Annotated in this window: 66 protein-coding genes and 1 pseudogene (1 of these 67 only partly in view); 13 read left to right on the forward strand and 54 right to left on the reverse strand. The window is 45.2% G+C overall.

The window, feature by feature from the left end; genetic code table 11:
• The 8 genes and pseudogenes from HW45_RS29945 to HW45_RS06595 form a co-directional block, all read left to right on the forward strand.
• Positions 1-224 (forward strand): annotated as a pseudogene (locus tag HW45_RS29945) (ApeP family dehydratase); the annotation flags it as partial.
• The gene (locus HW45_RS06565; RefSeq protein ID WP_038225688.1) at positions 221-946 is read left to right on the forward strand and encodes a 3-ketoacyl-ACP reductase FabG2; all 726 of its coding nucleotides are present in this window, start codon (positions 221-223) and stop codon (positions 944-946) included. The pseudogene HW45_RS29945 and the gene HW45_RS06565, both read left to right, overlap by 4 nt.
• Positions 943-2,169 (forward strand): beta-ketoacyl-ACP synthase, encoded by a 1,227-nt coding sequence (locus HW45_RS06570; RefSeq protein ID WP_038225690.1) that lies wholly within the window; start codon positions 943-945, stop codon positions 2,167-2,169. The genes HW45_RS06565 and HW45_RS06570 overlap by 4 nt, the downstream gene beginning before the upstream one ends.
• 262 nt (positions 2,170-2,431) lie before the next feature.
• Complete coding sequence (locus HW45_RS06575; RefSeq protein WP_038225692.1) at positions 2,432-4,426, forward strand: alkyl/aryl-sulfatase; 1,995 nt, start codon at positions 2,432-2,434, stop codon at positions 4,424-4,426.
• Between the two features lie 270 nt (positions 4,427-4,696).
• On the forward strand, positions 4,697-5,587 hold the full coding sequence (locus HW45_RS06580; RefSeq protein WP_038225694.1) for a LysR family transcriptional regulator: 891 nt from the start codon (positions 4,697-4,699) through the stop codon (positions 5,585-5,587).
• Between the two features lie 87 nt (positions 5,588-5,674).
• Positions 5,675-6,757, forward strand: a complete 1,083-nt coding sequence (locus HW45_RS06585) for an efflux RND transporter periplasmic adaptor subunit (RefSeq protein WP_038225695.1) — start codon at positions 5,675-5,677, stop codon at positions 6,755-6,757.
• 11 nt (positions 6,758-6,768) lie between these two features.
• Positions 6,769-9,843 (forward strand): efflux RND transporter permease subunit, encoded by a 3,075-nt coding sequence (locus tag HW45_RS06590; RefSeq protein ID WP_038225696.1) that lies wholly within the window; start codon positions 6,769-6,771, stop codon positions 9,841-9,843.
• Positions 9,844-9,846: 3 nt separating this feature from the next.
• On the forward strand, positions 9,847-11,343 hold the full coding sequence (locus HW45_RS06595) for an efflux transporter outer membrane subunit (protein WP_038225697.1): 1,497 nt from the start codon (positions 9,847-9,849) through the stop codon (positions 11,341-11,343).
• An 82-nt stretch (positions 11,344-11,425) separates the two neighbouring features.
• Here HW45_RS06595 and HW45_RS06600 read toward each other — a convergent pair whose 3' ends face one another.
• From HW45_RS06600 to HW45_RS06695, 21 genes are all read right to left on the reverse strand, one after another.
• Positions 11,426-13,183 (reverse strand): DUF1501 domain-containing protein, encoded by a 1,758-nt coding sequence (locus HW45_RS06600; protein ID WP_051867839.1) that lies wholly within the window; start codon positions 13,181-13,183, stop codon positions 11,426-11,428.
• Positions 13,184-13,189: 6 nt separating this feature from the next.
• A complete protein-coding gene (locus HW45_RS06605) occupies positions 13,190-14,686 on the reverse strand; it encodes a DUF1800 family protein (RefSeq protein ID WP_038225698.1) in 1,497 nt (498 codons plus the stop codon).
• Between the two features lie 327 nt (positions 14,687-15,013).
• The gene (locus HW45_RS06610) at positions 15,014-15,397 is read right to left on the reverse strand and encodes a hypothetical protein (RefSeq protein WP_038225699.1); all 384 of its coding nucleotides are present in this window, start codon (positions 15,395-15,397) and stop codon (positions 15,014-15,016) included.
• Entirely contained in the window at positions 15,394-15,567 is a 174-nt protein-coding gene (locus HW45_RS30310) for an ANR family transcriptional regulator (RefSeq protein ID WP_160171206.1), read from the reverse strand. The genes HW45_RS06610 and HW45_RS30310 overlap by 4 nt, the downstream gene beginning before the upstream one ends.
• A 14-nt stretch (positions 15,568-15,581) precedes the next feature.
• Entirely contained in the window at positions 15,582-15,926 is a 345-nt protein-coding gene (locus HW45_RS29545; RefSeq protein ID WP_160171207.1) for a hypothetical protein, read from the reverse strand.
• 355 nt (positions 15,927-16,281) lie between these two features.
• Positions 16,282-16,650, reverse strand: a complete 369-nt coding sequence (locus HW45_RS30315; RefSeq protein WP_038225702.1) for a winged helix-turn-helix domain-containing protein — start codon at positions 16,648-16,650, stop codon at positions 16,282-16,284.
• An 811-nt stretch (positions 16,651-17,461) separates the two neighbouring features.
• Positions 17,462-18,631: a phage integrase central domain-containing protein gene (locus HW45_RS06625; RefSeq protein WP_038225704.1), complete on the reverse strand. Its 1,170-nt coding sequence runs from the start codon at positions 18,629-18,631 to the stop codon at positions 17,462-17,464.
• Positions 18,632-18,642: 11 nt separating this feature from the next.
• Positions 18,643-18,837: a hypothetical protein gene (locus HW45_RS06630; RefSeq protein WP_038225706.1), complete on the reverse strand. Its 195-nt coding sequence runs from the start codon at positions 18,835-18,837 to the stop codon at positions 18,643-18,645.
• A gap of 226 nt (positions 18,838-19,063) precedes the next feature.
• Positions 19,064-19,303, reverse strand: a complete 240-nt coding sequence (locus HW45_RS06635) for a hypothetical protein (protein ID WP_038225708.1) — start codon at positions 19,301-19,303, stop codon at positions 19,064-19,066.
• Positions 19,296-19,547, reverse strand: coding sequence for a hypothetical protein (locus HW45_RS06640; protein ID WP_038225710.1), 252 nt, complete (start codon positions 19,545-19,547; stop codon positions 19,296-19,298). Before HW45_RS06640 ends, HW45_RS06635 begins: the two co-directional genes overlap by 8 nt.
• Positions 19,544-19,798, reverse strand: coding sequence for a hypothetical protein (locus tag HW45_RS06645; protein WP_038225711.1), 255 nt, complete (start codon positions 19,796-19,798; stop codon positions 19,544-19,546). The genes HW45_RS06640 and HW45_RS06645 overlap by 4 nt, the downstream gene beginning before the upstream one ends.
• Positions 19,795-19,965 carry a hypothetical protein gene (locus HW45_RS29950; protein WP_235225370.1) on the reverse strand — a complete coding sequence of 57 codons (171 nt, stop codon included), beginning with the start codon at positions 19,963-19,965 and terminating at the stop codon, positions 19,795-19,797. Before HW45_RS29950 ends, HW45_RS06645 begins: the two co-directional genes overlap by 4 nt.
• Positions 19,966-20,155: 190 nt before the next feature.
• Positions 20,156-22,912 (reverse strand): toprim domain-containing protein, encoded by a 2,757-nt coding sequence (locus HW45_RS06655; protein ID WP_038225712.1) that lies wholly within the window; start codon positions 22,910-22,912, stop codon positions 20,156-20,158.
• Positions 22,896-23,174, reverse strand: coding sequence for a hypothetical protein (locus HW45_RS06660; RefSeq protein WP_235225378.1), 279 nt, complete (start codon positions 23,172-23,174; stop codon positions 22,896-22,898). The genes HW45_RS06655 and HW45_RS06660 overlap by 17 nt, the downstream gene beginning before the upstream one ends.
• Complete coding sequence (locus tag HW45_RS06665; RefSeq protein ID WP_038225713.1) at positions 23,158-23,457, reverse strand: hypothetical protein; 300 nt, start codon at positions 23,455-23,457, stop codon at positions 23,158-23,160. Before HW45_RS06665 ends, HW45_RS06660 begins: the two co-directional genes overlap by 17 nt.
• Positions 23,454-23,756 (reverse strand): hypothetical protein, encoded by a 303-nt coding sequence (locus HW45_RS06670; RefSeq protein ID WP_038225714.1) that lies wholly within the window; start codon positions 23,754-23,756, stop codon positions 23,454-23,456. The genes HW45_RS06665 and HW45_RS06670 overlap by 4 nt, the downstream gene beginning before the upstream one ends.
• A gap of 10 nt (positions 23,757-23,766) precedes the next feature.
• Complete coding sequence (locus HW45_RS06675; RefSeq protein WP_038225715.1) at positions 23,767-23,982, reverse strand: hypothetical protein; 216 nt, start codon at positions 23,980-23,982, stop codon at positions 23,767-23,769.
• A complete protein-coding gene (locus HW45_RS06680) occupies positions 23,970-24,641 on the reverse strand; it encodes a tyrosine-type recombinase/integrase (RefSeq protein ID WP_038225716.1) in 672 nt (223 codons plus the stop codon). Before HW45_RS06680 ends, HW45_RS06675 begins: the two co-directional genes overlap by 13 nt.
• A gap of 31 nt (positions 24,642-24,672) precedes the next feature.
• A complete protein-coding gene (locus HW45_RS06685; protein WP_051867841.1) occupies positions 24,673-25,146 on the reverse strand; it encodes a phage regulatory CII family protein in 474 nt (157 codons plus the stop codon).
• Positions 25,147-25,331: 185 nt separating this feature from the next.
• Positions 25,332-25,865, reverse strand: a complete 534-nt coding sequence (locus HW45_RS06690; RefSeq protein ID WP_051867843.1) for an antA/AntB antirepressor family protein — start codon at positions 25,863-25,865, stop codon at positions 25,332-25,334.
• 100 nt (positions 25,866-25,965) lie between these two features.
• Positions 25,966-26,157 (reverse strand): hypothetical protein, encoded by a 192-nt coding sequence (locus HW45_RS06695; protein WP_038225718.1) that lies wholly within the window; start codon positions 26,155-26,157, stop codon positions 25,966-25,968.
• A 139-nt stretch (positions 26,158-26,296) separates the two neighbouring features.
• On the opposite strand from HW45_RS06695, the gene HW45_RS06700 reads away from it, so the two are divergent.
• Both HW45_RS06700 and HW45_RS06705 read left to right on the forward strand, forming a co-directional pair.
• Complete coding sequence (locus HW45_RS06700; protein WP_038225720.1) at positions 26,297-27,088, forward strand: hypothetical protein; 792 nt, start codon at positions 26,297-26,299, stop codon at positions 27,086-27,088.
• Between the two features lie 266 nt (positions 27,089-27,354).
• A complete protein-coding gene (locus HW45_RS06705; RefSeq protein WP_038225723.1) occupies positions 27,355-27,666 on the forward strand; it encodes a helix-turn-helix domain-containing protein in 312 nt (103 codons plus the stop codon).
• Here the strand turns inward: HW45_RS06705 and HW45_RS06710 are convergent.
• The 25 genes from HW45_RS06710 to HW45_RS06830 all read right to left on the reverse strand — a co-directional run bounded on the left by HW45_RS06710 (position 27,656) and on the right by HW45_RS06830 (position 46,671).
• Complete coding sequence (locus HW45_RS06710; RefSeq protein WP_038225726.1) at positions 27,656-28,990, reverse strand: hypothetical protein; 1,335 nt, start codon at positions 28,988-28,990, stop codon at positions 27,656-27,658. The two genes, HW45_RS06705 and HW45_RS06710, sit on opposite strands and share 11 nt — an antisense overlap.
• 55 nt (positions 28,991-29,045) lie before the next feature.
• On the reverse strand, positions 29,046-30,056 hold the full coding sequence (locus tag HW45_RS06715) for a phage late control D family protein (RefSeq protein WP_038225727.1): 1,011 nt from the start codon (positions 30,054-30,056) through the stop codon (positions 29,046-29,048).
• Complete coding sequence (locus HW45_RS06720) at positions 30,047-30,253, reverse strand: tail protein X (RefSeq protein ID WP_038225728.1); 207 nt, start codon at positions 30,251-30,253, stop codon at positions 30,047-30,049. Before HW45_RS06720 ends, HW45_RS06715 begins: the two co-directional genes overlap by 10 nt.
• Positions 30,250-30,651 carry a phage tail protein gene (locus HW45_RS06725; protein ID WP_038225730.1) on the reverse strand — a complete coding sequence of 134 codons (402 nt, stop codon included), beginning with the start codon at positions 30,649-30,651 and terminating at the stop codon, positions 30,250-30,252. The genes HW45_RS06720 and HW45_RS06725 overlap by 4 nt, the downstream gene beginning before the upstream one ends.
• Before the next feature lie 24 nt (positions 30,652-30,675).
• Complete coding sequence (locus HW45_RS06730; protein WP_051867845.1) at positions 30,676-33,144, reverse strand: phage tail tape measure protein; 2,469 nt, start codon at positions 33,142-33,144, stop codon at positions 30,676-30,678.
• Between the two features lie 52 nt (positions 33,145-33,196).
• Complete coding sequence (locus tag HW45_RS06735) at positions 33,197-33,586, reverse strand: phage tail assembly protein (protein ID WP_038225732.1); 390 nt, start codon at positions 33,584-33,586, stop codon at positions 33,197-33,199.
• A 2-nt stretch (positions 33,587-33,588) separates the two neighbouring features.
• The gene (locus HW45_RS06740) at positions 33,589-34,104 is read right to left on the reverse strand and encodes a phage major tail tube protein (protein WP_038225733.1); all 516 of its coding nucleotides are present in this window, start codon (positions 34,102-34,104) and stop codon (positions 33,589-33,591) included.
• Between the two features lie 46 nt (positions 34,105-34,150).
• Entirely contained in the window at positions 34,151-35,317 is a 1,167-nt protein-coding gene (locus HW45_RS06745) for a phage tail sheath C-terminal domain-containing protein (RefSeq protein ID WP_038225735.1), read from the reverse strand.
• 71 nt (positions 35,318-35,388) lie between these two features.
• Entirely contained in the window at positions 35,389-35,703 is a 315-nt protein-coding gene (locus tag HW45_RS06750) for a hypothetical protein (protein ID WP_038225738.1), read from the reverse strand.
• A gap of 2 nt (positions 35,704-35,705) precedes the next feature.
• Positions 35,706-36,551: a hypothetical protein gene (locus tag HW45_RS06755; protein WP_038225740.1), complete on the reverse strand. Its 846-nt coding sequence runs from the start codon at positions 36,549-36,551 to the stop codon at positions 35,706-35,708.
• A gap of 3 nt (positions 36,552-36,554) precedes the next feature.
• Entirely contained in the window at positions 36,555-37,232 is a 678-nt protein-coding gene (locus HW45_RS06760; protein WP_235225386.1) for a hypothetical protein, read from the reverse strand.
• On the reverse strand, positions 37,229-37,555 hold the full coding sequence (locus HW45_RS06765) for a hypothetical protein (RefSeq protein ID WP_038225744.1): 327 nt from the start codon (positions 37,553-37,555) through the stop codon (positions 37,229-37,231). Before HW45_RS06765 ends, HW45_RS06760 begins: the two co-directional genes overlap by 4 nt.
• The gene (locus HW45_RS06770; protein ID WP_038225745.1) at positions 37,548-37,910 is read right to left on the reverse strand and encodes a hypothetical protein; all 363 of its coding nucleotides are present in this window, start codon (positions 37,908-37,910) and stop codon (positions 37,548-37,550) included. Before HW45_RS06770 ends, HW45_RS06765 begins: the two co-directional genes overlap by 8 nt.
• Positions 37,910-38,443 carry a phage tail-collar fiber domain-containing protein gene (locus HW45_RS06775; protein ID WP_038225747.1) on the reverse strand — a complete coding sequence of 178 codons (534 nt, stop codon included), beginning with the start codon at positions 38,441-38,443 and terminating at the stop codon, positions 37,910-37,912. Before HW45_RS06775 ends, HW45_RS06770 begins: the two co-directional genes overlap by 1 nt.
• A complete protein-coding gene (locus HW45_RS28325) occupies positions 38,440-39,183 on the reverse strand; it encodes a phage tail protein I (RefSeq protein WP_051867847.1) in 744 nt (247 codons plus the stop codon). Before HW45_RS28325 ends, HW45_RS06775 begins: the two co-directional genes overlap by 4 nt.
• Positions 39,183-40,046, reverse strand: coding sequence for a baseplate assembly protein (locus HW45_RS06785; protein ID WP_038225748.1), 864 nt, complete (start codon positions 40,044-40,046; stop codon positions 39,183-39,185). Before HW45_RS06785 ends, HW45_RS28325 begins: the two co-directional genes overlap by 1 nt.
• Complete coding sequence (locus tag HW45_RS06790; protein ID WP_038225750.1) at positions 40,043-40,390, reverse strand: dTDP-glucose pyrophosphorylase; 348 nt, start codon at positions 40,388-40,390, stop codon at positions 40,043-40,045. Before HW45_RS06790 ends, HW45_RS06785 begins: the two co-directional genes overlap by 4 nt.
• Positions 40,390-40,983, reverse strand: a complete 594-nt coding sequence (locus HW45_RS28330; protein ID WP_051867852.1) for a phage baseplate assembly protein V — start codon at positions 40,981-40,983, stop codon at positions 40,390-40,392. The genes HW45_RS06790 and HW45_RS28330 overlap by 1 nt, the downstream gene beginning before the upstream one ends.
• The gene (locus tag HW45_RS06800) at positions 40,983-41,516 is read right to left on the reverse strand and encodes a hypothetical protein (RefSeq protein WP_038225753.1); all 534 of its coding nucleotides are present in this window, start codon (positions 41,514-41,516) and stop codon (positions 40,983-40,985) included. Before HW45_RS06800 ends, HW45_RS28330 begins: the two co-directional genes overlap by 1 nt.
• Positions 41,516-42,013: a hypothetical protein gene (locus tag HW45_RS06805; protein WP_038225755.1), complete on the reverse strand. Its 498-nt coding sequence runs from the start codon at positions 42,011-42,013 to the stop codon at positions 41,516-41,518. Before HW45_RS06805 ends, HW45_RS06800 begins: the two co-directional genes overlap by 1 nt.
• Complete coding sequence (locus HW45_RS06810) at positions 42,006-42,611, reverse strand: phage adaptor protein (RefSeq protein ID WP_038225757.1); 606 nt, start codon at positions 42,609-42,611, stop codon at positions 42,006-42,008. The genes HW45_RS06805 and HW45_RS06810 overlap by 8 nt, the downstream gene beginning before the upstream one ends.
• Positions 42,608-42,919, reverse strand: coding sequence for a hypothetical protein (locus tag HW45_RS06815; protein WP_051867854.1), 312 nt, complete (start codon positions 42,917-42,919; stop codon positions 42,608-42,610). Before HW45_RS06815 ends, HW45_RS06810 begins: the two co-directional genes overlap by 4 nt.
• Position 42,920: 1 nt before the next feature.
• Entirely contained in the window at positions 42,921-43,439 is a 519-nt protein-coding gene (locus HW45_RS06820; protein ID WP_038225760.1) for a hypothetical protein, read from the reverse strand.
• A gap of 2 nt (positions 43,440-43,441) precedes the next feature.
• Positions 43,442-44,029 carry a hypothetical protein gene (locus HW45_RS06825; RefSeq protein WP_038225762.1) on the reverse strand — a complete coding sequence of 196 codons (588 nt, stop codon included), beginning with the start codon at positions 44,027-44,029 and terminating at the stop codon, positions 43,442-43,444.
• Positions 44,030-44,100: 71 nt separating this feature from the next.
• The gene (locus HW45_RS06830; protein WP_038225764.1) at positions 44,101-46,671 is read right to left on the reverse strand and encodes a hypothetical protein; all 2,571 of its coding nucleotides are present in this window, start codon (positions 46,669-46,671) and stop codon (positions 44,101-44,103) included.
• A 211-nt stretch (positions 46,672-46,882) separates the two neighbouring features.
• On the opposite strand from HW45_RS06830, the gene HW45_RS06835 reads away from it, so the two are divergent.
• Both HW45_RS06835 and HW45_RS06840 read left to right on the forward strand, forming a co-directional pair.
• Positions 46,883-47,260, forward strand: coding sequence for a hypothetical protein (locus HW45_RS06835; protein ID WP_038225766.1), 378 nt, complete (start codon positions 46,883-46,885; stop codon positions 47,258-47,260).
• 2 nt (positions 47,261-47,262) lie between these two features.
• The gene (locus HW45_RS06840; protein WP_038225767.1) at positions 47,263-47,454 is read left to right on the forward strand and encodes a hypothetical protein; all 192 of its coding nucleotides are present in this window, start codon (positions 47,263-47,265) and stop codon (positions 47,452-47,454) included.
• Between the two features lie 24 nt (positions 47,455-47,478).
• On the opposite strand, the gene HW45_RS06845 is transcribed toward HW45_RS06840, so the two are convergent.
• The 8 genes from HW45_RS06845 to HW45_RS06880 form a co-directional block, all read right to left on the reverse strand.
• Complete coding sequence (locus HW45_RS06845) at positions 47,479-47,682, reverse strand: hypothetical protein (protein WP_038225768.1); 204 nt, start codon at positions 47,680-47,682, stop codon at positions 47,479-47,481.
• A 100-nt stretch (positions 47,683-47,782) separates the two neighbouring features.
• Entirely contained in the window at positions 47,783-48,868 is a 1,086-nt protein-coding gene (locus tag HW45_RS06850) for a hypothetical protein (protein WP_038226045.1), read from the reverse strand.
• 5 nt (positions 48,869-48,873) lie between these two features.
• Positions 48,874-50,247, reverse strand: a complete 1,374-nt coding sequence (locus HW45_RS06855) for a hypothetical protein (protein WP_038225769.1) — start codon at positions 50,245-50,247, stop codon at positions 48,874-48,876.
• A complete protein-coding gene (locus tag HW45_RS06860; RefSeq protein ID WP_038225770.1) occupies positions 50,247-51,842 on the reverse strand; it encodes a hypothetical protein in 1,596 nt (531 codons plus the stop codon). Before HW45_RS06860 ends, HW45_RS06855 begins: the two co-directional genes overlap by 1 nt.
• The gene (locus HW45_RS29955) at positions 51,835-52,800 is read right to left on the reverse strand and encodes a hypothetical protein (protein ID WP_038225771.1); all 966 of its coding nucleotides are present in this window, start codon (positions 52,798-52,800) and stop codon (positions 51,835-51,837) included. The genes HW45_RS06860 and HW45_RS29955 overlap by 8 nt, the downstream gene beginning before the upstream one ends.
• Positions 52,801-52,817: 17 nt before the next feature.
• Complete coding sequence (locus tag HW45_RS06870; protein ID WP_051867855.1) at positions 52,818-53,492, reverse strand: hypothetical protein; 675 nt, start codon at positions 53,490-53,492, stop codon at positions 52,818-52,820.
• A gap of 300 nt (positions 53,493-53,792) precedes the next feature.
• A complete protein-coding gene (locus HW45_RS30320) occupies positions 53,793-54,041 on the reverse strand; it encodes a hypothetical protein (RefSeq protein WP_038225774.1) in 249 nt (82 codons plus the stop codon).
• Positions 54,038-55,057, reverse strand: coding sequence for a tyrosine-type recombinase/integrase (locus tag HW45_RS06880; RefSeq protein WP_235225389.1), 1,020 nt, complete (start codon positions 55,055-55,057; stop codon positions 54,038-54,040). Before HW45_RS06880 ends, HW45_RS30320 begins: the two co-directional genes overlap by 4 nt.
• A 651-nt stretch (positions 55,058-55,708) precedes the next feature.
• On the opposite strand from HW45_RS06880, the gene HW45_RS06885 reads away from it, so the two are divergent.
• Positions 55,709-55,772, forward strand: partial view of a glycoside hydrolase family 108 protein gene (locus HW45_RS06885; protein WP_051867856.1) — the start only. The gene runs 494 nt beyond the window's last position; only the first 64 of its 558 coding nucleotides appear in the window; the start codon lies at positions 55,709-55,711; its stop codon lies beyond the right edge, outside the window.

The following is a 55,772-nucleotide window of genomic DNA, read 5'->3' on the forward strand; positions in this document are numbered from 1 at the left end:
TCGCGGGTGAATAGTTACGCCGACGTTACCAGGTTGATTGTGACCGTTTTGAGCAGGGACAAACTCTCGATGTCTATGCTGAGAAAGTGATTGAAGATAGTGGAATGGCGGTATTTTCTGCCCGGCTTGAGCTTGATGGAGTACAAATTGCTTCATGCCAACTCAATGTTTACGTGCCATCTGAACAAAAATTAGAAGAAATGAAAAATAGGAACTCCCAATGAGCCGACAAGTTTTAGTCACTGGTGCCAGTAAAGGTATTGGTAAAGCCATTGCTATACAACTCGCTAATGATGGTTTTACCGTCGCCGTGCATTACATGGGCGATAAACAAGGCGCTCAAGCAACGTTATCAACCATCGAAGCCAATGGCGGCAAGGGTCGATTGATTCAGTTTGATATCAGCAATCGTGCACAATGTCGTGAGCAAATTGAGGCGGATATTACAGAGCATGGTGCGTACTACGGCGTGGTCAACAACGCGGGAATTACTAGAGATACCGCTTTTCCGGCAATGACGGAACAAGAATGGGACGGGGTTATTCACACTAACCTAGACAGTTTTTATAACGTACTTCACCCTTGTGTAATGCCAATGGTTCAAAAACGCAAAGGCGGCAGAATCGTCACTCTTGCATCGGTATCAGGAATCATGGGTAACCGCGGGCAAACGAACTACAGCGCTGCAAAAGCTGGCGTCATTGGCGCGACAAAATCGCTTGCTCTAGAACTGGCAAAGCGCAAAATCACTGTGAACTGCGTAGCACCTGGTTTGATTGACACTGGAATGGTGGACCAACACGTGAAAGAGCACGCGATGCCACAAATTCCACTCCGAAGAATGGGTGAGCCTGAAGAAGTGGCTGGTCTGGTAGGCTATCTGATGTCTGATATTGCCTCTTATGTCACCCGCCAAGTTATCTCTGTTAACGGAGGCCTAGTATGAGTCGCCGTGTTGTTGTGACAGGAATGTCTGGCGTTACCGCTTTTGGCAACGACTGGGCGGCGGTCGAGCCGAAGCTTCGCGCCTGTGAAAACGCCACTCAATATATGCCGAGTTACGAGCAATATGACGGGTTGAATACTAAATTAGCCGCACCAATTGATCAGTTCGAACTGCCAAAGCATTATAAACGTAAGCAAGTGCGCGGTATGGGGCGTGTTTCTAAGCTCGCTACTGTTGCTACTGAAAATGCATTACTGCAATCAGGGCTTATAGGCAACGACGTTCTAACCAACGGGCAAACTGGTATTGCTTACGGTTCTTCTACTGGAAGTACCGATGCCATTGGTGCATTTGGTGTGATGCTCAATGAAAAGAGTACTAAGGCCATCACCGCAACTACTTATGTTCAGATGATGCCCCACACTACCGCGGTTAATGTTGGCCTCTTCTTCGGCCTTAAAGGTCGCGTCATTCCTACCAGTAGTGCTTGTACATCAGGAAGTCAGGCGATTGGCTATGCTTTTGAAGCTGTCAAACATGGCTATCAAACGGTGATGGTTGCAGGCGGTGGCGAAGAGCTCTGCCCAACGGAATCGGCCGTCTTCGATACGCTATTTGCCACCAGTTTAAAAAACAATGATCCAAAGTCCACGCCGAGTCCTTACGACTCAAGCAGAGACGGCTTAGTTATTGGCGAAGGTGCTGGCACATTGATCCTTGAAGATTACGAACACGCCGTTGCTAGGGGTGCGACTATTTACGCCGAGATCATCGGTTTTGCCAGTAACTGCGATGCTGCACATGTAACACAGCCTCAAATGGAGACCATGCAAATCTGTATGGAGATGGCGTTACGAGATGCCGGTATCACCGCCGATAAGATCGGCTACGTTTCTGCCCATGGAACCGCTACAGAGCGTGGTGATATCGCAGAAAGTAACGCAACAGCCAATGTCTTTGGCAACATTCCTATCAGTTCTCTTAAGAGCTATTTTGGTCATACCTTAGGGGCTTGTGGTGCTATTGAAGCCTGGCTTAGTTTAGAGATGATGAACTCTGGCTGGTTTAGCCCAACGTTAAACCTGAACAGCCTTGATAAAGAATGTGGTGCATTAGATTACATCACCGGCGAAGGACGCAATATCGACGCTGAATACATCATGAGCAATAACTTTGCTTTTGGTGGTATCAATACATCGATTATTTTTAAGAAATATAAGTAGACGTTCTACGCGTCATACATACAGTTAGTCGCTATTAACCTCCGCTCAGTTCATTGAGTGGAGGTTTGTTGTTTTTAGTCCTCATACACTCTCTTGTTTCCCATAACCATTAGTCCCACCTGACATCACTATTCTGTCACAAATAGACATACTGATATTTATCGTTGTGATATCAGCTATCGCTCCCACTGCATTGTTGGTCCTTAGCTCGCTATCTACAATGCGCCTCAGACACTAAAAGCCCACAAATAATGAGGCCATTATGAAAAAATCCATTCTAGCTGTTTCCGTATTATCTATCGTTTCTGCACATGCATTTGCAGATTACGAGTCAGTAGAGACATACCAAGGTAAACCAGCAACTTCACACACTGTCGAAGCCAACAATGCGCTCGCCAAAACACTTCCATGGAAAGATACCACCGCATTTGATCGTTCTAAGCGAGGTCTAATAGCAGAGTTTGGTGACCATCGTGCAGGAGAGCTAAAAAACCGCATGGCTCACTTAGATAATGATGAAATTCCAGTCTCGGTTAACCCTTCGATTTGGCGACAAGCACAGATGAACTTTACGTCAGGCGGTCTGTATCAAGTCACTGAAGGTGTGTATCAGATTCGTGGTGCAGACCTTTCAAACATGACTATCTATAAAGCAAAAACAGGCTACATTATTCACGACCCTATGGTAACGGCTGAAACCGCGCTAGCAGGTTGGGAGTTTGCGAAAAAGCATCTTCCGAAAATCAACGGCGAGCATAACATTGTAGGTATGATTTACTCGCATACGCACGTTGACCACTTCGGCGGCTCGCGTGGTATCTACGAGTCAGGTGACTTTGTAGAAGGTGCTCCTATTATCGCACCGGTAGATTTCATCCGTGAAATGGCGGACGAAAATGTATTAGCGGGCAACGCCATGGGACGTCGTTCTGCTTATCAATACGGTTCAGAGTTGGGTAACGATGTCACTGGTATTGTTGATAATGCACTGGGCATGGGCTTATCAAAAGGTAATGTTACGCTTGTAGCGCCAACTCAGTACATTGAAGAAAGAGAAGAGACCGTTGATATTGGTGGGCTAGAGTTCCACTTTATCAATATGCCAGGAGCAGAAGCACCCGCAGAGATTGTTCATTACATCCCAGAATACCGCACGCTGCATACTGCAGAACTGACCTACGACGGCCAACACAATATCTATACCTTCCGCGGTGCTAAAGTCCGTGACTCGTTAATCTGGACTAAGTACCTGACAGAGCTGAAAATGCGATTTGTAGACTCTGGATTAGTCGACAGTATTCACGCGGCTCACTCTGCTCCGGTGTGGAATGATAAAGGGAACGAAATTTCCGACTACATTACCCTTCAGCGCGATAACTATGGATTTGTCCATAACCAGTCGCTGCGCCTTGCTAACCACGGTGTCACCATTAATGATGTTGGGCGTGAAATCGACAAGATCATACCGAAAACGCAGCAAAACAACTGGGCTTCAAGAGGTTACCACGGTTCCTACTCGCATAATGCACGTGCTGTTGTGAACATGTATTTGGGTTATTACGACATGAATCCAGTTAACACCAATCCACTGACTACAGTTGATAAGTCATGTACCTATGTTAACGCTGCTGGTATCGATACCTTCATGAAAGTCGGCCAAGAACATTTTGCGGCGGGCGAGTATCAACAAGCCTCTCAACTGCTCAATGATGTTGTCATGTGTAATCCCGATAACAAACAAGCACGCGAGTTGTTAGCTGACAGCTTTGAGCAGCAAGGCTATCAGTCAGAAACCATGGCGTGGCGTAATAGCTACTTACAAGCTGCGGTTGAGCTTCGTACCAACCAAATCGGTGAAGGAACTAAAGTAGCATCGGCGGATGTTATCGCCAACACACCAACTTCGAGTTTCCTAGATTTCATCGCCGTGCGCCTCAATGCTCCTAAAGCAGAAGCACTAGGTTTAGAATTCAATATGAATGTGGTTCATCCTGACGTTCAAGAAACCTATTACGTTGAAGTGTCTAACGCCAATATGGCAAGCCTTGAAGTCGATGAAATAGTGAAAGATACCGATACCACCCTACGCATCAACAAAACCGATTTGACCAAGGTGGTGTTAGGTCAAACTACGCTTGATGAGTTGATTAAGTCCAACGAAGCTCAAGTTGAAGGTGATGCGAAGACGCTAAAAGATTTGGCTAGTTCGCTAGATAGCTTTAAGCAAGGTTTTGAGATAATGCCATTGGCCAAATAAACCTTTTAAAATAACACCTTAAAAATAAACGGTAGTATGTGACCAGCGTACACGACAATAGCAGCCAAACATACTGCCGTTTTTTAAATTAGCTATCTTACTTTCACAACGCTCTTTGCTCTTCCTTCTTTTAGGTAATATCAATCTCTTCATAAACCCTCGATTAATGAGGTAATCAATCCTCTCCTCTCATGCCAGCCAATTGTTGAATTACCATCATACCCTAGACAATTACGTCTTCTGTTCCTTATTATCGCCAACAACTCAGATATGAAAATTGCAGACCTAAAGCTGTTCATTAAAGTCGTGGAGTTAGGTAGTTTTACTGCCGCCGCCAATGCACTTGATCTTCCCAGAGCCAACGTCAGCAGACGAATCAATGACCTAGAGAAATCTGTGGGGTCTCAGTTATTCCACCGAACGACGCGTAATCTGTCATTGACGAATAGTGGCAGCACGTACTTTGACGAAATAACTCAAGCCATAGAGTTATTCGATCGAGCACAACAATCTCTTTCTAGTTCTAGAGATATGCTTACAGGAAAAATAAAGCTAGGCGTACTCCCTGAAACCTATGATCTGCTGCAGCCTATTTTGTTCGAATTTCATGACAAATACCCAGAAATTCAACTCGATATTCGTAGTATCAGTAATGGCTTTAACGAGATTTTCCAACAAGGATTAGATATAGCCATTCATGGTGGGCCCATCTTTGACTCAGATATTGTCGCCCGAAAAGTGATTCAATATCGCCGTGCGTTAGTCGCCTCTCCAAGCTATATCGAAGAATACGGTCCTCTAGATTCCTTAGAAGACCTCCACAACCATAAGTGCATTTGTTTTCGTTGGCCTAATGGTGACATCGATAGTCACTGGCACTTTGATTCAGGAACGGCCTCTGTTAAAGCGAGTTTGATAGCAAACAGTGTAGGTTTTATTAAAGGAGCAGCAATAAGGGGCAGAGGCATTAGCTTTCTGCCAACCATGATGATTAAAAGAGAGTTGAAGCAAGGCTCACTAGTGTCGTTGCTGACACAGGAAACGGCAATCAGCGAAGATGGTTGGCTGCTTTACCCTCAACCTAAAACACTGAATAAAGCTAGCAAAGTTCTCATTGAGCACCTTTCGTTAGAAATACCTCGCCTAAATCGATTGTCATAATTTTCGTGACAGTAAGTCTCGCCAGAGACGGATTATTTGAACACTGTTCGATATTAAGATAGCTCCACTATAACGGAGCTATCTACTATGAATAAACTAAACACACTAACACTTTGTATCGCGGCTTCAGTTGCGCTATCAGGGTGCAACCAAGCCAAGGTTTTAGAACAACCGGCACCAAAGCAAACCACATTGCAAGTGATTAAACTTGATAGCCTAGAGGACAACACCACCAAGCACTTTAGTGGTGTTGTACGTGCTCATGAAACAGCAAATTTAGCCTTTAGGATTCCCGGCACAATAAACCAAGTCCACGTAAAAGCGGGAGACACAGTAAACAAAGGCGATGTAATTGCCCAGCTGGATCCTCATGATTATCAAGTTGTACTTGAAGAGCTGGAAGCAAAAATGCTTGAAGCACAGTCTGCGCATAAACTCGCTAAAGCTGAACTCAATCGAGTTAAGCAGGCAACTCAAGACAACGCTATCGCCAGCGTGAACTTAGACCGTGCTACCAGCGGTTACGAGCGCAGCCTTTCAGCGGTGAAAGTTGTAGATAAGAACATTCAACGTGCTAAAGATACACTGCGCTATACGCAATTAATCGCGCCTTTTGATGGCGTGATTGCCACCGTTGATTTTGAAGCTCACGAACAAGTGCTTCCTGGTATAGCCGTTGCAACTATGCAAGATAGCTCCACACTAGATGTAGAGATCGATGTTCCTGAGAACATGATCGAACAGTTTAATATCAATGAGGTTGGAACCGTTTCTTGGTACCAATCGGAAACTCCGATTAATGCTCATGTTTCCGAAATTGCCCCACTACCGCATTTGATAAAACAGACCTATACCGTGACTTACACACTGGATAATGAAGATAAACACCTGTTCCCAGGTAAGTCCGTAACCGTCTCTTCAAAGACCAGCACACCTATGGATTCATTTTGTATTCCCTACTCTGCTTTAGTTGGAGAAAAAGAGGAAATGCACATCAACATTGTTCGCGATAACCAAGTCATTGCTACTCCTGTTGAGCTTCGATCATTGGATGCTTACCAAGCATGTATTTCTGGGAATGTTCGAGGTGATGACTATGTAGTTGTTAGCGGTTCTTTCTATCTAAAAGATGGCGATATCGCTGACAAACTAGTACTAAGAGATTTGTAGGAAAATAGACAATGATTAAACTCGCCGAATTCGCCATTCGTCAAAGAACATTCCTGTTGTTTTTTACGGTACTAAGCATAATTGCGGGCATCTACTCTTACTTTGATCTTGGTAAGCTAGAAGATCCAAGCTTTACCGTAAAAACTGCGGTCGTTGTAACCTTGTACCCTGGTGCATCCGCTGAACAAGTCGAAAAACAAGTCACCGACACAGTAGAAACCAAATTGCAAGAGATGGGAGAGTTGAATCGACTACGCTCCTTATCTCGTCCTGGTATGTCTATGGTTTTTGTGGATTTAAAGGAAAGCCTTAATTCTAAAGCTTTACCTCAGCAATGGGACATATTGCGCAGAAAAGTACAAGACGTAAAGTTGCAACTTCCTACGACAGCGCAAATCAGCTTAGTCCAAGATGAGTTCTCAGAAGTCTACGGTATGTTATTTGCCATTCACAGCAAAGATGCAAAGCCCGAAGAACTGAGAGGCTACTCTGAAGAGCTTCAACGACGAATAAAGGCGGTTGATGGTATTAAGAAGATTGAGCTTCATGGTGTAAAACCTCGTGTGGTTTATATCGATCTTCCTGATGAGCGATTAGCGCAGTATGGACTGTCTGTTGCCCAAGTCTGGAGTCAATTGAACAGCACAAATACCACATTTGAGGCAGGCAAATTTGATGCGGGTTCAGAGCGTATTCGTATTCACCAAGGTAGTGAATTTCAGTCTCTGGCAGACATTCGAAATTTAGTCATTAAAGGCGGCATTAGTGAACTTGGAAGCGGACTGATTCGCTTAGGTGATATAGCTGATGTTTCCATGGGATATCAAACTCCGGCACTCACTGAGAACCGCTTTAACGGCGAACCTTCAGTGACGTTAGCTGTCAGTCCGGTACCAGGTATTAATGTCGTATCACTCGGCGACACCATCCAGGACATCATCGACGAATATCAGGCGAGTCTTCCTCTTGGCGTTGATATCTCCACAATCGCGTTTCAGCCTAACGAAGTACAGAAATCTATTGATAATTTCGTAGGCAACCTAATGGAAAGTGTTGGTATTGTCTTTATCGTCCTGTTGATTTTCATGGGCTTCAAGAGTGCAACAATTGTTGGTAGTAGTCTTATTCTAACAATCTTGCTCACGCTGATTTACATGAACATCTACGACATCGATTTACATCGTGTTTCACTAGGCACGTTTATCTTGGCATTGGGTATGTTGGTGGACAATGCGATTGTTATCACTGATATGATGATTGCCAAACTCAATAAGGGAGTTGAAAGAACTGAGGCTGCGCTGGAATCCGTTTTGGAAACTGGTATCCCACTGTTGGGAGCGACGGTCATCGCAATCATGGGAGCGAGTCCAGTACTATTTTCTAAGACAGACGCTGCAGAATTTGCAGGCTCTGTATTCTATATTATTGCATCATCATTGCTGCTTTCTTGGTTAGTAGCGATGACGTTTACTACTCTGATGTGCTGGCTGTTTATCAAACCAAGCTCAGAGACCAGCGATGAAAAACTTACTCGTTACAAGAAGTGTGTCAGTTGGACCGTAGATAACCCTAAAAAGGCACTGGCGGCATTGATACCTTTGATTGTTGTTACGGTAGTAGCGATCCCTTCCGTTGCTATTAACTTTATTCCTCAATCAGACAGACCAATCGTGTTTTTCGATTACTGGCTACCGAATGGCGCCAAAGTAGAACAAACCTCTGTCGACATGCAGAAGATGGAACAATGGCTTCTCGCGCAACCTGAAGTTGATAGTATTGCTACAGCCATTGGTAGCAGTGTGCCTCGATTCTCTGTAACAGTAGAGCCTGAGCCATTTGATCCGGCATATGGTCAAATCTTGATTAATACCAAAGATTACCACTCTATCTCTACGCTAGTAGCTAGAGGTGATGCATGGATAAGGGAAGAATTTCCAAATGCTGAGCCAAGATTCCGTGCATTGAAACTGGCTACGGCCGACAAGTACGCGGTTGAAGCACGTTTCTCAGGTCCTGACGAAGCGGTATTGCACCATCTCTCAGATCAAGCTAAAGCAATCATGGCTCAGCATCCAGAAGCAAAATACATAAGAGACGACTGGCGCCAACAAAGTAAAGTGCTAACTCCAATCATTAACCAAGATAAGGCTCGTCGAGCTGGTATCAATCGTACCGACATTGCTTTTGCAATGAAACGGGCCTCTGATGGAATGCCTCTAGGTCAAATGAACTTGAACGATGAGCTAATTGCAATTCAGCTTCGTGGTTCTGAGCAAACCATGGCTTCATTAGAAACATTGCCAGTGAAATCGATCCTCGGTTTACACAGTGTTCCTTTGGGGCAAGTGGTAGACGGATTTGAACTTAAGTCGGAAGAAAGCATGATATGGCGTCGTGATCGCGTTAAAACCATTACCGCTCAAGCTGGTGTAGAACGAACGAGTACTCCCGCAAGAGTAAGAAATGCTATTAAAGATCAAATTGAAGCTATCGAACTTCCACCAGGCTACTCAATGGAATGGGGGGGAGAATACTACGATGAGCACAAAGCGGTTTCAGATATCTTAAAGCAGCTACCAAAAGCTCTGATCATCATGGTAATCATACTTGTAGCAATGTTTAATGCCTTCAAGCAACCGGTGATTATTCTTTCAACCATCCCGCTAGCAGCTACAGGAGCAACATTTGCTCTACTTGCTTTCGACAAACCATTTGGGTTCATGGCACTCATCGGAGCAATCACCCTTATGGGCATGATCATCAAGAACGGTATTGTTCTGATGGATCAAATAGAACTAGAAAGAAAAAATGGGATGGATCTTTCTGATGCGATTAAGTCGGCAACAATCAACCGTACTATGGCTATTTCAATGGGAGCTTTAACCACAGCACTTGGGATGATTCCTTTGCTTAGCGATCTTCTGTTTGATCAGATGGCCGCTACCATCATTGGGGGTCTTGCTGCTGCAACAGTGTTGTCATTATTTGTTATGCCGGCTCTTTATCGATTGGCTTATAAAGAGAAACCTGCAACAGATAAATTATCAACACAAGAAGTACTTACCACCTCACAACAAAAGGCATAAAGCATGAAGACGCATCACTCACGTAAATGCCTGCTAAAGGCGTTAAAACTTGCTCCCTTGGCTCTAGCAATAACATTGGCTGGTTGCGCCGTTGGTCCAGATTACACTGAACCGACGACGACACTGTCGAATGCATACTTACATAGTAGCGGCACACAACTAGCTGAAAACGATTATTGGTGGACCAGCTTCAACGACTCTTCACTTAATCAAATGGTGCAAGACGTACAACGTCAAAACATTCCGCTAAAGATGGCTGCGGAGCGGATAAAAATGGCGAACAGTTATCAATCAGTAGTGAGCTCATTCAAGGTGCCTACAGTTAACATTGGCGCAGGTTATTTCAACTACCAACTGAGTAAAAATGACTCATTGTTGGGACCAGCGTTGAATCCTATTGGAGATTCATTACCTACTGGTACACCTCTAGATTCTGCAACGCTATTGGATAATCAACATGATGGCGTATTCGCAGGGGCAAGCATTGCTTGGGAAATGGATTTGTTTGGTCGTCTCGATAGGCAGTCTAACGCTGCCAAGATTCGTGTAGAACAAGCAGAAATCTACCGCAGCGGGCTCAACACTTTGATAACGGCAGACTTGGTGCACAACTATCTACAATATCGTGGTGCTCAAGAAAGAATGACATTAGTTCAGGCTAATCTTGTCGACCAAGCTAAGACGTTAGAACTGGTTAAAAAGCTGGTGAAAAGTGGTTACGGTTCTGAGCTCGACTTAGCACAAGCTCAAGCCATGCTTGCAGCAACTGAATCCGTTATTCCGCAATTGGAAATCGCTCAACAGGTTCATAAACAACGAATAGCTACTCTGTTAGGAGAGCCACTCACTAAGGTAGATATCCGTCTTGCCAGTAGTGCAAACCTGCCAAATCTGGAGGGAGTAATTCCTGTTGGATTACCATCTGATTTGCTAACACGTCGTCCGGATATTCGCATTGCAGAACGTAAAATGGCAGCGATAAATGAAGAGGTGGCAGCTAGTATAGCCAACCGTTATCCTAAGTTCTTCTTGACCGGGACACCGGGTGTCTCAGCAAGTAGCTTTGACGACCTATTTGACTCCGATTCAGTGGGATGGGCAGCCGCAGTTGGCGTAAATTGGAACGTGTTTGATGGAGGTAGAGGTGAAGCGCTAGTCGAGCTAAACGAAGCACGATTTGATGCCGCCGCGCTTGGCTACGAGCACGCCGTTAATTCAGCGATTACCGAAGTTGACTCAATGCTGTTTGCTTATGGTCGAAGCCAGCAAAATGAACAGCGGATTCAAAAGGCCTTAACGGCTTCAGAAAATGCACTGGGTAAAGCCCAATCGCTCTATAACGCGGGTCTGATTAATCATCTTGCATTACTTGATGCGCAACGTCAGCAACGCATAATGGAAGATCGATTATTGGCGGCAAGGTTACAAACAGCTCAAGTCACCGTCGGTGTCTTCAAGTCGCTGGGAGGAGATTGGCAACTTCCCGAGACAGATTCATAACAAGCTAACACAAACAACAAGAACGCTATAGCGGTACCTATAGCGTTCTTTTGTTTGAGTAACCTGTAAGTCGGCTAACCTCCTAACGGCCTATCACTTCAATATGTTTGAAGTTGTTCCATTCTTGCAACGAACCATCGACATCATTGTTTCCTTCGCATTTAAAGCGAATATATTTTCCTTCTACCACAGCTAACGAATATTCGGCCATCTCCTCAGTAGTACCGCTCGTTGTGATCTTTCTAGCGTGAACAAAGTTCACCCCATCTGTGCTGGTTTCAATCTCCATAAAGTACTGACGTTCATTACCCTTGGCTTGGGCAAACCTAACACTATGAATCTCCGATAAAGCCGCAAGTTCTATGGTGTAAAACACTCTGAACCCTTTTGCAGACCATTTAGTCGAGAAATTACCATCAATTGCATGCTCAACTTTATCAATACCATTTGGGTTAGTGGCACTGGCGCTCGCATTGCGAATAGCAAGTACGCTGTCTCCGCCAGTGTCGCAGCTATGAAAGATGGGCAGTGCTTTCTGTTCAAAGTCCTGAAGTGTTGGAAATAGGCATTCAATACCACTCTTCCTCACTCCTATCCACTTTAGTAGGGATGCATGAAACAAATCCACACTCAAACTTGGTATTACTCGCCCTCTAGTTAACAAATCGTCACTATTTGAGGCTAAGTTAGGCCACTCTCCGAGCACTCTTCCACCAATGACATCTCCACCAATAACCATCTGACAGTTTCCCCAACCATGGTCAGTGCCAGAACCATTAGGCTCAAGAGTTCGCCCAAATTCAGAGAAGGTGAATGTGGTCACAGACTCTATTAAGTTATGCTGTTCAAGGCATTGGTAAAAAATAGATACTTGAGAGGCTAGCAAACGAAGTAAAGCACCTTGTTCTGCTTCTTGTGCACTATGTGTGTCGAAGCCTCCCAAGGTAACAGAGAAGAATTGAGCAGGCTGCTGAAACTCATCACGAGCACGTAACAATAAGAAAACTACCCTCAGTTGCTTGCCAATTGAAGTATCTAAGTCAAAACCATAATCGTCATCATCTTCAAAAATAGCCCTGAACTCGACAAACTTGTCTTCGGCATCAACACACAGCTCTGAGTAATACTCTTTATAGAGCGAACCTTCCGTTAACGAACTCTCTCTAAATGCCTCATAAAGCGATCTACCTTGGCTCTTTAATACCATATCGTCTGGCATGGACGTACCAATTCGATTTGCCGACTTGGGAATACTGTTGGTCCATACTGTCTGAGAGCCGACTTCAAATAAAGGAGGCAGTTCCTCAAGCCCAAATGCGTTTTCGAGCAAATTAGCGGACAATCCTCCCCACCCCTGGTTGGTAATCTGTTCAGAAGTATGAGTTTGTGTAACTGCACTTTGGTGATTATGAGAGAATAGATGTATTGGCTTTAGTTCATCGACCTCCTGCTCCTTACCTCGTTCCATCATTAATGGCCCCACATTGAGGACTGGCAATGCCATTTTCCTCTCAAATAGCCATTCCAACTCCTTAAGCTCTGGTGAAAGCCCTAGCTTAAGCGAATTATCATCTAAACCAAGTTCGATGATATCATCGCGCTTAATCGCTAAATGAGAACGAAGCTTTGCATACTCAGGGTACTGCTTAGTATCTTTGGGAACAAAACAATTAAAACCGTCATTTCCTCCAGCGAGATTGATCCCAACAAGCGCCTTATAGGGCATATTATCATTGCATTCTTGACCAAAGGCGTGTGCTATTGGTGAGCTTAGATTTAACGCAGTAACCCCTACTCCCGACAAACCACCTTTAAGAAATACGCGTCTCGACATTTTCATTGTGATTTACCCCTGAGTAATAAAGTCTGGCGACATGATTATTTGAATAAGTAACGCTCTGAGATAGTTAGTGTTATGCCGAGGTGCATCGACCAAGAAGTCTCGAATAATAACTTCCATTTCACTACTCATATTGGAAGCAAATAGATGGATATTTAGTTCTTCAATTAATAGGTCAATACTATTTTCGTTTTGCTCTTCTAAATAGAACCTAATTATCCGATCCCGTTTCATATACGTTGTTACATTAGCGTCAGTTTCTATTTGGACCGCCAGGTCGGATATTTGCCTAAAGTAATGGTATATATCATCCCAGTTATACAATTTAAATTCTGCTGCCGAATAGCCAACGAACCGGTCATCATTTGGAGCTTCCTCCGGTTGATAATAATAAAAAACACTAGGGCCGTGTAGGATGGTTCGTCGATTCTTCCAAGAATATTTGTCAGGTAGCATTGTAACTCCGGGCATTAAAGTAATATTAAGTGCTCTCATTGCGTGAGATAAAACAATTAGCGGATCCCTTACTAAACCATCCTCCTTTTTATCACGGCTATACTCTGCCTCACTGTCTGTTAATATTGCCTTAATTAAAACGAGCATATCCAGTCCACTGTTCTGAAACTGCCTTGAAACTCGAGCAATATACTCAGGCGATGGATTTGAGGACACCATCTTTTGGATAAAGAACTTAGAAATGAAAGGGGCGATGTTTGGATGGGAACATAACGTACTGACAAATTGATCTAAATCTTGTTCTGCATTCTGCCCCGCTGCAAACTCCACACCCAAGATTGTTTTTGATTCGCTATTGTGAGCACCTTCTTTCTCACACATTGGCTTTAGCCAATCACCGTTATCAAGCCCCCAGCCTGTCATAACTTTTGCACCATTCTCTATATCATCTTGGCTATAAGAAGGGACAGGTCTGTCATCTGAGTCCGTCACTACAGAACCATCCATGTTAAGCATCGCAGGACCTATAGAAAACAATTGCATTATCTCTCTGGCAAAATTTTCGTCGGGTGATACACCGTCTCGATGGTCATTATCTAAATAGGTTAAGTACTGCCCCATCACGGGAGAAGTTGCCGCTGTTTTCAACAGTTCACCAAATGTTGAAAAACACGCCTCTGAAAGATTGTCGTAGTACTTTGCAAACGCAATTCGTCGATGATATTGATTTAGGTTCGGCGCATTTTTACTCACGACAAACAGCTGTGTGAGGATGTAACTGATACGATATCGCAAAATGTCATTACGCTTTAAGAGTCTATCTGTATAGGCAATATTAAAATGAACATCTGTCCATTTTTTCTTATGATGCCGACTTTGCATTTCCTCTTGCCAACGTTTCAAAGAAGCGTGGTCCATTTTAGATTGGTCTTCTATCCAATTTTCGATACTACCAGCTTCAAATACCTTATTTACATCACTGCTTTTGAAGCCCATTGAGGCTTGCAAAAGAAGTTGATGTACTCTTTTATTAGTAATGGTTTGCATATGACTTCCTTAGTGAACTAAACATCACGTGGAAATATACTTATTAGCCAAAGAATTATGATTATTACGAGTCAAATAATGAAGCAAGGTTAAATTAACCAATCAACTAACAAGAAAATAAAGCAGCCAGATTGACAAGAACCTACACGAGTATTTAATTTGACATAGCCACCTTCCTTAAATGACACGTCAGGTTTTGGACAAATATTTTTTAGGACTTAACTAAATTAATCTTCTAAATTAAGCGGGTACCATTAATTCAAGGTTATTTTTGTAACAAAAAGCCCGCAAAGTACACTGTACCTCACGAGCTTTATGACTATCGGGTTAACCTATTTGGTTTTGCTCTTTTAATCTCTTTAATTGGTTAATAGCACTGAACTTTGCACGCGTCTGCACATACTTAGATAAAGCTCTCTCCTGGATATGTGCCACCCTGATCGCACCGAGTACATTTACCTCCAATGGCGCATCGATCGAAAAAACCATCGTTGGAATATCTGATACAAGGTTGTGATAGCCTTTGTTAGCTAAGATATCACACTCGTAACTCTTACTTATCAGGTTACAAGATATACAGATATTTACATATTTAAGTTTTCCTATGATGAAGAAGTTAGAGTCGTCACTACCTCGCTGAACTTCAGTGAACCCAAACTCCTGCAAAGAAGCGGTAATCGTTTCGGTATGCCGTTCAACGAAGAAACTCATAACCTTTCCCTTTGCTTAGTGCAAAATCGATACCTAATTTGATACCACGCTATATCCTGGCGAGCAGTGGCTTGCTCTACAGCCTTCTTCCAGTAAATAGAAGCTTCATTATACTGACGCTGTCTCTCCAACTTTGAAGCGGTCTCTGCGTATTTCTCAATATCAGTCAAAATTAAACCCTCAGCTAAATATAGATTGGGGTACCTTTGTCAAAGCAGTAGCCTTGATACCCCCAAAAGAATCGATTTAAGCCAACTAACATTTTGAATATCGACGTAGACTCAACATGTTCCATGATTATTTTTTCAGGCCTTACCTGTGCGAAGGTCTCTAGCATATCCACTTCTCTTGCTGAGCTAGGAGATTGGATTTTTATGAACTCGTATAAGTTCATGTCCAATTCATTAGCACGAAAGTCCGAATGGTAAATATCGTAGTCATCAGCTGCCGTCACTACGCCATTCTGTTTTAGTAGAGTAAGCCCCTCTATGATTCGTACACAGCTACCGCATACATTTCGTTCAGTCATTTCCACTACAAGCCCAATTTGTTTTTCTAATAGATAGCTATTTAACTCAATAAGTCTCGCTAACAAGGTAATATCGCAGAGATTACTTCGCTCAATGTTGAGAAAGATATACTTCCCAGACCAATCACATTCAAACCTACCATTCTCAACGGCGACTTTTATCCTTTCGAGTAAATAATTGGCTGATGATGAAAATGTTAAGTCACTATGAACATTGGGACCAAGCAAGGTTTCTCGACTTCTTATTTGATCAATTAGAACCTCATATCCTATACATTGCCCACTTGCACTATATATTCCTTGCATTTTGTATTGGTAATTTGCGCTACTTTGCTTGATCCCCTTAATAAACCTGTCAATTTGCACACACATAAATGGCATTCTCCCCTTCTACGAGTGCGTAACCTACGCCTCGTATACTTATTATCCTTATATTTTTATCTGCCAGATTCCTTCTTGTGCAGTACACCAACTGGAGCAAACTACTTTCGCTTATTGGTTCTCCGTCCCAAACAAAATCAACAATCTCATTTTTCGATAGAACCACACCTTGAGGTGTTTGGTTTAAGCAGCAAAGCATTCTTAAACATGTCTCACTCCATACTCGATTGCTTTTTCGGTCTATTACTTTGTTCTTTCTCTTCTCTAGTTGAAGATCAAACCGGCACTCAATATTCTTAATTCGAATACAGTTAAAACATTCAAGACTTTTAAGACATTCCATTAGTTACTCCCCCGTAAGCGAAAATGCTAACAAACAGACCAACTGACATGACGTTTAATGATTATTATTATTTAGAGCACAAATTCTATTTTAGGGTGGAAGTAAAGTGCGAACCAATAACCAATGTAGATCACATAAAACAATCACACTAATAATAGTAGAATCAATAGTAACCTAAATTTCAATGGTTATAAGATGTAGAGTAATGAAGTGTCGGAATAAGTAACGTTTCGTAGGAATAACCCATCAAATATCCGTACGCAATCCCAATTAATTATATGTGGTAATTCTATTAATGAGAAAAAACAAATATTATCAATTGGCTAACATCGACGAAAATTAGGCGTTATATAAAACAACACCTCTTATAAACCGCATGTCATGAGATATAAATAGTGTACGCTCTTCATCACAATGGGGTTACTCTTGGTATCAGATATCTACGTACAATAAATTATCTGATCAACATGACTTATTCTTGGTGAATAGAGCTTGAAAAATGAAATTACATTAACGAGCCAACACCTGTACTCGTTTACTTTTTGTTGGATATACTATTGGTAACTCTGGAAGTGAATATGTTTTTTACACATACGAAAAAGCCCGCTTCAGAGAAGCGGGCTTTCGAAAATTTGGTGGGTCCGGGCGAACTCGAATCGCCGACCCCTACCATGTCAAGGAGCTCCGCTAATAGACCTAACCAACTGTTATTATTGAATTAACCCTAAAATACAACTAACTATCAGAGCTCATTCTCGGACATTTTCACTCATATAAATCAATCACTTAGAAATGAGTTTTGGAACCATATTTAGCTTATGTTTAGTTGTGCTGCTGGTACCGTAGTCCATATTACATGCCCCTCTTTGTATACCTCAGTACTGCGTGCATCGGTGTGTGCTGCTCGCGCCTGAGGGTCGTACCCTGCTTTATCATACAGATGGATACTAAGGCCACGGATCTCGTGAAATGTAGGTCTAGCCCGAGCAGGTAGCACCGCTTTTATCCCGACAGAGTCACGGAGCTCAGTAAATTTCGTGCTTAAGTATTTTTTGTTCACTTGAGTATGGTGATCGCAGTGACGTCTGCTTTCGTTAGAGCAACGAGCTGGTAGGCGATGCACGATATATGGGGATGCAATGTTATCTCGACTATCCTCAATAATTTTTAACAGTGACGCCGTCACAGGAATACGAACACGACTAGCTTCGTGCTTCTGTACCTTTTGGCGATGTATTTTCAAGTAGCCAAAAATCTCCAACCCGTTTTCACTAAGGGGAGTAACCAACCGCTCGAAATCTTTGTATTTTAGGTTACACACCTCGTTTACAGAGTGTGTTGTCTCGAGAGCTAAGCTCATCGCTGTTTTCATCCATGTGGGTGCAGCTAACCAAATCTTTTTATATTCGGTTAAACTGAGACGCTGTCGCTGTTTAGGTGGTAGAGGTTTTCGCTTTTTGCGCTTAGCTGGATTATCTAGCATAACGCTTTCGTCGACCGCATAGTCAAATACCTTCGACATAAACGCGATCCAGCGGTTATACACTTCATTTGACTGGTTTCTGGCACATTCATCGAGTACCTGATTAACGATCTCAAGTGAGATTGATGAGCCGGTATGATTGCCTAGCAGTTCATTCAAGCGATTCAAACGCATCATGAATAGCTCATATGTAGACTCTGCAGGTTTTTCATCTTCCAAGTAACGCTTCGCCACTCTCTCAAAAAACGTGCTTAGCTTCTCGCTACCTCGAGCAGTTTTGGTATGGGATGACTTAGAAAAAAATGATTCTTCATGAGCTAAAGGTTCTTCAACTCGATAAGTAGCATTGTATCTTCTTGCAAGAGAAATCGCCCTTGCCTTATCGTGGCCAAGTGACTTCCAACTATCATCGATTCGCCGGAAGACGTATCCTTTTTTACCTTTAAAATAGAGACCTTCCGGAAGGTCTCTATATTTTTTACTTCTTGGTCGTGGCACGGTCACCTCTATCAATGTGATAACAGATCATCAAGCATGGCATCACCACTTGATGACTTTTCTTTTTCCATATCAACGTAATATGTGCGGCCGATTCGCTTACCTGGCAACGTACCTAAATCGATTTCTCTACGACAAGTACGTGGATCTGGTGCTTGTCCATCGGGGAAGCGCACTTTTAACCATTCACTAAGTTTAACTAACATTTGAATCTCTCGATCAAAATATGAAAAGGATCAAATCTAGGGAGGCACAGGCATTTCAAAAAACCTATGGACCTGTGGAACGCCTTTACCCAGACACTTATCTATCAGAGAGTTACAAAACTTTTGCTTATTATTTCGCCCATAAGTTGCCGCTTAATGTGCGAGTAAACCCATGGAAAACCATGGGTTTGGTTGGAGCCGAGAGCATAGTTTTGCCGTCTCATGGTCAACAATGATGATTCAACACCCTAACCGTCGCATCCAAATGCAGCGAGCTAACCCCCATCTTCGCGGCAAGGCGCTTACGGTTGCTTGGGTCTAAATGAATCGCGCTGGCTAGCGTTTCATACTTGTTTTGATGCTGCTGCATATCGTACTTTTTGTCCTCGATATAAGGCATGTCAAGCCCTGCTTCTTCGTAGACCTCTGTGATCATCTTTGCAATGTAATTGAGTTGTTCAGCCATGTTTCTTTACCTCTTGCTTCAGTTGTTTAAATTCGGCTTCGTTACAAATAAGAAAGCCGCCAAAGTTACTTTCTCGATGCAGTACACCTTTGGCAATAATTCGCCCTTCCAGTACTTCACAAGCATGTTCCACTGCGCTTTCGAAGCTAGGAAAACTGCCAAGATGCATGTTGATTATTTCTTGAGTTTTATTGCTGACAGAGACAGCACCGTTTTCATTTAAGTACGCGGCAATGTAGTTCATGACACCATCGACAACGCTTGCTCGTTACCGCCTCCTAGCCATGTACACGTGACCAAAACAAAGCCATTCTCTACGTGCTCTGTTGTCACTGTTCGAACTAACAACTCCAACCAATAGCCACTGACTGACTTAGCTTTAACTCGGTCGCCCTTTTTGTAGTTTTGGTTAGCTTTCACGATTAAGTGCCGCCGCTCGTCGTTCATGAACTCGCAAACGGTTTTGTCTGAAACGGGAATGAGATAATGACTCATGCTGACTCCCCCTGACGAAAACCCCATTGCTCAATCAACCCCTCTACAAAATCACTGCCATAGATTTCATGGGACTCAACTGCACCGCAAATTTGAATCAACGTAAGCACTCCATCACGCAGTAAATTGCATGATTCCCCGCGGGTGTATGACATCAAGTTGTACATGTCAGCTCCACAGATATTTGAGTTGTAAAGATTGACAATCAAGCTCGCTGCATGGCGCTTGTTTTGGGCTATACGTGCAACATAAGCGAGCTCCTTACGGCGTTCCTGAGGGATTGATTTATATTCCCCAGGGCGTGGTTCTAGGTTTACTTTTATCTGGTCGGTAGATACAAACTACATATAAATCTCCTTACTGATTAGTCTCTTTCTCACGTAAATCCTCAGGGATTGTCGGGAACAAACCGAACTCACGGAGGTTCTCGACGCCTAAGGCCACAAAATTTGCTACTCGTTTGCCGTTAATGCTTTTCTCTGCCCCGTCTCGAAGCACTACTCCAGCTTCTTTGAGTTGTTTTTTTAACACTCGGTCAGACTTCACTGGCAAGCTATCAAACTTAGCTTTGAGAGCTGGGCTTTGGCTGATGTGTTGCATGATGTGGCTGGTTCTCACTAGTAAGCACAGCTCACCGTCAAACCAGTCGAATGCATATGGATGGCGGAAGTGACCTGCGTCCATCTCGCCGAGGATTAGCTCGATAATCCAAACCCAAGGCTCACGCTCTGCACTGGTATCGCTGATGTGTAGGTTCATCTCGGTCACAAGATCATTAATAAAGCGACCATAGTTAGTGGCAACACCTGTAAACTCGCAAAGCAACTTCCATGCAAGCAATACACAGGCGTAGTTATCACGCATACGATTAGCACCGTTATCATCGGTTTTTGCCATGCTATGTTTGCTCAGAAATTCGATACATTCGCGGTACGCTCGTTTTACCTGCGGTCGTGTGTAACCAGTTAGATACTGGATCCAATTTTTGACGGGGAAGCGAGGAAGGTCATCAGGAATGAGATCCCCTTTACGATTGGTCAAGTCAGACCGCACCAACTTACCCAGTAGTGATTGCACCGGCACATCCTCACCAGCCAGCAAAACGGGTGCGATGCTCAAGAACTCGGTCATATCGGTACCGCGGCGAGTGACCGTGTATTGGTAGCTCTCTTGTAGCTGTGCAACGGCTTTGTCGATAATGCCCTGACCTTGAGCACTCAGTTCTTCCCATCCGACTGGGTGAGAGGTGTGTGAAATAGAGGTCAGCAAGCGGAATTCTGTTTTAAGGCTTTGGCCCGAGAACATCGTAAAGGCAATAGTACGCTCAAGCGTCTTGATCAACGTTGACTTACCTGAGCCCTTACCCGACTGCAATGTGTAGTGTGGCCACAACCCTAAGAACGTTTTTAAGTGTGCGCCCAACGCCCAGACTAACAACGTAAGCGCTGCGTTGTTTTTAAATGTCTTATGGTATGCCTCAACCACTCGACGACCTTGGTCTGGCGTCCCAGAGGGGAACTGTAAGTTGTGATAAGGGCATTGTTGTTGCGGATCGGTAAAATAACAATCTGGCCCTTCGTTTAAAATCGCTTTGCCGTCATGCCATGCCAAGCCGACGAAATTCACGGCATTACGAGCGCCGATGTGAGTTGCGCGCTCGAGGATAGAAATCATGCGAGTAAACTTACCAGGGTTGAAAATACCGCCACCTACACGCTTCCAAACATCGATGTTGTAAAGCTGCTCACGCTTTAGGACAAAGCGAGTTAGCTCATACGGCGAGTCCGGTGTTTGAATCGTCGCTGAGTAAATTTTACTTGGCTGTAAATCTGGTTCGCCCGTCATTGCCGCCGTAGCCGATGAAATCGTCACTTTAGATAACCCAGCAATGCGGAAACTGGCGACATCGGTAAATGTTTTTTGCTCCTCCCCTTCAATGGTTTGGATTTTAATGAAACTGGTAAAGTCCTGCTTGGTACGGAACAACCAATAGATACTTTGATCATGTTCTGGTAAAGGCAAACGCCTAAACTTGCCTGGCTTGAACTCTCCTTCTTGACCATAGACAAGCCAAGGTTCGTGGTGCAGCAACGCGTACTTAGTTAACTTTGCGCCATGTTTTTTCAAAAAGTCATTGAGGTCGTTGAGCTCATCCCACTTGCCTCCCGACATATCAACAAAGAAACATGGGATGTTTAAGCCGGTACATGCTTCGTGTACCAACCAAGCGGCTTCTGGCCCTGGGCGATGGCCTTTACGTGGGCCTTTTTCAATTGGTTGATCATTATCGAAACAACACACCACTTTCTTCCCTGCCAGTAGGCGCCAATCAATCTCTTCCACGGCCAAGCCCCGAGTAGCAATAGCGGTAGTCGTTCCCTTCCCGGTGCCCTCTGGGTCAAAAGCTGTAATGGCTGAAATGGCATTGATGGGAGACTCAACAATGATGACGGTCGTCGCACGCTTAAAAGCGATAGGATCAGGTATGTACGGAAAGCCACGTTTCTCTCCTTGTGCTTTGGTCTTTAGGTCCCCATTGAGCGCTGGGTCAAAGTAACGATAGTCAATGCCCTTCACTTCTTTGGTGTAAACACAGCGAGCAGGGAAAGCAATGGCTGGGCCACCGTAACTTATCTCACCAGGGTTCTTCTTTGGGTTCGTCCAATCGCTAAAGCCGAATGCTTGTTTCTTTTGCAACATGTCGACAACTGGCGCCGGTATACCGCGCTCATCAATCAGGTAACCTCTGGCATCGTTCGCCACCGAAAGCTGCTTCTCAGCAACCCACTCAATTTGGCTTTTTTGCTGTTGTGGTTGGTCTGGTGTATCTGTCGGAATGTTGTATTCCTGATGCAGCCACGCCATTGCTTCGCTCGTATCGCCAGCTTGGCCACAATAGATAACGAGGTCGATACAGCTGCCTTTATCACCAGAGGTGTGGTCTTTCCACATCTCAATCCCAGCCTCTTTCGCATCGAAAATGCTCACGCTAGGGTGTTTATCATCGCGGCTAGGTGCACGGTAATTTCCGCTTGGATCGGGACGTTCCATACCCAGCCGTTCTGCGAGGTCGTGCAGGTCGATGGTTCTTTTTAGTTTATCTGCAGACGCCATACAGCGAGCCTCCAATGTCTCTTAAATCCACCCCAATCGTTGTGGGGCCAACATAACGTTCTAGTTGTTGTTTAAACTGCTTAAATTCTGTAGAGCTCAGTAACTCACTGAGTGCTGGGTTAGCCTGTTTAATGTGTGCCCATACGTAAGGCTTTTTGTTTTGAGCAAGCCTAGTAAGGCAAATATCCGGTACTCGGTCATGACATAAGCATGGTGTCGAGTACCAAATAGGCTGTCGCCAACTCTTATAAGTCGCAGGCATAAATCCGCCTTAGCGAACTGGCCGCGATCCACATCTGTTCAGACAAGCTACAACTGTGTGTTAAGCCATATTTTTCGATATAACTCTGAGCCAACCCTTCGCCTTCCAGCGGCTTTAACGTGACGACCCCTTGCTCCTGCCATTTATCAAACTCGCCTTTCTCTTGCTCATTTAAAGCAGTGAGATTAATAAACCCCTGCTGGCGCACCATCTGTTGCTCGATGCGGAATAAACAAGCGCGCTGCTCGGCCGATAGCTCATAGGTGTAAATAGGACTACTCATGCCACTGCCCCCACGTAGTGAGCTGCGATATGGCGAGTAGGACGCAGTTGATGCATTCGCCACACTGAATGCTCGTTCAAGATAACGAGGAAATCAGCCACATAAGGCTTAGGGACACCATTGCTAACCTGCCATAATTTAATGTCCGTCGGTTGTAGTCGTAGCCGCCCCGCTACGTATTCAATCACTACCTTCTCACTCGCCTTACCACCAAAAACATGAATGTTGATATTTCGCAGCGCAGCGTTCACTGCGGATTGGCGCAATGCCTTTTGAGCCTCACAGATAATATTTGCCATAACCTTTCCCCTACTGAGTGCTGCCGTAATACACGGCAACTTGACGATCCTTGCTCACCAATACTTCACCCTCTCCGATGAGCGTAACTAACACGTTGGCACCGCGTTCGATGCAGCTTTCCACTATCGATGCCTCGTTGTGCGAGCCTTCAATACTAATAAGCTCGCCACGACGAATTTTGTGTGCACTTTTGTGCCCTAAAAGTGGTCTCGTTATCGAAAACATGTGCTTGCCTCCTGTAACGCCTGCTTCACTGACTCACGGTTTGGTTTGGTATACACCGATGTGGTCGACAATTTAGAGTGATTTAGCACGGCTTGGACAAAACGCAGCGCCATCGCAGGGTTAGTCGTGCGGTCGAGGTAGCGAATCGCCCATGTATGGCGTAACCAGTGCGGTGACCCAATGGGTACCTCAGCAACCACACACCACTTTTCAAAACGGTCTTGAAAGCTGCGGCGACTCATTTGTTGGCGATTGCGGCTAAGAAATAACGGGCGCTCCAATCGCGGAACATCCCAATCAATATCTTTCGACATGTCATCGTGCAGCCTCAGCAGCTGTTTCAAGGCATGAGCAGCCGATTTGGTCAACGCCACTGGGTGCTTCTTCTGACCTTTGGTGTTGGAAGGGTCATACATCAAATAACCCTCAATTAAGCTGTTTTGTGCATCACCCACCGTTAAACCAATCATTGGTAAATCGTTGGTCGTTGCTTTTTTGACGTCTGGACCTGCCAATACACCTAGGCGTACCGCGGTTTCGCGCATGAGCAACATCCAGTAGTAATCACGCTTCGCGTAAACACCACCCATTTGTTTCACGGTTTTAAACAGTTGCTTTTCTTCTTGCTCGGTAAAGTAACGATCGATTGTGTGTGTCATGGCCTACCTTCCTTTTTGGCTTCGCCTTAAATTAATTCGCAACCAATGAGCGAACACGGTTAAGAAACGTCAGTGCCGCTTGAAAAGATTCAACAAGCTCTTTTTCTATTCGGATCAACTCTTCAGGCTCAATTCGGTTGTCAGCAATGGCTTCACCAAAGGCGCGATTGACATCACCTAGTTCGGCGTGCCAGTTGCTATAGCACTTGAGCAGCTCGTCATCGGTAATCACTGCGTAATCGGCAAGGAAGTAAATGGAATGGTTAAACTCTGCGGCAATCGCGCGCAGTATCTGCACATCCTCAGTAATGTGCATAAGGTCGATAACATCAGCTAAGCCAAGCTTATGGCTACGCTGTTTGGGATTAATTTCGTTGGCCAGTACGCCAGGGCGTTTACCTAACAGTTGTTCAAGTTCGGCGGTATTGTGAAAACCGCGCATAGTACTTAAACAGGCCTGACGCACTTGTTCAGGCAATGGTGAAGTGTGTTGCATGTGAGACATGTAACCTCCTGATAAAATTTTACGTTTCGTTTTTCAGAAGGTCTGCGCTACAATCTATCGCAAGGATGAAATGGTGTTGGAGCCGTGAGCATAGAGGTTGCCGCCTCGCTCTAAGTCCCTACAGTAGACTGTGTATTGCAGACCTTCTGGCCCTTACTGGATTGCCGTCCTGTAAGGGTTTTTCTTTATGAGGCTTTCTTTTCTAATTTCTTATCCAAAAGGTCGAATAGTGGTTGTCGCATCTTCAACATGAAGCACAAGCGCTCAATCATGTCCGTATACAACTGCAATTCAAACTCGTTGTCTGCTGCCTTTCGCATGTTGACGTATTTGGCAATATCTTTGGCAAGCGTTGAAGTTTGATTGACAGAAAGCGAACTAATCTGAATTAACTTCTCTTCACTCTCAATGAAGTACTTGCGTGTCGCTCGACCAATTTCACTTCGTTCTAACATGCAGAGCTCTTTAGCCATATCAATGGAAATGGTGTACTCAGTAGCAGGTCGCCCACCGGAACTTTTCCCCACCGCTGAGGAAAAGTCTAAGTTCTCAGAGAACCCAAACTCCTCGATTTTACGATTAATCCATGTGGGGAAGTCGGCCCCGACTTCGATAGCTGAGTGCAATGCCCTTGCATCTACACAACGTTGCGTAGCCGTAGCATTTCCTAGTTGCGCTTCAAAAACTTCAATTTGAATTAGTGATTTTTTAGTGTTCATTTTGTTTCCTTTTTGATCTAAAAATCATTGAACCCCTAAGGGTTTCGGTTACTGGGGCATACATATGTATATCTAAAGGGTTACCCGTAGTACGGGCATCCTAAGCCGCCTCTTCCTCAATCGGCGGTAAACCTCGCTCCTTCTCTACTTCATCAACAACACGACGCAATAGAATTCGCGCCATTTGTGCCATTTTTCTATCTTCTAACGTTGCCAAACGCTCAACGCGCTTTCTTAATTGGTAATCTCGGGTTGAGATAATGTCTGCATACGGCTCTGTTGGTGTGCGCATAAGCTACCCTTTCTGTGTTAAACTCGTTTTTCAGGAATGATAACAAAGAAAATTCTGTTTTCTGTCATTTGTTATCAACTTGAACTCATATTAGATCGGTATTCGGGAATTAACAAGCCAATTCAGAAGGTTTTCAGGAATGAATTTTGAGGAACGTCTCACTTTAGTCTTAAATGACAGAAAAAAAACGCCTTGGGGAACAAGTTTAGGCTTTACCTCAACGAGTATTTCGAGCATGTTTAACGGCCATGTTCCTGGCCCTGAGTTTTTACAAGCGATCCGTAAGGCTGAAAACGTCAACCTAAATTGGCTTCTGACGGCTCAAGGCACACCTTTTGTCATAGAGAACTATCATGATTCGTTCGTACTCAATGACGCTGTTTGCGAGTTGATCAAAGATGAAGCATGGCAGGTAGCTATATGCTCGCACCAAGATACGGCTATCGTTATCATGCATTTACCCGCGCAATACAACTTCAAAGGTAAATGGATAGACTACGAAGAGCTTGAGATACTCGTTGGCCCTCTCAGCGAGCAGTTAATAGAAACGTGTACACGTTACCAAATCAAAATGGGAGGTGGTGTGTACATCCCCGAAATATCAGACGACCTCAAAAATGACATAATGTCCGGCCACTATGGTACATACTTGATCGGCAATTGCATTTCGCCAGTTGGGCAACAAACTGACCTCAGCGAGCTTAGGTTTTCATTGCCAGAACCAAAGCAATCGGCTGTCAGTCTCCCCCTAATGCGCGAGGTCGTAAGACTAATAGAAAAATGCGAAAAAGAACTTTATGAACGTTTAACACCAGACCAAAAGGCTCGAGTCATTACCGCAGTCTACCGTCAAGCTGAACGCCTAAAGCTAACCGCTGATGACCTCACACCTGACTCTGTACTAACTGCGTTCGATGTAGTTCGCGATTAACTTCTTTTCGTAACTTAATCACTAAAAGCTGTTTTAACGCCAGAGCCAACACTTGTTGCTCTGGCGTTTTTTTATCCTCACCTTTTTCGTTCGCCATATTGATACATCCTTGATTTCTAATGAATTAGTTTTAATCGGTTCAATATACCGAGTTTTTACTCATAAAAAACTGCTACCACTTGAATAGTGCGGATCTGTAGATGTTATAAGAAAATGTAGCTACCTATTCGATCACCACGAGGATATCTCGGTATTTACCGCACTAAATGAAGAAAGAACGCTTAAAACAGGCAAGGAAAGCAGCAGGATTATCAAGGGCAGAAGTCGCAGCTGTTATGCACAAATCCCCTCATACGGTACGAGCTTGGGAAACCACAGACCGTAAACCTCGGACGATGCGGGAAGTCGAAAGGCTATGTTCTGTATTGAATATCAATGTTGGTTGGTATTTGACGGGGCAAGCGCCAATGCGCCGAATAGCGCCAAAGGAGAGGGAATTAGAATTGTTAGCCCTATTTTCAGAGCTAACAGACGAGCAGCAACTAGCAGTTCTAAAAATCTTAAAGGTTATGGCTTAGCCAGCTGGTTTTTGGAGCTCTGTATTGATTCAAGTTGTTGCTGTAGCCTTTCTATTTTTCGAGCTTGCTCAGTTTCTAGACTTGTTATTCTCTCCTCTTGTTGAACAACAATTTTTCTTAGTTCAACATTTTCGGCATTAATCTTTTCGAACGAAGTACGAAGGTTATTATTTTCTGAGACCGAACTTGCAAGCTTGTCAAAACTGCTAGACATTTGCTGAAAGCCGGTTTCCATAACTTTCAGTTCTTCATTCGTTTTACCTGGATTAAGAAAGGTCGTAGAGATTGAATACACCAAGCCGATGACAGTTAACCAAAAAACACGACTACTAAGCACAATGCCTTTCTTCGCTAAATCCGTCGACTCCGCACTTGCTTCTTTGCTCTCCGCTGCTGCAAGTCTTTGGTTGTCATCTAGACTTCGCATGTAATCTACTGACTCGGACATTCGATCGACTAGAGCTCCAAGGTGTTGTTCTTGCCTTTCATTTAACTCTTCTTGTTTTTGTCGGCTTTTGACCTTAGCACGCTCTCTCTCCGCCAAAAGATCACTCAATTCATTTGTAGACGCTAGTTGATCTGGAGGATTTAACACACTATCAGGCAACCTGTGTAAAGAGCTTATATTAGGCATTTCAATACTTGGTTGAATAGATGCCACAGCCGCTGATATAGGAGAAGTGAACTTATCTACCAAGCTCGCAGCAGAAGTGGCCATTTTCATTTGCTCTATTGAATGACTCAATGTACTGCCTAGCCTATTGGATACCTCAAATTGAGTAGCGAGTTGATCTGAAAGCCTATTCGTTATCCCTAGGTCAGCGATCATTTTCTTTGTGCGGCTCTGCTTTTCTTCCTCTTCAATCACAAGAAGCCTGTACAAATAATCGGTTGCCGACTCTTCAGGCTCTTTTGGGTGAACTACATCCCCATATGAAAACGATATTGAAACTTTGTCTTCTCTCTTCTCCTGATTGGTCAATTTCTCCCGATACAAGTAATCATGATGTTCGAGAAATAAATTGGAGTAATCGTTTAATGTGTCAATACTAAGACTCTGTACATCTTCATTGGATAATTGATAATCATCGGGCTCCTTACCATCTACAACTTTGTCCCGTGAAAATGCAGTTATTCGCATCAAAAGACGTACGTAGCCTTCACTATCAAACTCCTGTATGGATTTGCTGCCTTGAAGCTCGAGCAACTTACGTATACCTTTCACCCGTAGAGAGAAAATTGCCAGTACACCTATTTCTGACTCCACCTCACCAAGGTATGAGTCTATTTTTGTAAGTGCCTTAGATAAGTTGTCGATATTCAAACTACACTCCCTCATCGTTTCAAGTCATTACAGTTTAATTCTGGTATGGAAGTAGTCAATTACTAAGCCTCGGAATCTCATCTATATTTCTTTTCGGCGCAACAAACGTCCCACTCATCACATGGCCACTCTCATCCAGTGTCTCAGACAAGCTTTCACACATCCATTCCCCGTTAAACTGCGCTCTATGGTGACCACTCAGGCTAATGTTGCGCTCGGCCATTAAGCTGGGAATAAACGGAAACTCATCAAGTTCTAGAGTATATTCGGCTCGTTTTAGGTCGTGCAATGCAGATTCAGCGGCGGCTTTCGCCGCGGCTTCATTTGGGTAACTGGTATTGAGCTGCTTGGCTCGCCCTTGCGACTCGCCCACTCGGACTGTTTTGGTTTCTGCTGCATCCGCATCGTGCCAACGGGCTGTCACAGCTTTAAACTTTCCAGCTCCGCTTAGAGTGATAGTGGCATCTACCTCATCGGTTAAATGCACCGGTACAGATGATAGCGAACTGCCCGATACAGTTTGGTTGTCACCACGAGGGAAGAATATCAGCGTCTTTTGCTTAACCTTCATGGTGGCGTTATTCTCTTCCGCCAGTTCGGTGAGAAGATCAGCATCGCTTTGGCCTGTTTGATTACGGTGAGCAATGGTGACCGAGGCGTATTGTTCAGCCACCGCTGGGATATAACCACAACGCTCGGCAACAGCTTCGACTAATTGCTTTAAGTTGGTTTGCTCCCATGTATAGTCACGTTGGTTTTTGAACTCGCCAGACAAGTTAGCAGCATCCCCCGACAACTCTATGGTTCGCTCTGCCGAAGTGAGCTTTACCGAATTGACGGTAAACACTCCACGTAAGCTCAATGCCTGCTGAGATTTACCTGTATACACTTCAATCGTCGCTTCAGTTTGTGGATAAGCAATTTTGCCATCGTCAAATAACCGCAGAGTAAAACTATCACTATCACGACCTGCTTCATCGTTGATGTTTATGCTGAGGAATAATGGCCGGATGACATTGGTGATGTCTTTACCATCGGCAACAATTTTATAAACGGCTAATCCCATAGACTTATCTCTTCAGTCATTGTAGGTTGCTCTAGCTCGGGAAGTGTTATTTCAATACCCGCCGCCAAGGGGTGAGGCAGCGCTGATAGCCCTCTGTTGGCCGCAAGCACCGCCTCATAAGCACCGGTTCGACCGTTGTAATATCGGTGAGTAATGTCATCTATGTGATCACCCTCTTTGGTTATGTAGACCATCATGGCGCTGACTCCTCGTTCGCGTGTTCTTTAAGCTCAATTGTGAAGTCCATTTTCAGAGCGATGCCCTGTCGCCAAAGTTTAGACCTATCAACTTGCAACTCTCTAATGGTCCAGTTACCCCAATCACGGCCTAAGCCGTCCACCATACGCAGTGGCTCACCTTTGTCACCTTCAGCCTTCATGGCATCGGTTTGACCAAGCCCGCCGCGATAATGAGGATAAATGGTACCCTGTAAGTTGATGGTTGAAAGGTCGGCGCCAATAAACTCCGATTTAGGCTTTTGCCCTGCTACGTTGTGGTCAGCCCAGCGCCAAGAGTGTGTTTCGCTGAGCGTTTGTAAAGCGGCGGTATCGATGGAGAAACGATACTCACCCAATGCCATCATTACGTCACTCATGATTTCTCCTAATGTGCGCGATCGTTAGTCTGCAAAGGCTAAGTTGGTGCCGCCGTTTTGCATCTTGCTCATTTGTTTGTGCAGCCTCATCACCATTTTTTCTAGCTTGGCGATCTGTTTATCATCCACATTGCCGGTTATTTGAAAGCTTGGAGAAAAAGAGACTTGGGTTGGGGCGGCGCGCTGCGGTTGCATCACTTGGTTAACCGTGTTGCTCACCTGTTGATGATTGAGTTTGTTGACATTGTTATTTGTGATTTTATCGCCAGCTTTGGGTCGCAATTGCTCACTCACCGAAACTTCTACTTTACCTGCCTCAATAGGTACTACTGAATTGTTGGTCACTTGATGATTAGTGATTGAATCACCCACCTTAGGCAGTGGTTCTCGAGTTTTTAACTCTACAATATTAGTATCTACCGGCTGAACAGTATTCGTCGTTGCGTTGGTGACCGTAGTTGTATTACTCACTGCACCTTCATACTGATTTCGGTGATGATCCACTTTGTTATTAGTGATTGAATCACCCACTTTAGGTCTCTTTTCATTACCAAACCAGCCGCCTGCCCAACGGCCAACTTTTTCAAGCCCAATGCCGCCTACGATGCCACCAATAACACCGCCAATTGCAGTACCAACGATAGGAACAACAGATCCCATCATAGCACCAGCGGCAGCACCTGCCGCCATGCCACCCATTTGCCCTACAGTACCACCAACCTCCTGAGCCTTCTCTTTTTTGCTGAGCTGGTCATCCATTAGTGTATTGCCAATATCAACGGCACCAATAACCGCACCTAGAACGGGTAAGCGCCTACCCATGCTTTTTAGCATGTTCATACCAGGCATGGTCTTTGGCAACCTAGCTAAAGAGGCTTTCGGTCCTGTAGATTTCGGCGTGATAGGTTTGGGTGAGCCTATTAGTGGTTTAGTGCGATTTAACCCTGGAATACCTTTACGGCCTTTTGTTTTGCTTTTGCCACCTGTGCCCGCCCCACCAAAGCCGCCCATAGGCATGTTAGTGACATAAACGTTTTGCACGTCACCCGATAACCCTGGCAGTGAGCCTGCTCCACCCTTTTTACCTCCTTTAAAGAAACCAGCAACGCTAGAGCCAATCTTCCACGCTTTACGTGCTGCCCAAGCTGCTCCCAATCCGACAGCTAAGCCTGTGGCAGCTTTTAAGGTGGTGTTAAGTGTTTCAGGTTCAAGGCTGTTAATGGCATCCGCCATTTCAGAGATAGGCTCGGCTAGGTTTTCATCGGCAAAACTGAGCCATGCGGTTTTAAGGCTCATCATAGCTGCATTAGCAGTTCGGGCTGCTCGAGCAGAGTCTTGGATTACAGCAGTTCCGTTTCCTTCTATAGCGAGGAAAGAATCAAAGGCGGTTTTACCATCTGCACTTGATAGCACTTTCATAAAGCGCATTGCTTCATCACCAAACAGCTGACTGTATTCCGTGATGTCAGAGTTGGTTGCCTCCATGATTTCTTTTACCAAAGAAGGCAAGTCTCGGAACTTCCTTTCTCCTCTAGCCAGTGCCTCTTCGTCAAAGACTTGAATGCCTAAAGCTTCAATGTCTTCATAGTTTGCTGTAATGTCTGCTAATACTGACTCCATCGCGCTTGCAGCTTCGGCAGCAGAGCCCGACCCCATGCGAGAGATCTGCAGCATAGCGCCCATTTCTTGGACAGCTTTTGGACCAGTTCTTCCCATCGCAGCATAAGCAGCAGATACAGAGGCACCTTCAGCAGCTAAGTTTTGCAAGGTGAATGCTCCAGCTTTACCCTGTACCACAAGCGTATCAATGGCAGAAAGAACATCAGCGCTGTTTTTCAACCCAAACTTTTGAGACATGTCGGCAAACATCTCACCAACATCCACACCTGCAGCGCCAGTAGCTTGCATAACTCGACCAATATTAGCCATGTTTTCACGGGCAAAATCGAGGTCACCGGTTTTCTCAACAATTTTCTCTACCGCAAATAGCAACTCGTCTTGATTGACTCGAATATCAGATTGTTGAGATGTAGCAAACATTTCTTCACGTAAGGAAGTCATTTCATCTCGTGACTTGCCTACTTGAATGCCTAGTCGCTCATAACGTTCTTCTAGCCCCATGACTACCGCAGCAGAACCTGCCCCTACAGCACCAGAGGCTAACGCTGTCCATTGGTTACCAACTGCATCTAGGCCATCATCAAGCTTACCTACGCTCTTTCTTAGCGCATCAGTTTTACGAATAGAGCGACCTACATCACGCGTGTACTTTTTGACCCCAATCTGAGCTTTACGAAAGGTACGACCAAGCCCTGTGACTTTACGTCCTGTCCGCAGGCTCTTTTGACCTAACTTTGTGGTTTCGCTACCCAGCTTATTGGCGTCTTTGCCTAGCTTTCGGTTTTGCTGCTCAACTTGAGAAAAAGCCCGAGTGACGCTTTTGTCTACTCGGGCTTCTACACCAATGCCAAGCGTACTTTTTCTATCTGACATGGCTAATCATCTTCCTGATTCTTCTGCATTTGTACCAGTTCCGAGCACTCTTCTAACCAGTCGTTGAGCTCGGCGATGGTGAGGGCTCTAAGCTCGTCGAGAGAGATTCCTCCGCAAAACTTGGAAACAGTAAGGCACATTTGGCGGCATACTGTGGGAGTGGCTCCAAAAAACAGTCATACGCCTTTTGCAGTTGGCTAAAGTCGTACATCTGCAAACTGCCAACCACTTCACGTGTAGTGCCCGTTAGGTTGGCAAACAATACTGCCTCGTGCTCTGCATCATCTGACACTACTTGACCGCCTATCATCGTTGATGACTGACGCTGAGCAATCAGCACATCGTTAGTCGTGGGTGGGCGCATCGTGAGTTTGGTCAGTGTTTCACCATCAAACGTAACGGCTTGCTGCAGTGCGATGGTAATGGGTTGATATTGATTCATGCCTACAATCCTAATGCCGAATTGATGTCTGAACGGCGATCAACACCGCCTATGTTTTCTTTACCTGTCAGTAAGTCGATATCAGCCAACACTTCACCGTTGTAGGTGAGCTTTAGCTTGCTCCAGGTGATCTTACAGGTAGTTTCGGTGAGTTTTTTACGCTCCATATCACCAAAATCGAGGTCGTATACACGACCGTATACTTGGCATTTGAAACGGTCGGCAGCAGCTTGGTTTCCTTTGAAAGCAGCACGGAAGGTAAACGGGGCTTCTTTGCCATTCATTAGGCCAAACATCTTTATGGTGCTTGGGTTTGGTTCGGCGATAGTCACTTCGAGATCTTCGGTTTCTAATGTCGCCATGTCGATCTTCACTGGGCCTGCCATACCGCCAGCAATGTACTCTTCGACAACACGCTTAAGCGGGGGCAACTTCACTTTAGGTACTAGACCAATCATCCCGATTCCATCTTGGTACCAGGCATAATCGACTAGAACATTGGGTACTCTGCGTTCCATGTTGAATCCTTATTCGTTTTGACACGCGGTGATTTAGCTAGCAAAACTAGCTAAAAATCACATCCGCATAATCGTTGGTGAAGTGGCTCGTTACTTGAATGGCCTGTGCGATGCCTGGCGGTGTGAAGTCGTAATCGAGGTAGAAATTGCCCGCAATAATGGAGTCTGGCGGATTCAAGTCTTCATCAGCCCATGCGGTAGCACCGTAGAGATGACCAGCACGGATCTCACCATCCAAAAAGTTTTGAGTGCTTTCTGTTACGTCTTCAACGAAGGTTGCCAATATCTTGCGGTCTCGCGCCCACTTAAGGCCGAGGGTAATGGCATCAAGCACCATGTCATTGACACGAACATGGGAATTGAATTGCCATTTGGGGTCATCACTGCAACTTAGGTTGCCCCAGCTGCGGTAACCATCGTCGAGTATCACAGTAGTGATTTGATTTTCGTTCAATAGGTGCGCCATGCAGTTAGTATCGCCATCGACATAATCGACAGGAACAGTGGTGCCTAGGGTGCCGTTAACTTTTCTGTTAGACAGCGAAGCACTGTAACCAGCATTGGCATCTTGATCTTTTTGAACTTCAAGACCGAGCATGTAAGCTGACATCGGAACTGCTTTACCCGTTGCGTTTTTCATCTGCGGCCAATAAAGCTCTAGGCGTTTGTCTCCCCATAATTGGCGATAAGCGACCGCATCTTCGTACTTGCCATCTAGTGGACAATCCGCAAACACTTTGCAACGTAAACGTGTTGCGATAGGAAGAAGCTTAGTCAGCACAGCTTGAATGTGAGTGAAGCCAGGAGCGGCGAGCAAACGTGGCCGTTTACCAGTGATCGCTTGAACATTAAGAATCGCTTCTAAGCCAAGCTTGTTACCAGTTGCTGCATCAACACCACCGATGATGTTGGTTTGGGTTTCAGCTTCATTCGCGCCTTCTTCAACACGTATCACGCAGATAGCACAGCGCTTTTGGTCAAACACTGCGGTGAGTGCATCAAACAGCGTGCCGTTACCGTCACCTGTCATGTCTAGTTTTGCAATTTTATGAGGGTTACCCGCTATCAGAACAGGCGTGTTAGCAGGGAAAACCGTGGTGTCAGCGTCAGGGGCAGTGCCCACGACAACTGCGAATGAGGTATCGGCCATGAGCATTGGACGTACACCGCTATTGTCGGTGCTTCCAAAGATGCCGTGTTTAAATCCAGCCATAAGGTTAAATCCTCTTGGATTGGGGTTTACCTTCAGCGGCTTTGGGTTCGTTATTTCGTTAAATTTTTACTTTATCGCTGGCGATATTTCACCAAAGCATCTTGATCAACTACATCATCTCGCGCTGTTTGCCGCTGACTTAACAGCTCTTGATAAGCTTCATCAGTCAATGCAGTTTCAACTCCCATAGCAACCTGATCACGATGGCGAGTTACTTGCCAATCCGTTGACTCAATAAACAATAAGTTTTCTCGATCTTGCTCCGCCTGAGTTTGAATGAAATCACATTCATCAACGGAATAACCTAATAAAGCTACTTCACGCTCTGCATTAGAAGCATTAAAAACACCGATTACAATGCCATCATCTTTTTTAACAACTTTCATTCTTAGCCCTCAGGAGTAAAGATAGGTGAACCGCCAGTCTCACCAGCGGCGACAAGCATCGATTTGCCAGCCATTGGAATATATAGAAACGGCAATGCAATATAAACTTCACAATTCTGATCATGCGGCAAACCAAAGTTCAGTACATTGCCAGACACTGCGCTAGCCTGTGCAATAGATATAACCTTATCGACCAGAAACCAACCATCATCACCAGTGTCTGCTTCTGATTTTTCGATAACGTTACCAAGTCTATTACTGGAACCAGACCACAGGCCATTGTCATTGCCCATACCCACTTTGCCATTAACGATTTTGATCCAAAAACGCATCCCCAGCTTCTGAAACACACCAAAGGTTTCCACTGGAATTCGGAAAAATTTTGACCCTGCGGATGCTGTTGAGGTGATTTTTAAAATTTTGCCATCGCTAATGCCGCCCCAACCACCTGATAAGCCGCCACGATACATACGTGGGCCTAGATTATAACGACCATACCAATAAGGATTTGATTCATTAGCAGAGTCTGGCGTGGGCGCTACATTGCTAGGCGCAGTTCCTGTATAGCACCCCTCAAAACCTTTAGTGTAAGGGTGTACAGCTTCAAGCGTACATCCGACAAACTCAAAGCCTGTAGGATGTCCTTCAGCCTCAACCGAACGCATCATGGCATTTGTGAAAAGGTTCAATGGAAGCGGAATATATTCTTGAATATCATCTTTAAACTGATTGTATTCATTCTCAGCTCGATCAACTCTTTGGTCAATCTCACTGATTTTTCCAGTCACCGCACCGGTGAGGTTATTCGACGCATCAACTAGCGCCGTAACTTGTTGCTCCAAGCTCATGCGTTAAGCTCCTATATTATTAATGCTCGTTGCTCCATCATCAAATGCCTGAGCAAGCTGAGTAAATGCGTCACCTATCGTTTGTTCAAGCGACTCTACGCTAGACGCAGTTGCGTAGTGGCTCGGTAAGTTGTTTCCGAATTTTAAGGCATTGTTCGCCGTTGCATCGGCACTCAAAAACGCGCTATCCGCCTCAGCTTTTGTATATACGCCCGTTTGATTGGCTTTCTTCGCCAGCTCTGCTGTCATCGTTGCTGCAAAGTTAGGGTCATCCCCTAGCGCAACTGCAATTTCAGCAAATGTATCGAGCAAGTCAGGAGCTGCACCAATAATGCTCTCTAATCGCGCTTCCATTTCAGCTTTTGTGTATACGGATGTTTTATCTGCTTTTTCTGCAAGCTTCGGGATAGTGACGTTTAACGTTATATCCTTTGAACCATCAAAGCCTTTTGAACCAAGTGCATCACCATCTAAAGTGATACTTCGAACAATCTTTAGCTTGGAAGCAGAAGCAGCGTTCGCCCCAAGCGTTTTGGTTGCATCATCCAAGTACGCACGGGTATACACATCAGTAAGCTGTGCCATGCTACGGATCTTGCCGTCAATAACGTCCATAACGTTATTGACAGAGGCAACCATATTTTGAATTTTTTCAATAAATGACGGTTCGCTACTCATCATTTGCCCCCTACAGCCGAAATGGCCCCAGCATAAAAGTTAAAACGGTTAGTCATTTGGCTGAGTGAGTCAGCCAAAGCAGCACTGTTTGTATCACTTTGTGTTTTGGCCTCTTGAGCTTGCTCAACCGCTTGTGCTGTTTGATGCTCCATTTGCTCTACGCGGTTTAGCACTTCTTCCGCTACTGTTCCTACTGGGCCTTGAGCGCCAATACTGACAACGCTTAGTGTGGGACGGCTCAGGTGAAGCACACTCACTTTACTACCTTGCGTCACGGTTACCACTTGCTTGGTGTCGTAGCTCAGCGTTAATTTGGGGTTAATCATCTATCGCCCCTCGCTTGATATCTAATCCTGCATGAACCAACGAGTACACATCACCAGAAGGGAAACTAACACGCACTTCATAGTCGACAGTCCCATTGGAAGCTTCACCAAAATGACGAGACTTATGAGCAGCTAATGCAACGGTTAGCGTGCTGCTACCGACGTCGATGTCGATACCATCATTAGTATCCGCCGTTGCCATTATTTCACCCGTTTTAACATCACGAACGGCAAACTTTGCGGTACAACCATCCATCTGAACAGGCTCTAACTTTCCCAGTTCACTTTCCGCTTCCCACTTAAGTTGGAAACGAAGTGTTGTGCCGGCAATTAGCTCTAAGTCACCCAGTGCCATTACTTCGCCTTTTCAAGTTCCATTACGCGGAATAACATTTCTACATGTCTAGCCATATTGGCAACGATAGATGCTGCGTTAGTAATATACTGCTCACCCCAAGCGGCTAAACTAAGATTTGCACCAGTTCCAACGACCGTGACGGATTGGGCTGGCAAAGCTGCCAGCACTAAGTCAAAGGCGAGGAGAAGAGGTACTTTGGTTGAATGATATGCAAGCGGGTCGGTATCAGACCAAATCGCCAAGGCGGTACCATCTTCCAAAATAAACGCAATTTCTTTTACCCAGAATCCATCCCCACCGCTCGCCAAAGCAGTAACATGAATTTGATGATCATCAATTCTCTGTCCATCAGCGATGGAAATACGCATTCTTTCATTGACTAGCCCAAGCTCTGATTTGCTTGGGTTTCGACCATGATCACCTAGCGCAATGTGGGTAATCTTCCCTGCAACACCATCATTAGTTGCATTGAATACGGCAGCTAAACCACTAGTTGTGATAACTGGTACCAGCGATACAACATCACTCATGCGGCCTCCATAGTTAGTTTAAGTACGGCATAGCCGCTAAATGATCCTGCAACCGCTACAGGAGTGATATTGGGTTGTGCATCCATGATTGCTTGTGTGGTTTGGCGTGTAATCGAAATGCCTGTTGCTCTGGTCGCTACTTCTACCGCAGCTTTGCTTTCAAGAGGTTGCTGAATTGCATCGGTATCACAACGTGCCATCGCGGTTGGATTCGTAATCGCACCTGCCATTTGTAACGTATTGGGGCCAAACTTAGCACCAACAGTAAAATCAAAGTGGCTGCGGGTGTTTTTGGCATTGTTGATGGCCGACTCGATGCGGCTGTATAGGTTTTCATTGAGGAACTCAGTTTGATTTGGTGACAAGTTTTTATTTGCCCAGGCAGTCACTTTAAAGCGCCCTGGTTTCAGCTCTGGGGTGGTTTCAAACCATTCTTCAATTTCAGCATTCACACCCAAAGCATCGAGCGCATGCTCTACGCCATATCGAGTGCCTTTGTAAATATGAACAATCAACGCATTGGCACAAACGCCACGCTTAATGGATTCATCCCAACTGTCATCCCAATCATCAACGCTCAATTCCCATGCTAAATATGGGAGAAGATCAACACGACACTTCCACGGGTTCAAAAAGTCTTTAATGTCGCGCTCAATGAGCTGAATCTCTTCCCAGAACACTTGCTCTAGGGCTCGCTCCATGCTGGTTGCTGAGGGTGGCAGCTTGCTAACAAACTCCATTACGCCACCTTCTTCCTAACCACAATCTCTGTGCAGTACGGTGCTTGGGACTTAGTGCATTCAATTTTGTTGGTTGGCTCAATCATCACAACGTCACGCACTGGTTGGAAGCTCGTGACACTATCAGAAACGGTTTGCAAGTGTGCCGCACCATCAATAGCAGAAAGAGATACAAACCCCTCAAGAACGTGGGTTGATTTGGTTAAGCTTTTAAGTTTTTGAGTGACCAGCTCAATAGTTTGAGCTTCACCAGGGCCAGTTAGCATTTCGAGCTCTAACTCAATACGATAAGGGATGATTTCAGCAGGTAATACCGTATAACGATCGCTAAGCGGACGTTTTGCCGCTGCGCTAACATAGTCAGAAACAATATTGCATAGTTCGTCGGAAGCAGTGCCATCACCTTGGCGACTTAAGATGTATTGATTTACCACCACTTCCTCAGGACTATGAACTTTGCTGTCCAAAACATCTTCATGAGCATTAAGGGCGTGGAAAATATAAGCGCCATCTGGCCCTGCGGTACTAAACCCTTCGGGTGCCATTTGTACACGGCGGCGATATTCATCATCAGTTTCAGAGTCAAATTTCTCAACAGGCCGCGCTGCGCCCAAATGCTCCAAGTTGGCACCGTTCGAGAACGCCACCATATTGTTTAAGCTAATATCTTGAAACTCTTGGCGAGCTCGGGTGACTTCTTCCGTCATTGAGGCCATTGCATTGTAGAGAGGATCACCAATTTTAGGCACTTCAACACCTTGCAGCTCGGCATAACGATTAAGCATTCGTTGATGTACTAAGCTGGTATCAAGTTGTTGAACCACCTCTGGCGGTGGTAAGTCAGAAATGACAATTTGACTCATAACCCTAGACCCGAAATTTCCTCTACTTTGCCATCAAACAAGCGTGTGACTTCTAATGAAATCGATACCTCGTTGGCGCCTTGCTCTATCCATACTTGATTGAGTTTTATCTCGTCAATGAAACCGTTAGGAGGGTGAGCAAGCATCTTGGCTATGCCAGCATAGATGTCCATTTTTAGCGCTGCGTTGATTTTGCCATCAACACATCTGGGCAGGTCTGAGCCATAATCACGCCCTAGCGGTAAAGTGAGTAAGCGTGTCTTCATACACCGCTGCAGACGTTGTTTTAATTCTGCTGAGCCTTCAATCAAGATTCCTGTTTTCTCATCAACTCCAATAGCCATTACTGCTCCTGATTCGGTTTACCGACAATCGGATCACCGTGGTTATGGTCATGGTCGTTATAGATATCTCGGTCGTCAGCCATCGAACGAGTGCTATCTGCAATGTCACTGTCGGACTTGATGCTGCCAGTGGAGTGCTGATCGCCTGTATGCTCGATATCACCAATTAATTTGAGTTTTGGTGCTTTGAGGAAAATTTCAGTGTCAGCGTCTAGGTTAACCTTGCCGACCACTTTTCCCGATAACACATGATTCTTCATGTCGTATTTGAGCTGAGTACCGTCAGGGAACTGACGATAAAACACATTCAAATCGGTTTGCGGTTGATCGAACGCTGCTTGATTTAAGCTTGCGATGATAGTGCCACCTTGTGAATTGAATGGCCGAATAACGATCACTTGCTCACCAACCTGATGAGGGTGCCAATCTTTCACCTGGGCAGCATGGCCTACATCCGAACGCAACCAATCACTGATACGATTTTCACCAAACTTAACTTTGTAGCGAAGTGGGGAGGCTTGTACCTCGGTGATGGTACCAAACTGAATCATCTCGCTAAGTAATCGATGTAGCTGCGCTTGAGTAAATTCCACTAGAGATCCTTTGGTAATAACTCGTAGTCATCTTCATGACCAAAGCCGATGTCTGGACTTTGAGAAACTAAAATGTCATCAGGAAGCTCTGTTGGTCCTTCTGGTAACCAATCAATGTCTCCAGCCAAGTCAAACGGTCCTGCCGTGCACTCAGATATAAACCAACCATCTGGCGCCTCTTGCTGCTGAGACGTGGAAACAGAGAGCAAATTGATATTGCCCCATGAGCTTGAGCCACAAAACTCACGCCATTGCTGTAAGAAATCTAACTCTGCTTGTTCTATTTCCTGCCCAGTTGCATCTGCTCCGCAATAAATTCGCCCCACGACGAGAAGCTTTAGATAGGTGTTGTATGGGTCGCTTGGGTTTTCACCTGTGTAAATAACCGTGAGTACGCCATCTTCAAGATCACGATTACGATAGGCCGAACGAGCTTTCCAGTTTCGATCTGCATCGCGTTCGGGGTGCTTGTGTTTAAACCCTGAAACGATTGCATCAAGGATTTGGTTTACGTTTTTGCGTTCGCTGCTCATTAGTTCATCCTTAGGCCAGCTCTTTGCATCGCCATCTGTGCAGATTTGTGAAGAATATCCGCCACTTTATCTTCTACTCGGTCGGCGGCTCGGTCATAAAAGTCATTGGGCTGAGTACCATTGGCGGCGATGTGGCGAGCCATCATAAATGCAAGATCACGAGTTGAGTGTTTAGGGTTGTGTGGAGTGATTCGTTTTACTTTTATCCAATCCTCTATCGAACGAACGGGTGGAAGACCTTGCTTGGCTGTGCCGTTAACCACATGTTCGTTGTAATTCAGTTTTGAAGTGATGAGCCTTTCTAGTTGAGAGACGACTCGGCTTTTGATGCTATTCGTTAGTGCAGATTCAGCTTTGGGCGCTTCTTCCCTGGCTTCTCTCGAGACCAAAGAACCTGCAGTACTCACTCCGGCCTTCAAACAGCTTGTCATCTCTGACATAGCATCACGAAACGCTTCATCGAGCGCTGAATCCACCTCTATCGAAAACTCACGCATCTGCTATCTGCCTTTCAAATTGACGCATTAGTTGCTCATGCACCGCAGCAGGGGTGCCATTTTTGGCTTCGCCACCAATACTGTTACGCACCGACACCGTTTTATTGAGTTGATGCACCATAATGTGTTTGACTGCTTCGGCTACACAACGAAGTAGCAACAAAGGTTCCAACTCAACAGGTAAATGAATATCCCCATCTTTGATGGCGCGTGAAGCCCAGTAGGTATAGGTGACTTCACGACCGCAACTGAGCAAGGTACCTTCTGCAGGGAAATGAGAGAGCTGAATAAACATGCCTTCATCCCCTTCTATCGCGTAAAAGGTTGGCAACTTTTTCGGGTACCCTTCTTGCCAGGGTTTTAACTGTGAGCGTTGGCTTTGGCCATACATGACATTACTGATATGCATCAGCCCGTTTGGCGCTGGGTAGACGAGTTGACCCGAGACAAGTTTAAAGGTAGCCACCCGCTTTTGGGGCTTGTAGCGGCTGAGATCGGCAAGGGCCATGGAGATGATCTGTTCTTCATCTCGAGAAATAAGTTCAGCGCTGTCCATCAGCGCTGATTTCAGTTTGTTGGTAAGGTCATCGAGTCTCATAAGTGGCCTCGCATCGCGTAACCAGCAAAACCAATAACTAGGCTCAGTAACAACCAAATAAGGTCGCGGTTGTACTGGGTCTTTACGTTTGTTCCGCCTTGGTTTTGCTCTATGTGCAGTAGCCGCTCGTTAACTTGGTCTAAGCGCTTATCGATTCGGTAAACAAGCTTCTCCAAGCTGTTATGCTTGGTGTGCAGTTCAACCATCTCTTTCATCAGCTCAGTCTGGTTTTGAATGGCTACTCTCATTTCGTCTCTAAACACAACAAATTCTTGATGACTTACCCCACGTTCGATGGGTTCGCCCATACTAGCCCCCTGGTTTAAGCTGCTTACCTTTGGTCACACTGCCCTGACTGCTGCCCAACCAAAACGCGATACCTGTACCAAATGCTCCCAATACCGTGCCTGCAATCATGATCAGCACTTGTGCATAGTCCTGTGGCGGTTTACCAAAAAACAACGCCGCAAACATACCACTGACCATCAGCGACAAAATGAGCGTTAACGCCCAAGGCATCCAGTGGTCTTTGTGCTGCTTGCGGGCATCTTGCGTATCGGCAAGCTTCGCTTTCTCGTAGTCAAGCTGCAGCGACATCTCTTTGAGTGCGAGGTTCTTGAGTTCAACTTTATGATCCATCTCCATCTGCTTGACTTTAAGAATGGCGTCTGGATTGTTGCTAAGCTCATGCTCAATCGCTTCTGGGGTATTTTCGACACCCAAAGTGCTAGAGATTAAGGTACCAACAGCACCTCCAACTGGACCACCTACCAAGCCACCCACGAGTGGAGCGGCTGAAGCAAGCATTGATTTGACTTTATCCCACATGACTATTGCTCCTTACTCGCTTTGCGCTCAGATAGCTCGTTTTCAATCGCGGTGATTTTCATTTCGTTGTCACCAGCATCGAGCAGCGCAAGGTTGAGATCGCCATCGTCCATTCCTTTAAGCGAAGCAGCAAAAGCTTCAGGGTCAAAGCTGCGTTCAGCCGTGCGAACCGCTAGCTCATCCGCAAAGTGTTTAAGTAGTGTTTTGCGCTTCTCACCCAAACCTTCTAAATCAACAAGCAACGACAGCTCATCATCATTTAGCTCGGAAACATAAGGTGTGATTTCTGAGATATTCTTTTCAAGCAACTGCTTGAAGATCTCCAACTGAACTTTGCCCGATTCTTCTACATTCGGATTTTCAAAATGAATAAGCGGCAGGCGAGCCGCTTTGCCAGCTTCAACTTTAGTTGTGCCGAAAAAGCGTGGTTCTTCATTGAAGTTGATAAACAGCACGACTACATCGCGGTTTACCATTGAGGGTGCTGGCACAAAACGCGCATCCACCTCACGAGTTTCACCTGGCAAGATAGTACGCCCACCAACATTCAGCGCTTCAGCTTGTGTATTGGTAAATGGAACATAAGGCATGATTGTTACCTCTGGCTTGTTATATGTAACAGTTAAGAAAAAGGCCCCTGCGAACAGGGGCAAAGCAGCGGCTATCGACCAGATGCAGAATAGAAAATCACACTCGTGAAGCGGTTGCGGATTGGTTTAGGACAGTGGATGGCGTTGTACTCTTCGGCATACGCTTCTTTACCGCCTTTAAGCTGACCATTGGCATCTCGTGCTTCTTGCATTTCGCTTAATGTGTATGGCTTGACCACGGTGTACGTGAGAGCGCCACGTTGCCCCATGATGATGCGCTCATCACCTAAGTGCGTGGCTGGCGCATTAGTTGAGTAAGATGAAATAGCTTTGATCGCTTCCAAATCACCTTGTGAATTGGTATTTGAGCCATCACGACGCATAGAGGCAACAAATTGCTCTGCGTTAGTACAGGTGTCGTTAAGCGTGTTGGACATCAACAAGAAGTCTGGGGTGACAAAGCGATCATCTTTCATGATGGCTTTACGGCGACCAACAGCCTGAATCAGCTTGTTGTAGTGCTTCTCGGCGGTAGTGCCTGCCGGAATATCACTGTCTACTTTTTGAATGTTGGTTGCGTAGCTATAGCTAATTTTTGCATTCGCTGGCGTACCACTCACCAGTTCACCACCTTCATTGACCAAAGCAAACTGACCAAGGTTGTATGATGTGACAACGTAATACGTGCCTACTTCCTGTGTACCCGAACCATCGAATGGCTTGATTTCCGTACCGTCAATAACCAGAGTGATGGCGTTCTCAATAGTACCAACAGTATTCCCTTGCAGATCATATTGTTGATGCTGGGCCACAATTGGGAACTGTGCTGACTTGAATGTCGATGAGTTTTGCAACTGAGCATTAATATCTTCATCGGTCACGCTCATCGACATATACGAATCGGCCACACGCTGCATGGTGTTGAGCAAGCGGCGAGCAATCAGCTCTTTAATGATACGGCTCGCGGTCGCAACGTTACGACCCCATGCGTCCCAGTTGATGGTTGAAGACTTGGAAAAATGCATCAGCTCATTTGAGACTTCAAACGCTACTTTCATCGGCAGAACGTAAGCTAAGTCCATGCGCTGTGAGTTTTTCACTTTCGGGATTGTGCCGTTCTCGAACACAATGCCGTCACCCATGATCGCAGATACATCTCGGTTCTCGTATGGGATATTCGTTGTTGCCGCGGCACTAAAGTCCGTGAGTGTCTGCACCAGTTGCAAAATGTTTAGATCGGACAATGCCTCACGAATCACTTCACGCTGTACGGATACTGGTAGCTCGGTGTCAGAAATGACGTTACCAGTACCTTGACCAGACAGCGCCAAACGCTCGGCATGGATTTGACGGTGATGCAAACGGTCGAACTCTGCCAATACCTGTTGGCAGAACACAGGTAAGTTTTTCTCTTCCGTCAGTGATAGCTGACCAATCGCATACGTATTGGTATTACGTAAGTTGCTGTGGATGCGTTCTTGCAGCTGCAAGCTTTCACGCTGTTGGTCTGGGGTTTGTGGAACAACGCCTACTGGGCTACCAAAGCCCATTCCTGATAGCTGAACCGAAACCATTTTTTGGTTGCCGTGAGCAATTTGATTTTCGGCCAACTTAGTGACCTGCTCATCGGTCATTTCTACTGTGATAAGGTCTTGAGCCTCTTTAAGCTCTTTTTTCACGTCATCGCTTAAGCCTTCTGCAGCGTCAACGGCATCGGTGAAGATTTTGACTTTGGTATCGAGCTTTTGCTTTAGCTCAGCCTTGGCTTGTTCAGCTTTAGTAGCACGTTCGTTCAAGATACGAACCACATCATCTTCCGAAAGCGAACCGCCATTTAAGTTGATTGTAGGTAAATCTCTGGTACCCATTTCAGATAGCTGTTTAGCTACCCCTTCAATTTGTTCGCTTAGTGCTTTGGCTGTGGTTTCATCACTCACGCCATTGAGAGAGTCGGTAAGCAGCTTAACCATAGCAGTATGTTGCTCGGTGGTTAGCTTTAGCCCTTTAAGCTGTTTTTCGAACAGCTCGATCAGTTGTTTCCACATGATTTCACGTTCCTCAGAGAGTTTTTGAGCCAGAGACGAGGAAAGATAGGTAGGACAATCGTGAAGACTTCCTTCACTCAGTTCGATTTTGTCTAGGTTCTTGATACACGGCCGTGTCACTAAGCCAGCACCAAGTAACGTCGGCCCGAACTGTTGATACTGTCCGTTACCATCGGCCTCGTTGCTCTCGTAATTGGGATGAATTTCGGCGCTAAGGTATTTAAAGCCTTCCTTCTGCACCTTGTTTACGCCAAGTTCGTACCACTCCACCTCTGCACGTAAACGACCACGATCTGTAAATAGGCGCCTTACCACCGCCCCTGCACCATTTTCAGGAAGGTGCGCTATGTCAATATTGATCTCCTGTCCATAAACATTCGCGTTGAAGTTTTTGATCATGGAGTCGAACATGGCTTGGGTCAGTTCAAATTCACCGTAACGGGGGTCATTAAATTTGCCGGTTCGGGTAATGGTGACAACCGATCGTTTGCTGTTGGTGTCCACCTTCACAGCATCGGACAACACATGAACCACACCTTGTGGGGCTGAAGAAGAAAGTGCCAGCACAATGCTAGCGGCAAGATGAGTTTTAACCATGCTAAGTCCTTTGCTTTAAAAGAAAAAAGCCCCTGAAAATTCAGGGGCTCGGTCGCCGTAATCAAGCAAATAGTGAGACAGCTATTAGACCGTTGGGAGGGAGGAAAACTTAACTAATGTGAGCTGAGTTGCACATTTTTGGCTTGCTGTGAGACTGGAGGGAGGAGTTATTTATACTCACTACATCACTTCGAAAATTTTAGGAGACACTATGAGAAAAGTAATACTACTATCATCACTACTGACTTTAATTTTCACCCCTTTTTGTTTCGCAGACAACACTAAGACTCAAATCATCAATCAATTAAAGCAGTTCCAGTCGCAAGGAATACATCAAAATACCAGTTATAATTTGTCTGAACTAGACCAACTAAAACAATGTACTTCCGAATCAATGCCATATCGTCAAGCTGCTGATGAGCTGAGAAGCTCTATACTAAAAAATAACGATGTGGCTTTTAGACTCCCTGCATATCAAGCGGCCGACCTTGCATTTCAATGCCTATACTGTGCCAATAATTCTATTGCTAGTTGTGAGAAAATGAGCAAATACATAACTAAAGCAGAAACTCAACTCAAAAAAGGATAAAAATGACTGACTTTATTACTTTAAAGCGTAGCAATGACATAATGATTACCCTCAACGTAAATCACATTGTATCTTTCAGCCCGAAAAATGAAGAAACGACTCGAATCATAGTTGCACACCGAGAAGGCGCCCTGATTGTAAAAGCAAAGTACGAAGACCTTGAAGAACTGCTTGCAACTGCATCTATAGAGTAACTAGTTTAAAGCCTGAGCTCTCGCTCAGGCTTTCTTCCCAATGGGAACTTCCACCCACCTTTTACAACGACACAATGCCGTTCCCTCATGAATTTTCACACATCGAGAACGAATCACACCTCGCTCATCGCAAATGCGATGACCACAAATACAGTCTACTGGTTGGTTTGATGCTCGGCCATGAATCTTGGCTTGGTGTTGAGGTTGTAGTTTTTCGGCAGTATTCATAATTGCTCCTAGCTCTTTGCACAATATCCATTGTGCATTCCACTGACGTAACCATTGTAGCTAAACTTACGCACTAATTGTGCATGACTTAATCAACAGCTTAGAGGGTACTGGTATCAATGCCTTTGCGCTTTAATGCGGGCTCTAGATGCTTCCATGGGGTTGCTATCATATTTTCGGTTAGAAGATCTTTTTGTAGTGCGGATACCTTTTTTTGATGGCCGAGAACGGCATGTTGCTGCGCTTGGGATTGTCGTTTAAGCCAGTTAAGGCGAGAGCCATCTGTTTGCTTATCGTCTTCGGTTATTTCATCGACAAACACGACTTGCTCGTAACTGATGGTGTTGGGGTGCGCTGGCCATGGACTTTTACCCTTGGGGTACACGCCTTTACCGAGGCCATATAAGTTGACACGAGCGTGCATGTCACAAATATCTCGCCTTGGATGGTTGGGGCTAAGTTTGAACTTTGTGCCGGCAACAAACTCATCTTCAAATGCAGCTTGTTGAAATGCCACACCGTGTGCTCGATTAATCTCGGTTCGCATGACACGCTTTATTTGATAGTACGGCGCACCTTCATCCTGCATGAGTGCACTCGCCATGGTTCGGTTAAGTGAAGCTGAATTTGCCATTTGAGCTTGTTGAGAAATGTGACTGGGAATAGGTAGGGCTTTATTTCGGAAATCTTGGGCTGCTTCGCTCGCGGATTGGCCGAGTATCACGGCGCGTTCTACCGCCCCTATTACCGCTTCCTTGGCTTTTTTGTTCACTCGCCATAGTCGATCGCTTAGTTGCAAGCCGTCTTTTTGCTTCATGTGTTTTACGGCCATCGTGGCAGAGTCTATAGCAGCGGCAACGCTTTCAGTCGCTACACTGGTTGCAAACACATTCCCGCCCTGCTTTGCTGCCAAAACAACATGCCCACTCACCATTGATGACTGAGTAAGGTGCAGCTGGTTAAGCACCTCTTCTAACTGCCTTGTCAGTTGGTTGAGTTGAGTAAGGCGAACTTGGCCAAGCTCATCAGCATGTTGAGTGATGAGATGTTGTATTTCTACCAGTACGCCTTCATACAGCGTTTTTAGCTCTCGCATAGCCTGAGCATCTAACTCATTGGTAGCTTGCTGCGCCGCTAGCATGGCTCGGCGAATAGTGGCTTTAACTTGGGTTCGTTCATTAGGCATGTTGGTCACCCATTACTGATTGAGGTCGCGCTTTCACCTTTGGGTTTATTGCCTGGGGTAATGCTAACTTTGGGTGAGCTATCATCAGTGCCTTGGTGATCATATTCAGGGTAAGGATCATTGCTGTTGGCCTCATTTTCTCTCATGGCTTCGGCTCGTTGAACATCGACGCCAGCGGCCTCCCAAGCCAGTTTACGCGGCATTCCTAATGCCTGGTATTTGAGAGCTAGGTCCGCTCGTTGGTTTTTGCTGTCGGTCATGCGTTCGACAAATTGAATTTGGAACTGGTAAGAATCTGGGTTCATTCCAGCGAGCAGCAACTGCAGTCTAAATCCATCTTGATAGGCATAAGCCAATGCATCTTGTAGTGCGTCGATTTCTTCATAGTAATCACGCTTTAAATCTTCAAGCACGTCACGGGCTAAGTCATCCACGTAACCAAATAAACCTTTAGGTGCAGGCGCACCAGAGAAAAATGCATCTACTAGTAGTGTGATGTCGGCAATTTGGTCCATGTTGGCATCACCACCTACGGCGGTTACGCTCAGTTTGTTACCGTAAAAGTCTGTTGCTATTTCACCCGTTTCACCTTCTACCCTTTGGCGATATTCATTTATGTCGTCCTTGCTACCACCATCAAGAGAGTGGGCGAGCTTCTGCGGTGCTCGAGTTCGGCGACGAATAACCAAATCTTCTTCTGTCATAGTGAGCTTTTGCCAGATTGGCCGACTAGCATCCATGTAAGGCCTGCCCATACAACCCATATCGTCCCAGTTATCTGGGTCTAGGCGAGAAACGGTGAGTTGCCATAAAGGAAAGGTGCAAAGCGGTTCCCATGTAATTGGGTCAATCTGCTTAAAGGCTTTTTTGGGGTCTTTAAAGCGACCTGTTTGGTCTACCAATGGAATGATGGTCTCGGTTGGCATTCGTACCGCGCTAACCACTTGGCCAAGGTCATTTACCACCCATTGCAATGGTAAGTTCCCTTCTTTGGCCATACCACCTGCATCACTCATAAGTTTGGCGCGATTATCAAGCTGTAAGCGAGTGGTAAAGTCTTTCCACATTTTGGCTACGCGCTTGTTCTCCTTGCCTATCCAATGCAGTTTTAATCCACCTTTTGTTGCATCACGGGCGATACGACGGTGGATTTTTTTAACTCTGGGATCGGCTTTGTCCATATGACGAAGCGTGATGATGGCCGCTCGCAGGTTCGGGTCACACTGCATTTGCTCATACATGTACTGTACTGAGCGTTCTGGGTCAGCAATATGGCCCTTTTCTGTGGTTTGATTTCCAGCTTGATTGCCTGCAGTATTAGGCGCGGAAGGCAAGGGACAGTTCCGTATTATCGCCCAAATTTGGGAAAGCTTATTCATTAAAAGTTCCTTAACAGTTGGATTCCACTTGGTGCGCCAAGGAGTTGTTCGCGTGTTTTGTGATTAATGGTGATGATGCTTGGGACTGGCGCGGCGCCCTGTGTAACGAGCGCCCAATGTGATGCCATGTGTGCATCAAAAAGGTCATCGCCAATATTCTTTTTAACCATCTGATAACTGCTATAACTGCCCGATTTCACAGGGCTTGGCTTGATGTTACGCAGTTGCCGCGGTAGGTTGGCGAAGTCTTCTACTTCAGGTTCGTTTTCTCGGTCATCCACATATGGCAATACCATTTGGCGGTTGTGATAGGCACTGCGAAGTGATTGGGCCATCTGGTGTTTTGCCATACCTTCAAATCGCAGGGGAGAGAATGCCCATTCAGGCCATGTTGATGCGGTACTTTCACCACCGCCTATGGTTTTACGGTCTATTTGAGTTAAGCCTTCAGCAAATAAATCATCATTAACCTGGGTAATAAGGCCAATACCAAACGCATCACCAATAGCGTAGTCGGGGCGGAAATAGCGCCAAAAGCCCACTAGGTCTTTTCGAATGACACTTTCATCGGTACCCGGGTGCCAAGTTTTGCAAAACAATACGACCGAATAGTTACCAACTTGCTCCTCAATAACGAGCGAGGAACGAGAAGCCGCGACATTTTCACCGTGACCTGTATGATCATAACCCCATGAGATAACACCGCGCTTTTTATAGACGGCATAAGGCTCTGGCGTCACAGGTTCTAGGTTGATTTTGGCGCCAAGCTGAATCGCATAGCGAATGTACTTTTCCCAAATTAGGTTCTTAGCTGCCACATTGATGCACAGTAACTGACGAATATATTCATCTTCTGGAAGCTGCTTACGCATCGACATGATGAACTCTTCGTTAAGGATCCCTAGTTCAATACCAAGATAACAATCCACAGTTGGCAAGCAATGGTACTCACCAGAGTCTATTAACCCACTAAGAACGTCAGCGCCTTTGAATACTCCTGTGGTTCTAATTTGCGGTTTGTTCAGGGCTTTTTTGCTAGCGCCTAAACGTCGGCTTGACCCCATCATAAGTAGGAAACGACCATACAAACGATCAGCATCGAGGTCATCGACTTCTTCTAATGATGCCCAAGTTAAGTCACCACCATCAACGTTAGCCATGATGCCATACGCTCGAGCTTTTGAACGGTTGGAAAACTCGTAGTAGGTGTCTGCAAGCTGCTTTCTTCCGGTTTTATAAGCGATGTATCCGCTTAAAATCTCGGAGCGACGAATTGCATCAAGGTGATAACCAAGGTTCACTAAACTTTGTGCTTCCCTTGGGGCAACAATACCGCCTTCTTGGTCGCAGTGAATCGCATTGTGCTCGAGAAGGTACATCTCTTTTACCGCTGTTTTACCAGTACGACGGCAACTGTTATCGACCGTATTTTGGTAAGCGTCCATCTCTTCCATTTTGAGCAGTTGCATTGGGTCAAGTTCAACATTGTGAACATGCTTATGCCACATGCCGTGATTGCCTGCGTAGCGTTGTATCTCTTTTTCGGCGAGGCTTTGTATCTCAACTCGCTGCTTGGCTGTAATGCGATCAGCCATCGTCTATCTCTCGATAGTTCGCATCTTCAGCGCTATGCTCTTGGTTATGCTCGATGAGAATGTCATCACTTTGGATACGTTGTCGTGAACGTTCAATAAGGCCACGCAATCCTGACATTTGCTCTGCCATTTTACGTTGATACTCGAGGGCAGATTCTTTCTCTTCTTCTTGCTCTACCGTTTTGCCCATCTCTATACCTTGATCAACCTGCACTTTTGGTGTCATGTTGAGATCAGACATTGATAGATTGTTTTTGCTTAGCATTTCAAGCATCGGCTTTAACAACGGGTGAGCTTTAACTTCTTCAATGGTCTGTATATTGCCAGCTTTGTCTTTGTACTCACCAATATGAAAACCACCTTCTTTGTCAAAGTCATAAACTGGGTTGCGTAGTGATACACCATCGGCAACGATAGTTTGCATCATGTCCTGAAAGATAGCCGCAAGATTTGCTTGATTAATAGCGTGCATTTCAGTGAGTTTTGAAGGGTCGCCAGACTGAAACGCAATCAAGTGCTGCATCATTAGTTCGGTGCGCTTCACACAGGCTGGCTGCGCCTGGCAATAGGCATGATCTACATCGCATGTCTCGCATTGGGGATAACGCCCTGGGCGAGCAGGGAAAAATAGAGCTGTTTTAGCATTGGCACCATGCTTCAGTGCATTGAATCGGCTTACTGATCTATCACTGGCTTCAAGTAGGTTTGCCGCTGAACGAGCTTTCCCTTCTGTTGTTCGTGGACCTGTTGCTACCAGAACCGCACAAAACTGTCCTACTTCCCATGGCACTTGCTGTACTTCGCGCTCACAGTTTTGGCACTTTGCGAAATAACGAAATGGATGGGCGCGTTTAGGCTCATCCTCAATCCGTGTTGGAACTGCTCTAAAAGTGAAATCGCAACTTCCACACTTGAAAGTCACCATCTCCTTTGGCGTATTAGCTGATTCATCTTTCATGAAATCAAACTATGGCTTTATTGGAGACGTTGGGAGGGAAGCGAAGACTCAATATGACGCCGTAAACGATTGAGCCTGGTATCGGAAGTGGTGCGGCCAAGCCAGTAAAAAAGCTGTTTCTTTACCGTGGGTTTTGCAACTTTATGAGCTAGAAGCTCAGTCAGCAATATTTTTTCTAGATGAAGAGTCCAACTCTTCAGTGCCGGAACGTAAACACGCAGCTGCTTTCTATTGGGTCTTTGAGCTGCTTCAAAGAGTGTTTGCCATATAAATCGATACTGTGACGCACTCACAACAAAATAGATTTCAAAGAAAGCAGCAGATAGCGACTGCGCGTCCAGCCACTGTTCAAACTTATCGTCACTTAGCTCCAACAGTTCCAGTTTCAATGTAGGAATCTCAATTCGCAGCTGCCGCTCGGTTCGCAACGTCTCAAGTTGTCGCCATAGCTGGAGCCATAACTCTGTTCCAAGCTCATCAGCAATTAATCGCCAGTGAGGTGCTAAAGGTAGGCAAGCCATTGCTGCTTCAATCTCTTGAGCACTTAGGGAAAGTTCAAAACTGGTGTAGTTATCTAGGTACCCACCTCCCCCTGCGGACATACGAAACTTTCTATGCCGAGCCCCCACCCCATGGGCGGTAACCTGATGATCAACAAGAATAGGTAAGAATTTTAGAATTGAGCTGCACATTTCCTGATTCCTAGTGAAAACTACATCGAGTAAACACAAGGGCTCGGGCACCACAGCTTTAGATTGAACTGCACATTATGTCAGTTTGTGCAGTAGGTGACGTATGTCACGTTTACGGGTTTGGTCGTTATTTAAGTGAGTTCTAAGGTCTCACACAATCGTCCCACAACATCCATTATAACTGAGTTTAGTAAAAATGTTAAAGACGGGTTATATGAGTTCTAAGACTTAAAAGTGCACCAAGAAAGGTTTGTTGAGTGCCTTCAAAAATATTGAGTTTGGTATGAATACAGAGAAGGGTTAACTGAGGATTATTGAAATATCCTGTTCATGAAGAAACATGACATGGTGACCCTCTATTGTGACTTGATAACCAGCATACCGACCAAATTGGATATAGTGCCCTACTTCTACCTTAACGACCTTTGGTCCAATAGCAAGAACTTTCCCCCTTTTGGATAATTGGCTAGGAATATACAGGTTACTTTTACTATCGGTATTTGAGTCTCGTTTGACTATGACCCAATCATGCAACGGCTTTAACTTCATATCGCTTTACCTTTCTTCATCTCATTCATTAGTGCGGTGACTGGAGTGTTCATCTTACCAAGTGGGTTGGAACTATCTTGCAACTGGGTGAGCTTACGTTTAGCAATGTGAGCATATATTGCTGAAGTTTTCGGGTCGGCATGGCCCATCAATGCTTGAATTTGTAAGGTATTCATATCAGATTCCGCCAACTCAGTACCAAACAGGTGACGAAGTGCATGAGGGTGAGCGTGCTCCTCAGGAACGCCAGCGGCCAACGCGTATTTCTTTATCATTCGGTCGATGGCCCGAGTTGATATTCTTCGAGCTTCTCCTCGATGTTCCCATTCTGGAATATGTCTATTTCTCACATTTACAAACAGTACTTGGTCACCGTCGGCCAGCAGCCTATCCATTGATGTTAAATCTGAGTGACCCAAATAAGCCTGTAGCAACAACATCGCTTCACAAGGTACCGGCACAATGCGTTCTCGCTCTCCTTTTTCTAGCACTCGAATCGCTAGACGATCAGCACCTTCATACTGATACCACATCAAGCTCGACTCATTCAGCTCACTCACGCCACCAACACGGAAACCACAACCTATCATCAGTGACAAAATAGCGCTGTCACGCAGCCCCGAGAATGAATCTAAATCGGGTTGCAACAGTAGCTTTTCGGCACTGTGCAGTTCCATATACCGTGGAAGCCTTCGACCAATCTTAGGGTAAACAAGATCCGCGGCTGGGTTACGATCGATAATTCGTCTTTTGTGCAAATACTGGTAAAAACCTCGCACTGCTGCAACAGCAACCTTACGTGATGCGGCGGAATAGCCCTTGTGATGCAACCAACCACCACTAAACCTTTCTAAATCCGCTAGCGATGCCTCCTTGTACCCATTTTTCATGTATTCACTTAGCTGCTCTAACAGTTTTCGGTACTTGTTTACGGTTCTCTGGCTGCAGTTCTCACTGTCGCGCTTCCAATTAACAAACTCATCTATGTGATCCAATTCACTCGTTTTGGTGCTCATTTGGGAGGCGGGGGCAAAATAACTCATGGACTTGTGGATTGACCTAAGTAGAAATCGTTGAACTCAGTATTAACAAGGGCCGCGCGCTTTAAGAGGGCTTTAAATAATCCATGGATCAACCTATGGATCAATAAAAAAACCATGGGACAAAAAATGAGCACCAAAAATAATCCATGGGCACCAATTTACAGCCTCTTTTACTTCCTAGCCTCTCTATCTCTATCTTTTTATTAAAAAAAAGAAAAATAAAGAAAGAGAGCACGGCAAAACCCCAAAAAAACAAACTCATGGAGAAAAAGCGCTAACCCATGGAGAAATTAAGCCAACCCATGGGGCAAAAAACAACCAAAACCTAGACAGAGCAAGAGATAGCGAATCATGCTCCATAATTCCATAAGTTAGCAGAAACGCCTGTGACTACAGATTGCTTAAATATAGACAAGCTGCCATCCTGTTTTTCTAGCCTGAGCTCGAATCTGGGCGCCCTAAACCTCTTAGGGGGTGCGGGGGATACAGATACAAAAAGTGAAAGCGCGCCTGATAATGTTGGGCGTTCTAATAAGGTAGCGGTGGTAAGTAGGAATGCCTGCAGAACGCCCTCTTAGAAGTTGTTCAGCGAGATAAGAATGACGCATAACCAAGGAGGCAGTTATGCGTACCACACCCCAACCACTCTCATTGCAACAAATCATAGAAGGCGTGATGGCTAGAGAAG

The sequence above is a fragment of the Vibrio sp. ER1A genome, from assembly GCF_000733315.1.
GTDB lineage: Bacteria > Pseudomonadota > Gammaproteobacteria > Enterobacterales > Vibrionaceae > Vibrio > Vibrio mediterranei.

Bases quoted from the DNA above. Each gene is read 5' to 3' on its own strand.
- HW45_RS06565 (WP_038225688.1), top strand. From the start codon at position 221: ATGAGCCGACAAGTTTTAGTCACTGGTGCCAGTAAAGGTATTGGTAAA.
- HW45_RS06570 (WP_038225690.1), top strand. From the start codon at position 943: ATGAGTCGCCGTGTTGTTGTGACAGGAATGTCTGGCGTTACCGCTTTT.
- HW45_RS06575 (WP_038225692.1), top strand. From the start codon at position 2,432: ATGAAAAAATCCATTCTAGCTGTTTCCGTATTATCTATCGTTTCTGCA.
- HW45_RS06580 (WP_038225694.1), top strand. From the start codon at position 4,697: ATGAAAATTGCAGACCTAAAGCTGTTCATTAAAGTCGTGGAGTTAGGT.
- HW45_RS06585 (WP_038225695.1), top strand. From the start codon at position 5,675: ATGAATAAACTAAACACACTAACACTTTGTATCGCGGCTTCAGTTGCG.
- HW45_RS06590 (WP_038225696.1), top strand. From the start codon at position 6,769: ATGATTAAACTCGCCGAATTCGCCATTCGTCAAAGAACATTCCTGTTG.
- HW45_RS06595 (WP_038225697.1), top strand. From the start codon at position 9,847: ATGAAGACGCATCACTCACGTAAATGCCTGCTAAAGGCGTTAAAACTT.
- HW45_RS06600 (WP_051867839.1), bottom strand. From the start codon at position 13,183: ATGAAAATGTCGAGACGCGTATTTCTTAAAGGTGGTTTGTCGGGAGTA.
- HW45_RS06605 (WP_038225698.1), bottom strand. From the start codon at position 14,686: ATGCAAACCATTACTAATAAAAGAGTACATCAACTTCTTTTGCAAGCC.
- HW45_RS06610 (WP_038225699.1), bottom strand. From the start codon at position 15,397: ATGAGTTTCTTCGTTGAACGGCATACCGAAACGATTACCGCTTCTTTG.
- HW45_RS29545 (WP_160171207.1), bottom strand. From the start codon at position 15,926: ATGACTGAACGAAATGTATGCGGTAGCTGTGTACGAATCATAGAGGGG.
- HW45_RS30315 (WP_038225702.1), bottom strand. From the start codon at position 16,650: ATGGAATGTCTTAAAAGTCTTGAATGTTTTAACTGTATTCGAATTAAG.
- HW45_RS06630 (WP_038225706.1), bottom strand. From the start codon at position 18,837: ATGTTAGTTAAACTTAGTGAATGGTTAAAAGTGCGCTTCCCCGATGGA.
- HW45_RS06635 (WP_038225708.1), bottom strand. From the start codon at position 19,303: ATGGCTGAACAACTCAATTACATTGCAAAGATGATCACAGAGGTCTAC.
- HW45_RS06640 (WP_038225710.1), bottom strand. From the start codon at position 19,547: ATGAACTACATTGCCGCGTACTTAAATGAAAACGGTGCTGTCTCTGTC.
- HW45_RS06645 (WP_038225711.1), bottom strand. From the start codon at position 19,798: ATGAGTCATTATCTCATTCCCGTTTCAGACAAAACCGTTTGCGAGTTC.
- HW45_RS29950 (WP_235225370.1), bottom strand. From the start codon at position 19,965: ATGTACAACTTGATGTCATACACCCGCGGGGAATCATGCAATTTACTG.
- HW45_RS06655 (WP_038225712.1), bottom strand. From the start codon at position 22,912: ATGGCGTCTGCAGATAAACTAAAAAGAACCATCGACCTGCACGACCTC.
- HW45_RS06660 (WP_235225378.1), bottom strand. From the start codon at position 23,174: ATGCCTGCGACTTATAAGAGTTGGCGACAGCCTATTTGGTACTCGACA.
- HW45_RS06665 (WP_038225713.1), bottom strand. From the start codon at position 23,457: ATGAGTAGTCCTATTTACACCTATGAGCTATCGGCCGAGCAGCGCGCT.
- HW45_RS06670 (WP_038225714.1), bottom strand. From the start codon at position 23,756: ATGGCAAATATTATCTGTGAGGCTCAAAAGGCATTGCGCCAATCCGCA.
- HW45_RS06675 (WP_038225715.1), bottom strand. From the start codon at position 23,982: ATGTTTTCGATAACGAGACCACTTTTAGGGCACAAAAGTGCACACAAA.
- HW45_RS06680 (WP_038225716.1), bottom strand. From the start codon at position 24,641: ATGACACACACAATCGATCGTTACTTTACCGAGCAAGAAGAAAAGCAA.
- HW45_RS06685 (WP_051867841.1), bottom strand. From the start codon at position 25,146: ATGTCTCACATGCAACACACTTCACCATTGCCTGAACAAGTGCGTCAG.
- HW45_RS06690 (WP_051867843.1), bottom strand. From the start codon at position 25,865: ATGAACACTAAAAAATCACTAATTCAAATTGAAGTTTTTGAAGCGCAA.
- HW45_RS06695 (WP_038225718.1), bottom strand. From the start codon at position 26,157: ATGCGCACACCAACAGAGCCGTATGCAGACATTATCTCAACCCGAGAT.
- HW45_RS06700 (WP_038225720.1), top strand. From the start codon at position 26,297: ATGAATTTTGAGGAACGTCTCACTTTAGTCTTAAATGACAGAAAAAAA.
- HW45_RS06705 (WP_038225723.1), top strand. From the start codon at position 27,355: ATGAAGAAAGAACGCTTAAAACAGGCAAGGAAAGCAGCAGGATTATCA.
- HW45_RS06715 (WP_038225727.1), bottom strand. From the start codon at position 30,056: ATGGGATTAGCCGTTTATAAAATTGTTGCCGATGGTAAAGACATCACC.
- HW45_RS06720 (WP_038225728.1), bottom strand. From the start codon at position 30,253: ATGATGGTCTACATAACCAAAGAGGGTGATCACATAGATGACATTACT.
- HW45_RS06725 (WP_038225730.1), bottom strand. From the start codon at position 30,651: ATGAGTGACGTAATGATGGCATTGGGTGAGTATCGTTTCTCCATCGAT.
- HW45_RS06730 (WP_051867845.1), bottom strand. From the start codon at position 33,144: ATGTCAGATAGAAAAAGTACGCTTGGCATTGGTGTAGAAGCCCGAGTA.
- HW45_RS06735 (WP_038225732.1), bottom strand. From the start codon at position 33,586: ATGAATCAATATCAACCCATTACCATCGCACTGCAGCAAGCCGTTACG.
- HW45_RS06740 (WP_038225733.1), bottom strand. From the start codon at position 34,104: ATGGAACGCAGAGTACCCAATGTTCTAGTCGATTATGCCTGGTACCAA.
- HW45_RS06745 (WP_038225735.1), bottom strand. From the start codon at position 35,317: ATGGCTGGATTTAAACACGGCATCTTTGGAAGCACCGACAATAGCGGT.
- HW45_RS06750 (WP_038225738.1), bottom strand. From the start codon at position 35,703: ATGAAAGTTGTTAAAAAAGATGATGGCATTGTAATCGGTGTTTTTAAT.
- HW45_RS06755 (WP_038225740.1), bottom strand. From the start codon at position 36,551: ATGAGCTTGGAGCAACAAGTTACGGCGCTAGTTGATGCGTCGAATAAC.
- HW45_RS06760 (WP_235225386.1), bottom strand. From the start codon at position 37,232: ATGATGAGTAGCGAACCGTCATTTATTGAAAAAATTCAAAATATGGTT.
- HW45_RS06765 (WP_038225744.1), bottom strand. From the start codon at position 37,555: ATGATTAACCCCAAATTAACGCTGAGCTACGACACCAAGCAAGTGGTA.
- HW45_RS06770 (WP_038225745.1), bottom strand. From the start codon at position 37,910: ATGGCACTGGGTGACTTAGAGCTAATTGCCGGCACAACACTTCGTTTC.
- HW45_RS06775 (WP_038225747.1), bottom strand. From the start codon at position 38,443: ATGAGTGATGTTGTATCGCTGGTACCAGTTATCACAACTAGTGGTTTA.
- HW45_RS28325 (WP_051867847.1), bottom strand. From the start codon at position 39,183: ATGGAGTTTGTTAGCAAGCTGCCACCCTCAGCAACCAGCATGGAGCGA.
- HW45_RS06785 (WP_038225748.1), bottom strand. From the start codon at position 40,046: ATGAGTCAAATTGTCATTTCTGACTTACCACCGCCAGAGGTGGTTCAA.
- HW45_RS06790 (WP_038225750.1), bottom strand. From the start codon at position 40,390: ATGGCTATTGGAGTTGATGAGAAAACAGGAATCTTGATTGAAGGCTCA.
- HW45_RS06800 (WP_038225753.1), bottom strand. From the start codon at position 41,516: ATGAGCAGCGAACGCAAAAACGTAAACCAAATCCTTGATGCAATCGTT.
- HW45_RS06805 (WP_038225755.1), bottom strand. From the start codon at position 42,013: ATGCGTGAGTTTTCGATAGAGGTGGATTCAGCGCTCGATGAAGCGTTT.
- HW45_RS06810 (WP_038225757.1), bottom strand. From the start codon at position 42,611: ATGAGACTCGATGACCTTACCAACAAACTGAAATCAGCGCTGATGGAC.
- HW45_RS06815 (WP_051867854.1), bottom strand. From the start codon at position 42,919: ATGGGCGAACCCATCGAACGTGGGGTAAGTCATCAAGAATTTGTTGTG.
- HW45_RS06820 (WP_038225760.1), bottom strand. From the start codon at position 43,439: ATGTGGGATAAAGTCAAATCAATGCTTGCTTCAGCCGCTCCACTCGTG.
- HW45_RS06825 (WP_038225762.1), bottom strand. From the start codon at position 44,029: ATGCCTTATGTTCCATTTACCAATACACAAGCTGAAGCGCTGAATGTT.
- HW45_RS06830 (WP_038225764.1), bottom strand. From the start codon at position 46,671: ATGGTTAAAACTCATCTTGCCGCTAGCATTGTGCTGGCACTTTCTTCT.
- HW45_RS06835 (WP_038225766.1), top strand. From the start codon at position 46,883: ATGAGAAAAGTAATACTACTATCATCACTACTGACTTTAATTTTCACC.
- HW45_RS06840 (WP_038225767.1), top strand. From the start codon at position 47,263: ATGACTGACTTTATTACTTTAAAGCGTAGCAATGACATAATGATTACC.
- HW45_RS06845 (WP_038225768.1), bottom strand. From the start codon at position 47,682: ATGAATACTGCCGAAAAACTACAACCTCAACACCAAGCCAAGATTCAT.
- HW45_RS06850 (WP_038226045.1), bottom strand. From the start codon at position 48,868: ATGCCTAATGAACGAACCCAAGTTAAAGCCACTATTCGCCGAGCCATG.
- HW45_RS06855 (WP_038225769.1), bottom strand. From the start codon at position 50,247: ATGAATAAGCTTTCCCAAATTTGGGCGATAATACGGAACTGTCCCTTG.
- HW45_RS06860 (WP_038225770.1), bottom strand. From the start codon at position 51,842: ATGGCTGATCGCATTACAGCCAAGCAGCGAGTTGAGATACAAAGCCTC.
- HW45_RS29955 (WP_038225771.1), bottom strand. From the start codon at position 52,800: ATGAAAGATGAATCAGCTAATACGCCAAAGGAGATGGTGACTTTCAAG.
- HW45_RS06870 (WP_051867855.1), bottom strand. From the start codon at position 53,492: ATGTGCAGCTCAATTCTAAAATTCTTACCTATTCTTGTTGATCATCAG.
- HW45_RS30320 (WP_038225774.1), bottom strand. From the start codon at position 54,041: ATGAAGTTAAAGCCGTTGCATGATTGGGTCATAGTCAAACGAGACTCA.
- HW45_RS06880 (WP_235225389.1), bottom strand. From the start codon at position 55,057: ATGAGCACCAAAACGAGTGAATTGGATCACATAGATGAGTTTGTTAAT.